We start from the raw sequence: 50545 nt of genomic DNA, 5'->3' as shown, positions 1-50545 counted from the left end.
AGCGGACACTGACCCGCAGATCCCTGGCAATCGCTGTACTGCCCTCGCCCCGGGCGAACCGCTCGGCCGCCTGGAGCCGTAACTCCTCGCGGAACCGCTGCCGTTCGGCGGTCAGCCCGCCCCCTTGTGGATACCGCATGCCCCGGTGGTACCGCCCGGACGGCCAGCCGCCAGCCCCTACGACACCACGAGTTCAATCTCAGTAACCCTCAGGATTTCTGGCGCATCACACTGGTCAGCCGGAGCTGGGCTGACAGGCCGCTCCCGCGGGTGGCGGTGAGACGGCCCTCATGGCAGCGGCGTGGAAGACCGCTCTGTTGCCACAGAGAGGGATCCCGTATCCGTGCGCACATGTCAGGGGCTGTGGCGGACTCGGCCACAATGGGACCGTGGATGAGATGGGTGGCGCTACGACGGGTACGGACGAGCCGGTCACGTTGCAGGGGATCGCAGAGCGGCTGGGGCTGCACGTCTCGACGGTGTCGCGGGTCCTCAACGGCAAGGTGGACGTGCAGGGCCGGGCGGCATCCGGGGAGACGGCGCAGCGCATCCGGTCCCTGGCCCGGGAGTTGGGCTACCGGCCCAATCCTCACGCCACCAGTCTGCGCACCCGGCGCAGCAACCTGGTGGGTGTGCTCTTCCCGCGTCTGTCGGAGATCGTGGTGGCTACCATCTACGAGGGTGTGGAGGAGGAGGCGGCCGCACACGGGCTGTCGGTCTTCGTGACCAACACCCGCGACGATCCCGCCGTGCAGCGGGAGCGGATCGCGATGGTGCTGGGGCGCCGGGTGGACGGGCTGATCATCGGTGACGCGCATCTCGACGGCGCTGTGCTGGCCGACCCCGCGCTGCGACGCGTCCCGTTCGTGCTGGTCAACCGCCGCACGGACGGGGATCATCCCGCCGTGACCTGCGACGACTTCCTGGGCGGGCGGATGGCGGCGGAACACCTGCTGGGACTGGGGCACCGCCGGGTCGCGGTGATCGCCGGAGAACCGTTCGCCAGCACCGGAACCGACCGCGCGGCAGGCTTCCTGGACCGCTACCGTGAGGCCGGCCTGCCGGTCCCGGGCCACCGGGTGCGCCACTGCCCCTTCGACATCCCCGGCGGACGTCGGGCCGCGACGGAGCTGCTCGCGCCCGCCGACAGGCCCACCGCGCTCTTCGCGGTCAACGACCTCGCCGCCCTCGGCGCCATGGGCGCCGCCCGCGACCTGGGCCTGCGCCCCGGCAGCGACTTTGCCCTGGTCGGCTTCAACGACACCCCCCTCGCCGCCGAACTGCCCATACCCTTGACGAGCGTCCACTCACCCATGGCCGAACTCGGTCGCGCGGCTGTACGCCAACTCCTGCACCGCATCGCCGGTGAACCCGCCACCTCCCAGCACCTGCGCCCCCAACTCGTCGCTCGTGCTTCCAGCGGCGCCCCCATCGGGCCCGCACTCGGCTGAGAGCGTCGCCCGCAGACGCATCGACCGATCTGCGGCGTCACCGTCGTCGGCGGCTCTTCGGCGCACCGCCGCGCTCATCACCCGATGGCGATGAGCGGGCAGGAACTGCGGTCACGACGGGCGCAGGCCCGTGGCGCTACGTGCCGTCCCACGAAAGGAATGGGCGCAGACCGCCTACGAAGTGGAGCTGGACGGCGCAGATATCGTCCGGGTGGAGTCCGCGGAGCAGATCCTGGTCCCGCGGCCCTTCACGCCGCTCAGCGCCCGTATCTGCGCGACCGTGCAGGTACGGGTGACCTTCGGCGGACGGGGGAGCGCGCGGAGCGAACCCGCAGCCGCCGAGACCGGACTGCTGGAGCCCGGCGACTGACCGGCGCGCTTCATCACTCCGCGCGCCCTCCGTGGCATCGGCCGATCCGCCCCCGTCCTGACCCGCACGGTGAGGCTGCGGCCGGCCTCGCATCGGCCCGCCTGTACGCCACCGCGCACGGCGTCGTGACTGGAGCGGACGGCGGAACGGCGGTGGCCCGCACGCTCCCGGCGATCGCCGAAAACCTCGACGCGACCCGCCCCGCCGGACCGCACTTCCACCTGACTGCTCCTTGGTACGCATGACCGCCACCGGCGTAAGGGATTCGGCAGGCGTCGGCCTCACCGCCCACGACCGGCTCACCCCGCCGGCACGCTCTGCGCTGGCCTCCACAATCAAGGCGTCGCGATCAGGGCAGCTTTACAGCTCTCCAGATTTGGAATAGCTTCCACTCCTGGGGTTGGGTCAAGTAATGGCCCGACTCAATGGAGTTGATTCATGGCGCAGCCCGCCAAGGGCCGATACGGATCTGTTCGTCGCCGCCGGGCTGCCCGGAGCGGAGTGGTGTTGGTGCTCGGCACGGGGCTCGGTCTGGCGCTCGGCGCCTGCGGCCGTGCCGGCGAGGCCGGCAGGTGGACCGAGGGGCAGGACGCCCATGCATGAGGCCGACTCGAACCCGCACCGCTCTCCGAGTCGCAGACGGTTCGTCGGATGGCTCTTCGGGGGTGGGGGCCTTGTCACTGCAGCCGCGTACGGCCTGGCCTCACCGACGCGAAGCCGTACTGCTTCCAGCGCCCCGACGGTCATACCAGCCCTGTCCAACTGGACGGCAGGATCAACCAGTTTCATGCTCGGTGAGTCCGTGAAAATCGTCGTCGCCGCCGATGCCATGCCGCTGCTGTCGACCAGCGCCCATCTGTTCGCCGCCGATCTGAAGGCGCTGACCGGCATCACCCCGACAGTGACGACCGGTACCGCGTACGACGCGCTGACCGGCGACATCTACCTTGCCCTCGACAACCCCGAACTGCCCAAGGACGCCTACTGGCTCAACGTCCGCGGAGCACTCACCATCAGCGGCTCCAGCGACACGGGCGTCTTCCACGGCACTCGGACGGTCGGACAACTCCTGAGCCAGAGCACCACGATCCCCGGCGGCAGCAGCACCGACGCACCCGCGTACCCCGAACGGTCGTTCATGCTCGACGTGGCCCGCAAGTACTACTCCATCGGCTTCCTCAGAACCCTCATCCGGGAACTCGCCTGGCTCAAATACAACATGCTGCACCTGCACCTGACCGACACACAGGCATACCGCCTCGAATGCGACACCCATCCCGCCGCCGTCGCCGAGAAGCACTACACCAAAGCCGAGATGGCGGATCTCGTGCTCTACGCCGCGGCCCGGCATATCACCATCGTCCCGGAGATCGACATGCCGGGACACATGAACCCGATGCTCGGCCAGCACCCGGACCTGGCGTTGCGCCGGGCCAACGGGTATCTCAGCCTCGACCTGTCCCAGATGGATGCGGCGTGCGACCTGGCCCGATCGTTCCTCAGCGAGTACCTGGACGTCTTTCCGGGACCGCGATGGTGCATCGGCGCCGATGAGTGGCTGACCTCCGACGAACTGGCTTCCTTCCCACAGCTGGCTGCGACGGCCCGGAGCCTTTACGGTCCCGGTGCCACCGGCTGGGACCTGGCCTACGACTTCGTCAACCGGCTCGCGGACCATCTGCGCGCCCATGGCAGGAAACCCAGCATGTGGAACGACCAGTTGGTCCCGGACACCGTGGTACGGGTCGGAGCCGGCCTCACCATCGAGCACTGGTACGGCTCTTCCTCCCCCAGCGCCGCCGACCTCCACCAGCAGGGCTACGCGCTGCTCAACACCAACTCCAATCTCCTGTACGGAGACACCGACAACGACTCCTACCCCGACCCCGCAGCAATCTACGACGATTTCACGGTCAACCGGTTCGCCCTCGGCAAGGCCAGCCAGGCCATCCCGGCTGACAGCCCGCGCCTGCGCGGCGCCCAGATGGCGATCTGGGCCGACAGCGACAACTCATACACAGAGGACCATGTCGCCTCCAGGATCAGCAGTCCGCTGCGGTCACTGGCCCAGATCACCTGGGGTTCGCCCAAGCCCGCCACCAGCTACGGCCGGTTCAGTGATCTGATCAACAAGGTCGGATCGCCGCCCTGAGCGTCCCGCGCCGGGGGCCGGGGCGAAGGCGCCCGCTCACTCTCCCGCAGCCGGCCACCGGCCGGTCCGACGACGGCGACCCATTGCGCCGGGCCCGCGACACCCAGCTGCGCGGCGTCCCGGGGCGGATGCCCAGATCCTCGGCCACCTCCGGAATCGGCTTCCCGGTCGCCGTCACGATCCGCACCACCCCCCTCACGGAACTCGGGGAGGTGCAGGATCGGGGCAGTGCTCGCGATGCCGCGCAGCACCGTCCGGCCACGCCCACGACAACCCGGCAGCGCTCCCGCGCTCCTCCGGCAGAGCGGCCGTCGTCCGACGCCGAGGGACACCTCACTGATGACGTCGGGCGAGTGGCCTGGGGGATGCTCAACGGCTGACCGTCCAGGAGCCTTCGTAGTAGGCGGAACCGCCGTTGACCGGATCACCCTGGGCGTTCACGACGAAGCCGGCGCCGTTGTAGAGGATCTGGGTCACACCGGTGACCTGGAAGGTCATGAGTCCGGTGACCGTCTGGCCGGGGCCGATGTTGTGGCCGGCGTCGGGTGGGTGCGCGTTGACGACGGCGGCCTGGACCGGGAACGACCAGGTGCCCGAGCCGTCCACCGCGACGAAGGATTGGTTCTTGATGTCGGCGGCCTGCGAGTGATCGGGGTCGGTGGCGCTGAACTGGACGGTGGTCCCGGAGCCGGTGTCTTGGACTTTCACGAGGGTCACCCTCAGTCGCACACCGTCCGTCATCATGTCCAACGTCGTGCCGACCCTGCCCTTGGTGACCGGGTCGCTGTTGCTGCAGCCGGTGAGGGCCATCACCAGCATGCCTGCGGTGACGAGGGCAGCGGCAGCCGCTGACGACCGCGCGACGGATGCACTGGTTCGTTCGGTGTGCGGCACCACGGCCTCAGCCTCTCTGTGTTCGAGAAGGGACGACCTTCTTGGAAATCTGCCAACGGAAGTCCTCATGCCGCCCCCTGCGACTCGGTGAAGGTCAGTTCGCTGCGCGCCGTAGCTTGCGGGTCCGGGAGGCGGCCCGCTTGATCTCGCGTGAGCCGGTCTTCATGGCGATGGCGAGGTGCTGGTCGGCCTGGACGGGGTCCACGAGGCAGGAGCCGAGGTGGAGGTGGGCCAGGGCGGCGACCGCCGGGTCGGCCGAGGTGGTGCCAACGGTGAGCAACTCCACGACGCCGTCGGTCTGGTCCGCCTCCAGGCGGCCGACCGCGAGTTCGACCGCGGCCTTGGGGGCGTAGTCGGGATGACCGGTGGCGTAGACGCTTTCGAGCATGGCTCGTGACAACACGGCCGCCATGGTGTCGCCACTGTCCCTGAGCAGCCCGGCGAGGTTGAACGCCGCGCGCAGTGCGACGTTGGGGTGCGGGCTGCTCATCGCCGCGTCGTAAGGGGCGATCGCGGCGTCGCGCCGGCCGTTGCGGTCGAAGGTCAGGGCGAGTTCGAGCTGGGCCCGCGCGGTGACCACGGGGTCGCCGCAGGTCGTGGCTGCGGCGAAGTTCTGTGCTGCCGCCTCCTCGTCGCCGAGGCTCACACGCAGGAAGCCGAGGTGGATGGCCGCAAGGCCCGAGGTGGCGCCGTTACGGAGCATCATCGCCAGTTGGTAGTTGGCGTCGGCCTCCGCCCACTTGCGTCGGGCGTGCATCGCCATGCCCCGGATGAGGAAGACCTCGCCAGCGATGTCCGGGTCCGGGGACTCGCCCACGCTGTTGACGCTCTTCAGTGCGTCCTTCGGCCTCTTTCTGGCGAGCTGCACCAAGGCCGTGACGAGTACGCCGGCCGTGCGCCGCTTCGTGCTGGCGGAGGCGGTGGCACGCACCGCGAGGGTGGAGGCGTGCTCTACCGCGTCGGCATCGATGAAGGCACGCGCGAGTTCGAGGATGCCCGCAAAGTCGAGCTGGTCGAAGCTCTCGTCGTCGAGTGGATCGCCCGGATCGGGCAGCCTCAACGGCCCCGGAAGACCGCCGTCCCCACCTTGCGCGCCACTCACCACACCACCTCCCGCGTCCTCGGCCAACACTCTGCTCTCGCCGAGTTCGGCTCTCTCCCCAAGAGCGAATCTTACTTGATCACCCTCCAATCATGGAACGTATTCCAATGTTGGCTCTGCACCCAATACCGTGCACGTCGGTGTCGAATGAACAGAAGGAGTTCGATTTGGACAGCGCCGGTCTTCGAAGTGGTGGTCCGTACCGTGAAAGTGCCATGGAGAGCGCGCGGTTGACCGATCCGGGGTGACTGGTCAACACCGTCCCGGAACGGGTCCTGTCCGCGCTGGGCGGGGCAGCGGGGCGGGAGGAGGAGCTGGCGGCGGCGGTGTACCGGGCATCGGCGCAACTGCACCGGGATGCGGGGGCTTGGGTGCGGCGGCAGTCGCTGGCGTTGGACGCGGCCCGGTACGGGGACCGCGGGCTGGCGGCGCGGATCACGGCTGTGCCGGTGGAGGGCGAGCCGGCGGCACGTTGGGGGGTGGACTGGGCCACGGGCGACATGGTCCCCCCGCAGCTCAGGCACACCCTGACCGGCCACATCCGCGAGGTGTGGGCGGTGGTGGACGGCCGGCCCGTCGCCATCACCGGCAGCGACGATGCCACGGTGCGGGTATGGGACCTGGCCACCGGCGAACAAGTCGCGACCTCCCTGCCCTTCCCGCTGCTTGTCCAGGCGGTGGCGGTGGCGCCGGGCGGAGAATTGCTGGTCGGATTCGAAAAGGAACTCGCCTGTTTGTCCCCCGCTGACCGCACAGACCACGCTGGGCCTGCCCGCACCGATGCCGCCGTGCCGTACGGCACTGTTACGGCGGCCATGACCGTCTGGCATCGGACAGCATGTGTCACCGGCGGCAGCGAGACGGCGGACCCAGCGGCGTGCGGCGCACCCGCCGAAGCGGACGACAAGGCGACGATGCCGAACCCACCCGGGCGAACGCACACACCTGCCCTCGACCGCCGTGACCCCTCACCTCGCATCAGCAGGTGAAGCAGTACAGGCGCCGCGCCACGCCGTCACGGCGGGCTGAACCACCAGCCCGCCCCCCCCAGGTCGATGGAAGCGTCACCAGGCATGGCGGCAACCTCGACCAAGCATCCACCGTCCGCAACGGTACCGGGGAGTTGGTCCTCGTCGAAGAAGCCCTACTGGCAGCCGTATTGGTGGCGGCTGCTGTTCCGCGAACACGGTTCGTCGGGGTGGGAGGTGACGGGTCCCGAGCCGGTCCATCAGGTTCCGAACGATGCGCTGAAGAACGCGTCCCTCGAGGCGTGGGCCCACGCCTTGCTGGAGGAAGCGCCGAACGAGCTGGACGACCTGTGTGGCGACCTGCTTCTCGAGTGTTACGAGGAGCCCGCCTCCACAGAAGGCACTCCACCTGTGTATGCACGCCAGATACGGCTGCCGGGATACACACTGCCGAGCCCGCGCGGATAGACGGGCACTCCTGGGCGGCGTTTCGGGCGGTCGTCCCAGCGGTGGGTTTTCCAGGCTCGTCGAATCGGGCTACGGACAGTGTGATGATTGTGTCTGCGAGGGCGACGAAGGCATCGATGACGGTGATGCGCCGTTCGTAGCAGCGGGCAAGGCGGTGGAAGGCGTTCTGCCAGGCGTGCGTGCACTCGACATGCCACTCGCTATGGCTGCCGCGTCGTTGACGGGCGGGCGGTCGGGTCCGCGGCTCAGCTCGGTTGTGGCCTCGTGCCCTTCGGCCGTGGCGCACTGGCAGTGGCGGACGCGGTGTGCGGGCACGGGCATGCCGTTGATGGGCAGCCGGACCTCCTCACAGGCATTGCCAGCAGTAGAGCTGCTCGTCGGCTTCGCGAGCCCGCCTGGCGAGCCGGATGAGTTCCTCGGCTACGGGTTGCATGTCTTCGGCGCGCGCTCCGTGCAGTTCCTCCGCTTGTACCCATGCGGCAGTGATGGCCGGCACGTCGAGGTCGCGCACGGCCGCCAGGGTGTCCCGTACCGGAGGACGTAGTTCGGACACCCACGGTCCCGTCAGCCAGGGGTTGGCCTCGTCCTCGGTGTCCTCCGGGCCTGGGACCGGGGAGGCCGGCCACACGGTGGTCTCCTCGACCAGGTCCACCTGCCACGCAACCTGCCGAATGGCAGCGATCAGCATCGCCAGGACAACAGTCGGATCCACCCCCTTGGCCTCGATTCCGTCGAAGACAGAGGGCTCTGTGCCGAGTGGGGACTCGCCGTCTGTCTGTTTGAGCACCCGGACAACGGATGCGGCGTCAGGGGCGCGGAAGTAGTCGATCAGAACGCCCATTGCTTCTCTCCAGGACGAGACGATTGCGTGCATTCAGCTGTCCTGAAGCAGACGGGCTGAGAACCGGTCACAGGACCGTGAACCACACCTGGGGACGGGACAACGCGCATTCCGTCACCTGGCGAGTGGTGTTTCGCCGGCTGGGCTGCCGATGGCGCGGAGCCAGCGGGTGAAACGCCGGGTCTGGTGTGGCGGGTTGAGACGGCGGATCCAGCCCGCCTCCCGTTCCGCATCCGTGTGGTCGGAGACGGCGAATACCACGACGGTGTCGCCGTCCCGCTCGAGGATGTCCTCCGCCAACAGTGTCTCCAAGGTCACCACGCACGCCTCGTACACGCTCTCGCGCCACTGGCACAGCTCCCGGCCGCCGAGAGTCATGGAGCGTGTGAGCAGGTGCCGGTTCACCTCGGTGAAGTACTCATGGCCTGCGCCCTCATACGCCCATTCGGCCGGGCTCCACCGGTAGTACTCCGCGTCGTCCGGATCGGCGGCCTGGCTGCGGGCCAGATGATCCCGTGTGTTGACCGCGCAGCAGACCGTCATCGCCGCCGCGTCGGAGTACAGCGCGTATCCGCAGCACTCCGTGCCGCCGAGTCCCTCCGCGAGGCGGGTGAAGGCCGCACGTGCGGCAGGCAGCAACATGGTCAGCGGCGTTTCGCTTTGGGGTGCGGCGGGTGTTTCCTCGGGGCGGCACTCCCGGGCCCGCCCGGCGCTCATCCTGAACTCCGGTCATGGTCGAGGTCGGCGCGGGTCCGCAGGAAGGCGAGGTACTTGGGGTCGTCCTCGTCGAAGATGTCAGGAGCGCCGCCCATGTAGGCCCGCATCAACTCGTCCGCTGCGCGGTCGTGGTCGCCGAGTTCCAAGGCGTTCTGGCCCAGGCGGAGATGGATGAAGGGATTGCCCAGTCCGCCGGGGCACCGGACGGCGTTGTGGAAGCACCGGTACGCCCTGTCGAAGACGCCCTGCCGAAAATGCACGTCACCGATCGCCACGTAGATCCAGGTCGACGCCGCCCAGTCGCTCGGATCATCCGGCAGCAGCCGCAGGGCCTCCACGTACAGAGCCTTGGCCTCGTCGAGTCGGCCCGCTTCGGCCAGGGTGTCGCCGCGACGGCACAAGCCGTCGATCTCGGCGGAGAGGTGGTCGGGCAGGGGCATGGCTGTTCCTTTGATTCGCGTGTACGGACGGCCGGTTCAAGCCGGTTCCTCACTGAGGACATTGGGCGGGCCCGTGTGTGTTGGTGGCGATCACGTCGATGTTGTCCATCCGGCCGCTGCCACCGCGGCGGCACGAGTCCGCTCGGCCCGAAGGACGCACAACGTCAGCTCGTCCCGGCTGCCGCAGACCAACGCGTTGCAGCCGGCCTTGCGCCGTCGAACAGCGGAATCGGCATCCCGGACGGCGGAACGGCGTACACCTTTGCGGGCGGCCCGTGTACGTCGCCGGTGAGAGCTCCTTCTGCACAGTCGACACCCACGGCACCGTAATGGACTTCACCCCAATCATGGAAGGCATTCCATGATTGGGGTGTACTCAAGTAGGATCCCGTCTTCGCGAGAGACCCGAACCCGTCGCGAGCAGGGCGTTGGCCAAGGAGAGCAGCCGCGGCCAGGCGGAACTGCGCCCTCTGGAGAGGCCCCCAAGAGCGGACCGGACTGTCCGTCGGCGCTGCGGCGACCACGGGGCTTTATGGCCGGACAGCGGCTCCGCCGGTCACGCTCATCGCTGAAGTTGCTTCAACGAAGGCACCGCCGGATCCCTCCGTACCCGATTCAGCCACCTCCGGTCGCGTGGCCGGCTGCCGCTCGTCAATGCCATCGGCACGCAAGGTCTGGTGCCGGAGTACGCCAAGCGGAGCGGCGCCTGATCGGACTCATGCCGACCCTGATTCCACTGCTCTCGGATGACTGAACAGCGACAATGACTTTTGCACTCCATGCTTTTCTCGGTCCCGACTCCCCAGAGATATCCAACGAATCACTGGCCGCTGACCTGCGCGAGCTCTTCGAAGACGCAGCGGGCTTCACGCTGCAGTGGGAGCGGCTTCCCTTCTCCAAGGGCCCTACGCTCGCCCTCAGACGGGGAGCATGGCTGACGCGCGTCGCTTACGAAGAGAGCGAGACTGTGGCAGCCGTTCGCGCCGTCATCGCCGCCCGTCCCGGGCCGGGCTGCCGAGGCCCCGGCAGATCTCTGGGGATACGAGCACACCGCGGCGCAGAGGAGTCTCAATGATTGAGTCAAGCCGCCTGCGCGACCGGCGGGACGGAGGTGAACGTCCGTCCATCACGCAGCAGCGCCCAGAGCACACTCGCTCGTCGGCGGGCCAGGGCGATAACAGCCTGGACGTGCTTGCAGCCCTCACCGCGCTTCTTGAGGTAGAAGTCCCGATTGGGTCCCTCGCGGATGATGCTGGTCTGCGCGGACATGTAGAACACCCTTCGCAGACGTCGGCTGTAGCGCTTGGGCCGGTGCAGGTTGCCGGTACGGCGGCCCGAGTCACGGGGGACGGGCACGAGCCCGGCCGCCGAGGCCAGATGTCCGGGGTCGACGTAGGACGCAAGGTCGCCGGCGGCGACGACGAACTCGGCCCCGAGTATCGGCCCGATGCCGGGCATGGACTCGATGATCTCCGCCTGCGGATGACTGCGGAACGTCTCACTGATCTGCTTGTCCATCCGCTTCAGCCGGTCGTCCGGAGCCGGGATCTGCGCGGCCAGGTCAGCCACGATCTGGGCCGCGACGTCCTCGCCGGGCAGCGCGGTCTGCTGGGCCTGAGCGGCCTCAACGGCGGTCACGGCCACCGCCTCGGCGCCCCGGACACCGCGGTTGGCCAGCCACGCCGTCAGCCTCGCCCGGCCACGGCGGCGGATCGCCGCCGGGAGCTGGTAGCCGGTCAACAGGACCAACGCACCCTTGTGGCTGCTGTAGTCGAAGGCCCTCTCCAGCGCGGGGAAGACACCGGTCAGGACATCGCGCAGCCGGTTGATCATCCGCACCCGGTCGGCCATCAGATCGGACCGGTGGGCGGTCAGCAGCGCCAGATCGGCCGCGAGCTGGGCCGGCACGTCGATCGTCGCGAAGTCCCGGCGGTGACGGGACGTCTCCGCGGTCACGTAGGCGTCGCGGGCATCGGTCTTCGCCTCGCCCCGGTAGGCACCGGACATGCGGTTGACCGTGCGGCCGGGCACGTAGACCGCCCGTTGGCCGTGGGCTGCGAGCAGGGCCAGCAGCAGCGCGGAGGACGTGCCGGAGATGTCCACCGCCCAGTGGACCTCGTCCGCCAGGTCGAGGAGCTCGCCGAGCGCGGTCAGGATCACCGCCTCGTCGTTCTCGATCTTCTTCGACCACAGCGTCGTGCCGGTCTCGTCGACCGCCGCCGCCCAGTGGTGCCCCTTGCCCGCGTCGGCACCGACCCAGACCTCGGCCTTCCGACCGCTCACTTGCCCCTCCCCGGTCCGAACAGCACTGCCGTCGGCCCGAGGAACACCCCGCTGCCATCTCCGTAAAAAGCGACCGAAGCGCACATCTCGATCAGCAGCCAGGGCGCCCCGGAGAGCCGGACAGCCACTCCTCGGGAGGCCACTGAAGGCAAGACCTCATCAGCCACATCCGGCCCTCCCGGGCCGATCAACACCTTACGGAGACCTCATGCTGACCCTGCCCACCTGGCGGGCCCGCTTCGCCGCCGACCGGCTGAAGGCGGTGGACACCGGACAGCTCCTGTTCAGGGACGGCTCTGGCGTACCGCGCGGTGATCTCGCCTCATGACCGTGGGCGAGGCATGGCGGAAGATACAGCCGTTGCGCCTCCCTGCTGGCTGGACGGTGGGCTGGAACAGCCTCTACGAAGTGGACCCCGGGCCCGACACCATCGACTGGCTGTACGGGTCAGTGCTGATCAGCGCTGACCACGCGGGTACGGGACTGTGCTTCGACACGCGCTGGGAGCCGGAAGGTGATCCCCGGGGGTGTTACGCCGTGGACTTCCTGCGCCTGGATCGACGCAGGGGCGGCCGGGACGGCGGGGCGGGTGCCGGGGTACTGCTCGGCACCTGGACGACGCGGAGTCGCCCCGCACTCGTAGCGGCCTTGGAGGAGTTCATGTTCACACGCGAGGTGCCGGGCGCGATACGGGACGTGCGGTGAGGGCGGGCCTGGCCGACGTCCGGCGGGGCAGGAGTCTGAGGCAGTGGACGAGTCGTTGCAGCGGGAGACCCGCACGTGATCGAACAGTTGGCCATGGTGGGGGAGGAGGCTGCGTGCTCACTCGCCGGAATCCATACGCGTTCGTCGATGGCGGGCGGTGCCCGGGTGGTGGTCGGCGCCGATGCGTCGGTGATTCTTTCCGACGCCGTGGACGAGCCGGGCGTGAGCGGGGTGTGGAGCGGTGAGCTGTTCCGGCTGATGGGCCCGGCGTCGGCCGTGGTGCGAGCACGGCTGGTGGACGAGTCGGACGGTCCCCTCCCCGTACATCTTTTCGTGCGTGTCTTCGGGGGCTGCCGCTATCTGGGCGTGGGCCGGCCGGTTTATTCGTCCTGTGCCGGCGGCGAACTGCTTCAGTGCGACCTGAGGATCGAGCCCCCGCTTGCACCCGAGGTCCTGAACGAGGTGCGGCCGACCGGTCCGTCACCGCAAACGCCGAGCCTGGACTGGCTCACGCGGCTGGGGGAGGATCGTGTCAGGGCGCTGGGACACTTCGCCACGGGCTGGTACCCGCGGCCGGGTCTCGCCCCGGCCGCACCCGGTGCGGTGCCCGCCGACCTGCCGTGCGCCCTGCGAGAATTCTAACGGCTCGCCCACCAGCGGCCCGGGATGCTGGGCAGGCAGAACCGGATCCTGCCGACCACCGAACTGCGCCCGGGGCGCGGATCCGCGACGGGTCGTCTTCGGCGAGGAGAACCAGCTCTGCTTCCACCGGGAGCTGGACCCGGCCGAGATCGACCCGGTCGTCTGGCTGACAGCGTCGGAGGACAGCGCCGAACGCGAGCCGCTCAGCGGCTTCCTGATGCAGTTCTCGTTACTCTCCGACATCGGCCTACGAGTTGGGGCAGTCGAGGCAGCTGCGCGAGACGACGGGGCCACCAAGCGCCCGAGGGATGCTGGACTCCGCCTGTGGCCTTTCCCCGACAACCTGCCGCCCTGTCCCCTCCACGAAATTCTGCAGAGCAGCGCGAGAGGGCGAGCGCACCATGACCAGGGGTTTGACGGCGGTCGACGACTGAACCGTCATCTGATGCCGTCCGATGCCCTCCCAAGGCAGTCCTCGGCCGACGCGGTGCTGGTGGGGTCGTCTCCGCACCTCGCGTTCAACGCCGGAGTCTTCGCGAAGGTACGCGCCCCAGGACACCTGACCGGTGCATGGGGAGGGTCAGGTCCTGGCGTCAAGACCGCGGGTGAACACGGTGAGGATGGTGTCGAGCACGGGGCCCATGTCCTGCGGGTCGACATGGAGGCGGTCGGCGCGCCAGCTCAGGGCGAGGATGCCGTTCATGGCGGCCCACAGGGCGTAGGCGGTGGCTCGGGGGTCCAGGTCGGGGTTGAAGGAGCCGTCGGCGATACCGTCGCGCAGTGCGGCGGTGAGTTTGGCGTTCTGTTCGTCGACGAGGTCGGCGATGCCCTTCAGTGACCCGGCGTCGGCGGGGGGTTCGGCGAGCAGCCGGAAGTGGTGCGGGCGTTCGAGGGCGAAGCGCGCGTAGGCTTCGGCGGCCAGCAGGATGCGTTCGCGCGGGGTGCCGGGGGCGGCGTAGGCGGCGTCCATGTACTCCCGGTTCTCCCAGAAGGCCCGCTCGGCCACCGCGACGAGGACCGCGGATCTCCCGCCCACCCGGTTGTAGACCGTCTGCACGGCCACGTCGGCGCGTTCGGCGACGGCCTCCAGGGTCAGGGCCGTGGGCCCGCCCGCGACGAGGATCGCCTCCGCCGCTTCGATGATCGACTGCCGCGTCGCGGCGGCCCTGCGGGCCGTTCGGGAGGTCTCGTCTGCTGCCACAGGGCGACTTTACAGAACCCCAAGATTTCATGCTCTTCCACAGTTGGAATCTGCTCCAATGCTGTGTCTGTCGGTGTGGCCGGAACGGATGGGTTGTGGTGGCGGGGGAGGACCGCGGATTTTGAACGGCGTGGAGTCGGGCTTCCGGCCTGGTGGCGTCCCGAGCGGTCGGTCGTCGGGGCCGAACGGACGGCGGATGGTTCCGAGGGGGTGTCCCGGAGGGTCCCTGTTGCAGCGGCCGGGATTCTCTCCGCCTCGTTTCTGCGGCGCCTGCGGGGCCCATGGAGGCGATCGGAGGGGTTCTCGACCGTGATCCAAGTCGAGCAAGTGGTCAACCGTGCTGGTGACGATGGCGTGATGCCGTTGCTCACCCTGGACGAGTTCTTCGACGGCAACGACAACGAGGGATGCATTGCGCCGAACCAGTGGGGCTATGGGAGGCCTGCTCTTGCAGTACTGACCGAACGCCTTCGCGCTGTCGAGAGACGCGAGGACGTTGCCTGGGTCCGGGTACAACTGCACCCGGAGACGCTGGAGATGGAGGAACTGGCCGGGGAGGCCGTCGCTGCGTGTACCACGGCGGATCAGAGTGTCTGTGGCGCGTGGATCGAGGGGCTCGAGAGCAGCGGTGTGATCCCGGAGCTAGTGGATGTCTACTGTGATGTTCCGGGGGTGCCGCACGGTGCGACGGTGTGGTCCGTGGTGTGGGACTAGGCTTGCGGATGACGGCGCTGGGTACGGTCATCCTGTGCGGGCGGTGAGCCTGTGTCGTGCCTTGCTGGCGGTCGAGCAGCCCGGTCACGCCCTCCGGCGTGGCCGACGGCTACGGCATTCCGTTCGGCCGGGTCCTGGCCGGCGCCAACTGCCACGACTCCCCGCCGCTGGCGCCGACTTCGCATCCACTGGCCGAACTCGGGCTGCTACCCGACTGCATCACCGTGCACCTCGCCGCCGGCTATGACTCGGCGAAGTCACTCACCCTGCTCGGCGAGCGCGGGCTGCACGGCTGGATCGCGCGAGGGCGCTGTGGCCGTGGCTGTGGCGTCGACCGTGGGGGAAGCCTGCGGCGCGGCCCAGGTGGTGTCTTCGGCGGCATGAGCTCGGGTGTGGGCGAGCGTCTCGTAATGGCGTGTGGCAGGCATGGTGGCGTGCTCCGTGACGAGAGCCCGCGCCTGTTCCGACAGCGGCGGTGGATCGATCCTGCCGTCACCGGCTCCCGGAACCAGTGTCTCGGCCACATCGGCGGCCGTCGGCCGCTGGTCCGGATCGGGGTGAAGGCATGACCGGACCACGTGCGCGAGGTCCTTCGGCAGCCCGGCGAGATCGGGTGTTCCGGCCCGGATGTTCGCGACCACGGACGGCATGTTCCGGCCCCAGGGGCTGCGCCCCAGGGCGAGACGGGCGAGGACGGTGCCCAGGGAGAAGACATCACTGGCGGGTGTGAAGGTGGGCTGCTCGCGCAGTTGCTCGGGCGAGGCATAGGCGTAGGTGCCGGCGAAGCCGCGCCGTGGCTCGGTGAGCCGTTCGATCTGGGCGACACCGAAGTCGATGACGCGTGGGCCGTCCTCGGTCAGCAGCACGTTGGCCGGCTTGAGATCGAGGTGCACGATGCCCTCGGCGTGGATGGCGCCCAGGGCGAGGGCGATGCCCGCTCCCAGCGTGCACACCAGGTCGGCCTCCAGCCGTCCACAGTGCTCGACGAGTTCCTGCAGCGAAGGGGCGGCCACGTACGGCACCGCCATCCACGGGGTCGCACCGTCGGTGTCCGCGGCGATCACCGGCACGGTGAACCGTCCGTCGACCCGCTGGGCCGCCCGCACCTCGTCGGCGAAGCCCCGCTTGATCGAGGGAGCCGCCGCGAGGTGCGCGTGCAGCGTCTTGACCGCGACCATCAGCCCGTCGGCGTCCTGGCACAGGTAGACCCGCCCGAAACCGCCCTCGCCGACACACTCCAGCACCTCGTACGTGCCGAAGGCCTGCGGCCGGTCCGCCCCGGCCACCCCGTCCGCGGGCCGCGCCCGCTCCATCTCCCGCCAGTCCCCCAGGGCCACGGCCTGAGGGTGCACCGCGATCCTGCCCTCGCCCGCGGTCCCCGCGGACGTCTCCTTCCGCGTGTCCAGGTCACTCGTCGTGAGCCGCTGGTCCTGCTCGTCCTTCACCACGACGCACCGCGCCTTCTCCGGTTCGCCCTCCCCGAAGACGTACACCTCGATCTGTACATGCTCGTCGCTCAGGCGGGATACGTAGACCCCCGGCAGCCCCAACTGGGCGCAAACAGAAACCTCTTCGAACGTCGGTCGCCGGTCGCCACGGGCGAAGCACAGGGCCGTCGCCTCATACCCCTGCTCCGTCAGGTCCCGCAGCGCATCGCCCCACTGCACCACCGTCCAAGCGCGCCATGCCGTGTCGTCCGCGCCGTTGCCGATAACCGCGAGGCGGGTCGTGTCGGTTGCGCCGGCCTCGCGTGCCAGCACCGCGCATGCCGCATCCGGCGCCGCCTGTACCGTCTCCCCCAGCAGTGCCGCGGTCCGTTCCGCGATGCGCAGTACCGTGCGGCCGGCCGCACGGGCGAGTTCGTCGCGCTGCCCGCGCACGGTGTCGTACATCGACGAGCCCGGCAGCTGGCCCTGGAGTTCCATGCACGCGAGCACCCTGTCGAAACAGTCGACGGCCGTCGCGTAGTCCTGCGCCTGTACCGCCGCTTTGGCCTGCGCGACGTACGCGGAGAGGGTCTCGGAGCCGGCCGGACCGTCGAGTTCCTCGAACCGTGCGGCTATCTCCCCGTACATCCGGCCAGCGCGCGTGAAGTCTCCGGCGGCCTCGACCGCGGCGGCCGTCGCGAAGAAGTCCCGCAGCCCGTCGCGGCCGCCCTCGTTGCCGAACGGTAGTACGCCGGCGATCTCGGCGTAGCGCTGACGGGCGATGCCGACGAGCTGGTGGCCCGGGCCGAGCTCCTGTTGCGCGGTCTGCAGCATCTGGGAGAACGCGCGCAGCGCGGCCGCGTTGTCGCCGCTCTTCTGCTGCCAGTACCCCACCTCGCACAGCAGGGTGAGGGCGGTCTCGGTGCGGTTCTCCCGCTCGGCGGACCGGCGCATGGCCTCGTAGCGGCGTACGGCCTCCTGTGGCCGTCCCGACCGGCCGTGCCAGTGGGCGAGTTGGTGCCGGGCCAGTTCGGTGTCCGGGTGGCGTGGCCCCTGGATCCGCTCCCGGTCGGTTAACAGGCCCGTGAACAGCTGGACTGCGGCTTCGCTCCGGCCGGACTCACCGGTCCAGTGGGCCAGTTGGTGCCGCAGCGCCAAGGTGTCCGTGTTTTGCCGTCCCAGAACGCGTTCTGCTTGCGCGACCAGTTGCCCGTACCGTTCGGCGGCCAGTTCCGCGTTGCCCTGACGCCCGGTCAGCTCCGCTGCCTCGCCGCCCTCCCGCAGCGCCGCGACGAACTCATGGGGAACCGGCGTTGTTTCGCGCCGTCTGCCCAACCATCTCATCAAGCCCCCCGTTGCCGTAGCCGGACGCGTTCCTGGTGGCCAGTATGCTCTACCCAAACGATTGCGCCAATCGTTTGGGCAACACTGTCCATGGGTTTCACGGGACCGGTATTGGCGGATGGCGAGGTAAAGTTACGCCTTCCCGCTCACCCCAGGCTCGGCCCGACCGGTGCGCCGATGGAGGCCCGCACCACGAGATCGGGCCTGAGCGCCTCCGAGACGACGGGCTCGCCCGCGATACGGCGCAGGAGCAGCCGTACGGGCGCTGTCACGTTGTTGAGTGTGTGAGTGCCTGACGGTGTGTCGGGTGTGGTGGGGCCGGGTTCCGGCTCCGTGCTCAGGCCGCGGCAGGCAGGCCGGCGCCGCGGGTGACCTTGGTCCGCAGCTTCACCGTGCTGAAGGTCGACTCGATCGGATTCGTCGTGCGCAGGTGGACCCAGTGCTGAGCCGGGAAGTCGTAGAACGCCAGGAGTTCATCGACGTCGTCGGTGATCTTCTTGACGGCCTTGGGCCACTTCGCGCCGTAGGCGCGCCCGAAGTCCTTCACCGCCTTCTCGGCGTGATCGCGGTCCTCGGCGTTGCAGATCTCCTGCAGCGCCTTCTTCGCGCCGGGCTGAGCCGATCTCGGCAGGGCGTTGACCACGTTCCGGGTTTTGTGAACCCAGCACCTTTGATGTCTGGCCCGCGGGAACACCTCGGCCAGGGCCCGCCACAGACCCATCGCTCCGTCGCCGACGACGAGCTCGGGATCGCGCATGCCGCGCCGGCGGCAGTCCCGCAGGAGGTCGGCCCAGGACTCGGTCGACTCGCGCAGGCCCTCGGCGAGCGCGATCAGCTCCTTGCTGCCGTCGGTGCGCACTCCCATGAGGACCAGGACGCAGGAGCGGGCCTGCCCGAGGCGGACCTTGGGGTGGACGCCGTCGGCCCACACGTACACGTAGTCGGATCCGGACAGGTCCCGGCCCTGGAAGGCGGCGTGGCCGTCGCTCCACTGCTTGGTCAGCCGGGCCACCGTGGCCGGCGAGAGCCCAGCGGCCGAGCCGAGGAACTGCTCCATCGCGGGCACGAAGTCGCCGGAGGACAGCCCGTGCAGGTAGAGCAGGGGCAGGACCTCGCTGATCTTCGGGGACTTCCGGCACCAGGGGGCGAGGATCTTGGACGAGAACCGCTTGCGCTCGCCCGTCTCGCCGTCGACCCGCTTGTCGTTCACCCGCGGTGCCTTCACCGCAATCGGCCCGGCGGCGGTCGTCACCGTCCGCTCCCGGTGGTGGCCGTTACGGACCACCAGACGGCGACCGGCCTCGTCCCGCTCGCCCACCAACTCAGCTATGTACTGGTTGACTTCGGCTTCCAGAGCCGCGGCGAGCATCCGACGGGCACCCTCACGGACGATGCTGTCCATCAGAGAGCCGCTCTGGGTGGTGCCGTCCTCGTGGACTACGCTCAGCACGGGCGTGCCTTCCCGACCCGCGCTGCAACGCGAGCCTACTCGATGACCAGAAATCGATCACTCGGGAAGGTACGCCCTCCGCGTTCCGCGAGGCGCCCCTCCCGAGTCCGATCCACAGGTCTTGAGCATTGCTCCCGAGGCCGAAGTAGTGCCGGAAGTTGTAGATGAGCGGGCTCCATGTGGCCGGGTCGATGTGATCGGTACCGGGGACGACTATGTGGGGGTCGGCGTGCACCTTCAGCACGTGGGCCTCGATGATGAGGAACTCACCGGAGGCGTCCGGCCGGATGCGCTCGGCATGTGCCTCCAACTGGAGGGGGCATCCGTCGACCCGTGGCGGGCGGACCGCGTGGGACGGGCGGCTGCTCAGCCGCGCCGCGCCGAACTTGTCCTTTTCGAAGCGACAGCCGTTGTGCTTGGTCGGGGGGATGGCGGCCGGTGAGCGGGGCCAGACGCTCCACGGCCTGCCACTGACCGGGGGCGGCGATGTTGATCACGAGTTCGGGACGGGCGGTGAGGTTGCGCGCGGTCTGGCCGTCCGGGCCCAGGCCGAGCACGATCACCTGTCCCAGCGCCCATGCGGAGGAGATCGGCGCGAGGTTGACGGAGGAGTCCGGGTTCTCGGTGGTCAGGAGCACCACGGGAGTGCCGAAGTGCAGAACGCTCGGCTCTATGGAGACACAGGGGTCGGTGCCGGATGAGGGGCTCAACGATCTTCATGACCGAAACGTAGGGGCGGATCACTTCGGCACCCGCCGAACCGTTCCGGTCCCGCGAGACCCGGAGCAAAGTTAAGGAACGACCGTTCTTGACTGATCGTTCCTGAACTGTGTACGGTCATTCCATGGGACGACCGAGAGGATTCGACGAGGCTGACGTAGTCCGGTCGGCGGCGAAGTTGTTCGCCAGCCGGACCTACGACGGCACATCCGTGGACGACCTGGTGTCACACCTCGGTGTGCACCGCAACAGCCTGTACAAGACGTTCGGCAGCAAACGCGGGCTCTACCTGGCCGCGCTGAAGTGGTCCCTGGAGCATGAGGTGGCCGGCCTGGTGGAGCGCGTCACGGCAGCGGGCGGCCACACGGAAAAGACGCACGACGTCCTCGCCGACGCGGTCACCGGCACAGCACTCGACCTGGTCCTGCTGGCCGCGGTCGAACGGGCACCGGTGGATGCCGAGGTGGCCCAACTGGTCGGCGAGGCTTTCACCGCGCTGGACAGCGCAGTCGGCGACGCGGAACGCGCCGCCGACAACAGGAACGCCACCGCCTCACCCGTAGCGGCCACCGCACTGCTCATCGGGCTGCGCACACGCGCCAGGTCCGGCACGACCGACGAGGGCATCATCCGAGCAGGCGCCGGCCTGGCGCAGCGCCTCGGCCAGCCCTGACACTCTTACAGCAAAGGAAGCATCATGGCACACATCAGCATCGCCGACAACAACCTGATCGTGGAGATCGAGGGGCTGGACAAACTCTGGGCGCTCAAGAGCCGCCTGACCATTCCGCTGGCCCACGTGCGCGGCGCCACGGCTGACCCCGGGATCGTCAAGGAGCCCAAGGGGCTCCGATCCCCGGGCACCCATCTCCCGGGCGTCGTCACCGCCGGCACCTTCCACGTCGACGGCGAACGGGTCTTCTGGGACGTCCGCGACCCGGCCAAGGCGGTGGTCATCCAACTGGCCGACGAACGCTACGCCCGCCTCGTGATCCAGGTTTCCGATCCCCGCGCGACCGTGGCACTCGTTGAAGACGCCCTGCCCAACTGACTCCGCCCACGCGCAGACCGAGGCTGCTCTCCGCAGTGACGCGGAAGTCGGCGGCGCACAGGAAGAGAGAAAAGAACTCGTGACTGACGAGACGGCAGTCATCAACAGCCACGGCTGTTCACTGGCCGGGACATTCACCGCGGCCGCCGACCCCGTCGCCCTGTTGATCCCCGGATCCGGCAGGGTGAACCGCGATTCGGACGCACGACTGCCTGGTGGGCCGATGCTCAGGACCGGAATCACCCGCGCTGTCGCGGACACATTGGCGAAGGCCCGAGTGTCCACACTCCGCTAGACAAGCGCGGCGTCGGGGACAGCGACGGAGACTTCCTGCGTGCCGGGATGGAGGACGGGCTCGCCGACGCGCGGGCCGCGCTCACCTGGCTCGCCGACCGGACCGCCGGTCTCCTCTCCTGGTCGTCGGCCACAGCGAGGGCGCCTGGTACGCGGCACAACTCGCCGCCGACGCACAGGTGGCGGGAGCGGTCCTGCTCTCCGCCGCCGCACGGCCCGGCGGCGACGTTCTCGCCTGGCAGGCCGAGCAATTGGCCACCAGGCTGCCCCTGCCGGTCAAACTCGTCCTGCGGGTGTTGCGCACGGACCTCGGCCGCGCCCAGCGCAGGAATCTGGAGAGGATCACAGCCTCCGACGAGGCCGAGATGTGTCTTCAGGGGCAGTGTGTGAACGCGCGCTGGACCCGTGACTTCATCGCCTGCGACCCGGCGCCGGCGCTCGCCCGGATCACGGTTCCGGTCCTCGCGATCACAAGGGGCGGCGATCTCCAGGTTCCTCCCGAGGACGTCGATGTCATCGGCCGCCCTGGCTATCGCGCGATGCCGCCGGTGGGGAGGCCGCCGCGTGTCTGCGCGCAACCGCAGAACAGAAGCTCGCCGCCATGCGCGACCTCGCGGCCCGGCACTCTACCGTCCACCTCGGCGAATGACCGTCTTCCTCTGTTCCAAGTGCGGCACCGCGATCACGCCGGAGCTGACCGAGCTTGCGGTCATCCCTGATTATCAACAAAGCCCGCGTGGTCTGTTTCCTGCGCCATTGGCAGGGGTCATGTGCTGCGTCCCATGCGTCCATGGCGCCATGCCCAGGCCGCGATCTCTACGCGGTTTCTGGCGGTGAGTTTGGCCTGGACGTTGGCGAGGTGTGTTTTGACCGTGCCGATGGTGATGGTCAGGGCTGTGGCGATCTCGGCGTTGGTCATGCCCTCGGCCAACAGCATGACGACTTCCTCCTCGCGCGGTGACAGCCGGGTGGCGGGCTCCGGCCGGGAGGGGGAGGTATGAAGCCGTTTCAGAAGCCGCACGGTGATCGATGGGCTGACCATGGCATCGCCAGCCGCGGCCGCGCGGACCGCTTCGGCGAGCAGGCGGGGCCCGGAGTCCTTGAGGATGAATCCGCAGGCGCCCGTTTCCACCGCACGGGTCAGGTATTCCTCGTCGTCGAAGGTGGTCACCATGACGACTTGTGGCCGGTGCGCGGCGGAGGGCCGGGTGAGCTGACGCAGGGCGTCCAGGCCGTCCAGGCGCGGCATCCGGATGTCCATGAGAACGACGTCGGGCCGGTGCAGCGCGGTCATCTCCAGTGCTTGTAGGCCGTCTTGGGCGTGGGCGACGACGTCGATGTCGTCCTCGGCGGAGAGGATCATAGCCATACCGGTGCGGACGATCTCCTGGTCGTCGGCGAGAAGTACCCGGATCATGGAAGGTCCCTCCACACGCTGCCGAAAGGAATCCGGGCGCTGACCCGCCATTGTCCTTGGTTGTCGGGGCCCGCTTGGAAGGTGCCGCCCTCGGCTGTGACGCGTTCTTCGAGCCCGATGAGACCGTACCCCGCCGTGTCCCCGCCCGGGCCGGGCTGGTCGTTGACGATGTCGAGTTCGGCGGTCCCCGAAAAGGCACGGAGCGTCACGGACACCTTCCGGGAATCCGGTGCGTGCTTGCGCACATTGGTCAGTGACTCCATGACGACCCGGTGCACGGCCACCATGGTCGCCGCGGGCAGGCTGCCCACAGGCCCCTCCTGCACGAAACGAGCCCGCCCACCGCCGGGCAGGGCGAAATTTTTCACGAGAGCACGCATCTGCTCCACGTCGCCTGCCGGTACGAGCTCGGCCTCCGTACGCAGCCCGCTCACCATGTGCCGCAGAGCTCTGAGAGCCTCCGCAGCAGCCCGTTCGATGTGCTCCAGCGCCGACGCGGTCATCTCCGGCCTGGATGCCGCGACTACCAGGGCCCCTTGCGCCTGCACGACGATGCCTGTCACATGGTGGGCCACGAAGTCGTGCAAATCCCGGGCGAAGGCGAGCCGCTGTTCAAGACGCACCTGCTCGGCGTGACGTCGGCGCTCGACAGCCACCAGCCGGGCCACAAGCGCCCCCACCAGTGCGGCACACACGGCGAACGTGCAGAACAAGGCCACGATGAGGCTGTTCTCGCTCACCTCCACCGCCACCGGCCGCAGAACCACCGCCGTGCACAACAGGACGGCCGCCACGGCAGCCGGCCAGGCAGCGCCATACCGGACGGTGGGGACCAGAACCACGATGAGAGCGCTGATCTCGAACAGGGTGTAGGCGTCGGCCCGCCCGGCCGACGATCCCTGCTGTTCCGCCGCGACGTGCATCCACGCACTGCATCCAAGGGACACGATGCCCGCGATCCCGCCAGCCGCTGCCAACACCCACGGCCCCACTCGCGACCGTCGCAGCACCCAGCCCGGCACCACCAGGAACGGCGCCGCAGCCGAGAGGCGTACCTGCGGCGCGAGAGCGGACACATAAACACCGCTGCAGTAGTCGACCGCCAGAGCCAGCGCCAGGAGGGCCCCCACGGCGGCCACGCCGAGACAGACCAGCACGCCACGCACCCAGAAGGAACGGGGCCCGAAGAGCAAGGAATGCATACCCGCAGCCTATGGGCCCGGCCACCCCAGACCCCTCTGCCGAAAGTCGTAGAAGCCCCGCCTGGTTTCCGTCCTTCGACAGATCCACAACGCCACCCCGCACGGACACCATCGTCCAAGACGATCCGCACAAGCCCGCCGCAGGAGGATGACGTGAACTTCCAGACCCAGATCCCCACCGCTGCCGTTCTCGGCCCGGCACTCGCGATCTTCGCCCTCCTCGCCCTCGTACGCCGACGAGCCAACGTCCCCGGGTGGCGCGGCGGCCCACTGGTACTCCGAGCCCTTACCGCGCTCTACGCGACAGCGGTCGCCTCCATCACGTTCTTCCCCCTGTGGATCTACGGAGGCGAATACCGCAACGCTGCCCCCTGGATCAGCCAGATCCAACCGATCCCGCTGCTCACGGCCGACCTCTCCATGATGCCCAACGTCATCATGTTCGTCCCGCTCGGCTTCCTCCTGCCCCTGCTTTCTCACCGCCTCACCCGTGGCCGCACCGTCGCGATCTGCGCCCTCGCCAGCCTCGGCATCGAGCTCGCACAACTGCTTCAGTACATCGCCCTCGGCAACGGACGCGCCGTCGACATCAACGATCTGATCGCCAACACCTTGGGCGGCCTCCTCGGCTACGCCACCCTGCGCACTGCTCAGCGCATCGCCGCCACGCGCGCCGTATTGAACAAGTTGTCCCCCTTGCCCAGCACCGTCTGACCGGATGCCAGGCCCCTGCCCGCTCGAACACCTAAAAGACCCCGATCAAGCCGTACGTCGAGCGTTGATAGGCGCTGTGCGCGGACATGCTGGTCATGTCCCCGTGCGGCCTGGACACGTCGACCCCGGACTCGGCGATCGCCCGAGCGCCGACCGTGCCCGCGATCTGCTCCAGGTGCGGGGCGATCGCGTTACTGGCTTCAGCTCGTCAGGGTGAGGCTGGGGTGGTCGAGGGCCAGGTCGGTGCCGGCTGTGAAGCCGTCGAGGGTGTCTGGCCGCTACTGAAGGCGTTTGAGCCGGTTGCGTACGAGGACTTCGAGCCTGTCCAGGGCGACGACGGCGAGGTTGGCCAGGCTGCGCTTGACGTGGGCCCACACGCCCTCGACCGGGTTCAGGTCGGGCGAGTAGGCGGGCAGCAGGAACACCGTCAGCCATTCCCGTGCGTCGATCAGCTCGCGCATCGTGCGGGAGAGATGGGTGTTGAGCCGGTCCCAGACCAGCACGATCGGTGCCTTGATGAGCTGGTGGGTGCCGTCGAGCAGAGCGATGAAGTCGCGTTCGCTCATGCTGCGGCGCTTGCCCTTGCCCGAGGGGTGGGTGCACAGGCGGTGGCAGAGCCGGGTCCGTGAGCCGGGCCGCATCGTGATCAGCCCGGCCACCGACAGGCGTCCCGAGCGCCGTCCGCTCACCGTCACGACCGGGGTGCGGCCGCGTCGGCCCCAGGTCCGGCCCCGGGGCGGCCGGCGGGTGAAGCCTGCCTCGTCCTCGAAGCAGATGCAGCCCCCGCAGGCCGCCCTCGCCCTTTTACCTCCGTCCAGGTCGCCTCCTTCCACACGGTGACGGCCTGCTCGTCGCGCTCGGCGACCCGCCGGGCGGGGACCTGCGGGGAGAACCCGAGCCGGTGCATCAGCCAGGTGGCACCCGAGACGCTGTAGGAGACGTGGAACTTCCTGCCGATCAGCGTGGCCACCCGCGCAGCGATCCACACCTGGTCCTCCACCCAGCCGTGCGCGGCCGGCCCCTGCTGGAGATACGCGGCCGGCTTCTCCAGGCAGCGCGGGGACAGGCGACACCGTGATCCGCTCGGACCATGGGAGGCCAGAGCCTGAACACCGCCCTCCCGCCACCGTTGGTGCCACCGGTAGGCCGATTTCAGGCTCACCCGCAGCCGCCGCGCGGCCTCCGGCGGCTTGATCCTCTGCTCGAACAGCTCGGCTGCCTGCATACGCACCGTCTCCCGGCGCCGACGTCCCGCGGCGGTCAGCCCGCCCCCATCCGCATACCTCGCCCACCACGGGATACAGCCACCGCTCCAGGCCCTTCAGGGGATTCGCGCAGATTCACCCCAACGAGCCGAAGTCAGTAAGGACCCGGGCGAGGCGGTCGTCGTTGAGCAAAATCGGTTCGACGCCGAAGACCTTCTCCACCGCCCAGGTCCGTGCCCAGTCACCGACCCGCACCAGCGGTGCGGGCGAGGTCGGACGATTCGCAGCCATCGCCATCGCCATCGCCATCGCTCTGCTGGCGGAATCACGCGGTGACGACGCGACCGTCCATGAGCTGCGCCCCCGCAGGAAGACAGCCGCGAAGAAGAACATGGCCAGGAAGCCGGCCGCGAAGAAACGCAGGGCCCGGTCCGGCGCGGACACCACCGCCGGCTACCCGGAACTCACCGGGCTTGGATCCGTGCTCGGCCGGCGCGCCCACCCGGTGTTCAGCCGGTCGAGCAGGGCGGTGTGCCGGCGCCGAAGCGGCATCGCAGGCCCTTCAGCATGCCGGGGCGCCCGTGGAGGCCTCCGGCTCGAGTATCGGAAGCCGGGGTCGAGGAACGCGCTTCGGAGGTGGAGCCAGGCCGCGGGCGCGTTCAGCGGTGAGGCCGATGCCGGCCAGTGGCCGGCGCTGCTCGTGGTGGAGGCTGATGCAGCTGGCGCATTGGGTGAACGGCCATTCGAGGTGGCTGTGGGCAGGGTGCCGAGGTCGGTCGTGGGGTCCAGGGGCCGGTCGGTGGTGTGGGTGCGCGCGGTGTGGGGTGCTTGGCGCCTGGGCCGTACGGACTTCGATCAGCGACGCGGCCGTGCTGCGAGCATCGCGTCGTGAAGTTCCTCGGGGCCGGGAACGGGCGGCAGCGGCGACGTGGGCCCGTCGGGGCGGCAGGAGTCGAGCAGCAGGGCGACCAGGCGCTGCCAGGCACCGGGGGCGGCGTGGCGGGTGGAGGACAGTACGCCGGTGTTGGCCATCAGGAACAGGATGACGTCGCTGCTGGTGATCTCGGGGCGCAGGCGGTGTTGTTGCTGTGCTCGGCGGATCAGGGCGTCAAGGGCTTCTATGGCGCGGGAACGTGGCTCTTCCATGGCTGGTGAGTCGGGGAAGCAGGCGGTAAATGCCTCGGTGACGGCGCGGTCGGCGGCCTGCATGGCGCAGATGCGCTCGACGAAGCCCTTGAAGCCTTCCCAGGGGTCGGGGGTGAGCATCGCCTCCTCGGCGAGGCGGGCCAGATCGGTCATGCGGTCGCTCAGCACCGCCTCGATCAGGGCTTCTCGCTCGGGGAAACGCCGGTAGAGCGTGGCGATGTTGACTTCGGCCTGTCGCGCGACGTCCTCCAGGGGCGCACTCAGCCCGCGCTCGGCGAACACGGTGCGGGCAGCCGCCATGATGCGTTGCCGGTTGACCTCGGCGTCCCTGCGCAGCCTTCGGCTCTGCTCGGATCCCATGGCCTGGATCCTACAAGTGAAGGTGGTGCTGCGGTTTCTGGTAGCTTGAGCGCCACAACAAACCGCAGGAGTCCCTTCACTTATGGAATGAGTGTGCCGTGCCCGTCGCCCTGTGGGTCGCCCAGGCCCTCCTCGCCCTACTGTTCACCGCCGCCGGCGGGATGAAGCTGGTCATGTCCCCGGACGCCATGGTCCCGCTCATGCCGTGGGTCGTGGACTTCCGTCCCGAAACGATCAAAGCGATCGGAGCACTGGAGGTACTTGGTGCGGTGGGACTGATCCTTCCCCGCGCCACGAACATCGCCCCGGTACTCACCCCGGCCGCGGCGGTCGGCCTCGCCTGCATCATGGCCGGCGGCGCGGTCGTGCATGTCACCCGAGGTGAATATCCCCACAGCATCGGCAACATCACCGTGTTCGTGGTGGCTCTGTTGACCGCCTGGGGAGCACTTCGCTCCCTCTCCTCCCGCTGATCCCCCCTCACATCCTTCATCTGCTGCCTTGGTTATGCGGGGGGTGCCCCTATCTGTTTCGTCAATCCCGGCGGCGGTGTCTACGGGGGTTTTGCTCTGGCTTTCGGGAACGGCCCGCGAAGCGGGACGTTCCCGGCGGGGGCAGACGACACGACGGTTCATGATTCTTCTCCAGCGCACTGGTACGTGTGGGTCTTGGCCCAGGGCATCGACCGACGTCCCGCGGCCCGCGTTCGCGGCCGTCCCCGTGCACGACGGCACGAACGACGAGGAGCCGGCTTCAGGGGTTGAACAGGCCGGGGTTCTCGCGGACGTAGGCGGCCACTCCCGAAGGGGGTCGCCCGGTGACCTGCTCGACCCCATCCGCCTTGCGGTCGTACCGATTCTCCGCGTGAAGGCGAGCCATGGTGGAGATGTGCTGGAAGACATGGCCGGGCAGCCCCAGCGGTCTGAGAACGTCGTCGATCCATTCCTGCAGGGGACCGTCGGTGTAACCGACCTGATGGCCCAGGGCTGCGGCGACCTCCGCCGCCATGGCGGCGATCTCCTCCGAGCGCGGGCCGGTCAGCTCATAGATCCGGCCGACGTGCGGGGCAGGATCGGCCAGGATCTCCTCCACGACCGCGGCGACGTCCCCGGCCGCCACGGGGGAGGTTTTCGCCCGGCCGAAGGGCAGCCTGATGCTTCCGTACTTCGCGATCGAGGAGAAGCCCACACGGAACAGCGGGTTCTCCATGAACGCGGTGGGCCTGACCTGGACGACGGGCAGGCCCGACCAGCCAAGGACCTGCTCCACCAGCCACTGCTGCCGCTGCTGCACGGACTCGGAGGTGCTGGTGAGGTCCATTTCGGAGACAGTCAGCTGCGACATGTTCACGAACACTTCCAGGGACCCGTACGCACGCGCGACGGCCGCCACCGTCACGGCAGCCTCCAGATACTGCGCCGACACGCCCATGCCGAAGTACATGGGTGCGCTGGTGCTTCTGACCAGCTATCAGACCCCGCAGGCCATCCGTCGCCGTGGATGGAGCCGGCTGTCCACATGGCTGGCCAACCGCAGCGTGCGCAGCGCGGACGTCGTGGCCGCCACGGTGATGGAAGATGACCTCTTAACCGGCACATCGGAAGCAAGGCCATGGTGCTCCGAGGACCCCGTCACCCGGCTCACGTTCTGCAGTGCTGTGGGTGGCTATTCGCGGGTGCCGGCCGACTGCACCGCCCCGGCACGCAGCGCCGCGCCGACCGGCACCACGGTTCCTGCCACGGAGCCGCCACCGGCCGCGGCCGGTGGCGCACCCCCGATCCGGCCCTCTGTGGGTCCGACGCCCTGAAGGGCGCGCTGCGCATGCAGGGCCGGGCCATCAGCTCCGCCTTCAGCGCGTCCTGACGGCACACCACCCCAGCAGGCCGGCGGGTCCGGGGACCCGCCGGCCTGCGTCGTATCGAGGTCGGCTCAGGCTCAGGACGGCTGGTTGACGATCTGGGTGGTCGTTCCCGTGGAGGGTGCGAAGGTGCCGGTACCGGAGTAGGTCGCGGTGACAGGGTAGGTGCCAGGGTTGACGGAGGTGAAGGTAGTGGTGGCGATGCCGTCTTTCAGGGGCAGGACCTGGGTCTCGCGGTCGGCGAGGGTGAGCGTGACGTAGCCGGTGGGGGTGCCGGTGGCCGGGGGGACCACGGCCACCGTGGTGGTGGTGGTGATTTTGTTTCCCGGCCGTGAGGGATTGGGGGACGTGGTCACCGAGGTGGTGGTCGCCGCGCCGCTGACGGTCTGGGTGTCGGTGCCGGTGGAGGGTGCGTAGCCCGTGTCGCCGCCGTAGGCGGCCGTGATCGAGAACGGGCTGCCTGTCGTGCCGCTGTACGTGGTCGTGGCCGTGGCCACCCCGTTCGCCAGCGCGGCGGTGACGGGTGCGGTGCCGTTCCCGAAGCTGAACGTCACGGTGCCGGTCGGCGTGCCGGACGCCGGGGCCGCGGCGGCCACCGCGGCGGTGACGGTCACCTGCTGCCCGATCCCCGACGGGTCCGGTGTGGAGGTCACCGTCGTGGTGGTCGTGGCCTGGTTGACCGTTTGTGTGCCGGTTCCGCTGGAGGTCGTGTAGCTGGTGTCGCCGCCGTACGCCGCGGTGACGGTGAAGGGGCTGCCGGAGCGCGTCGCATACGTATGGGCGAGCGTGGCGACCCCGTTGACGAGTGGAGCCGAAGCACTGGCGGTCCCGTCGCCCCACGTGAAGGTGACTGTGCCCGTGGGGGTTCCCGTGGCGGGTGCCGCCGGGGCCACGGTCGCGATGAGGGTGACGGGTTGGCCCACCACACACGGGTTCGGGGACGAGGTGAGCGCCGTCGTCGTCGTGGCCCGGTTGAGGGTCTGGGTGTCGGTGCCGGTGGAGGGTGCGTGGTCGGGGGAGCCGTTGTAGGCGGCGGTGACGGTGAAGGGGCTGCCGGAGCGCGTCCCGTACGTATGGGTGAGGGTGGCGACCCCGTTGACGAGGGGTGTCGAGGTGGTCGCGGTGCCGTCGCCGAAGGTGAAGGTGAGGGTGCCGGTGGGGGTTCCGGCGCCCGGCGCGACGGGGGCGACGGTGGCGGTGAAGGTGACGGGCTGGCCGATCACCGAGGGGTCCGGCGTGGTGGCGATGGTGGTGGTGGTCGTGGCCCGGTTGACCGTTTGGGTGTCGGTGCCGGTGGAGGGTGCGTGGTCGGGGGAGCCGTTGTAGGCGGCGGTGACGGTGAAGGGGCTGCCGGAGCGCGTCCCGTACGTATGGGTGAGGGTGGCGACCCCGTTGACCAGGGGTGCCGAGGCGGTCGCGGTGCCGTCGCCGAAGGTGAAGGTGAGGGTGCCGGTGGGGGTTCCGGCGCCCGGCGCGACGGGGGCGACGGTGGCGGTGAAGGTGACCGGTTGGCCCACCACGGACGGGTCCGGGGACGAGGTGAGAGCCGTGGTGGTCGTGGTCTGGTTGACGGTCTGTGTGTCGGTGCCGCTGGAGGAACGGAAGTTGCTGTCGTTGCCGTAGGCGGCGGTGACGGTGTACGGCCCGGCCGCGCTGTAGGTGTGCTGCGTGGTGGCGACCCCGTTGACGAGGGGTGTCGAGGTGGTCGCGGTGCCGTCGCCGAAGGTGAAGGTGAGGGTGCCGGTGGGGGTTCCGGCGCCCGGCGCGACGGGGGCGACGGTGGCGGTGAAGGTGACCGGTTGGCCCACCACGGACGGGTCCGGGGACGAGGTGAGAGCCGTGGTCGTCGTGGCCCGGCTGACGGTCTGGGCGTCCGTATCGGACGCGGCGGCAAAGTCGGCGTCCCCGCTGTAGGCGGCGGCCACCGTGTACGGCCCCGTAGCGCCGTATGCGTGCTGGGCGGTTGCGATGCCGCCGGTCAGTGTGACGGTCACGGGTGCGGTGCCGTCGCCGAAGGTGAAGGTGACGGTGCCGGTGGGGGTTCCCGCGCCCGGACCGACGGGGGCGACGGTCGCGGTGAAGGTGACCGGTTGGCCCACCACCGACGGATCGGGTGACGAGGCCAGGGCCACCGTCGCGAGTGCCGCGGTCACTGTCTGGGTCGTTGCGGCGCCGACCGGGGTGAAGTCGCCGTCACCGTTGTAGGAGGCGACCACCGGGTACGGGCTGCCCGCCGTGTGCGTGTACGTATGGGTGAGTCGGGCCACGCCGTTCGTGAGCGGCGCGGACGCGGACGGCGTGCCGTCTCCGAAGCCGAACGTCACCGTGCCGGTCGGCACTCCCGCGCCGGCACCGGCGGGCGTCACCGTGGCGGTGATCGTCACGGGTTGGCCGGCCACGGACGGGTCCGGCGAGGTGGTCACGGTCGCGGTGGCCGGCGCCTTGTCGACGGTCTGGACCGTGGTGCCCGTGGAGGAACTGAACGTGGCGTCGCCGCTGAAGGCGGCGGTGACGGGGAACGTCCTGTCGGCCGGGCCGGTGTACGTGTGGTGGGCGGTGGCGACCGCGCCGTTCACGGTGGCGGTCACGGGAGGCGTGCCGTCGCCGAAGTCGAACGTCACGCCGCCCGTGGGCACCCCCGCTCCCGCGGCCGTCGCGGACACGGTGGCGGTGAAGCTCACCGTCTGGCCTGTCACCGAAGGGTTCGGCGCGGAGCTCACCGTGGTCGTGGTGGCGACCGCGTCGGCGGTGATGGTCTGCGTGCCGGTGTCGGACGAGGCCGTGAAGTCGGTGTCGCCGGTGTAGGCGGCGGTTACGTCGTAGGGACTGCCGGAAACGTCGGCGAAGGTGTGGGTGGCGGTGGCGACGCCACCGGACAGTGGCGCGCTCACGGGCGGCGTCGCGTCGCCGAAGTCGAAGGTGACGCTGCCCGCCGGCGTGCCGGCGCCCGGTGCGACGGGGCCGACCCGTGCGATGACGGTCACCTGCTGTTCCGGCGTGGAGGGATCTGGGGAGGTCGTCACGGTGGTGGTCGTGGCGGCCTGGCCCGTGGTGTGGGCGGCGGTTCCGGTGGAGGGTGCGAAGTCGGTGTCCCCGTCGTAGGTGGCGGTGATCGGGTACGGGCTGCCCGTGGTCCCGGCGTACGGGTGGGTTGCGGTGGCGGTTCCACCGCTCAGGGCGGCGGTCACCGCGGGGGTGCCGTCGCCGAAGTCGAACGTCACCGTGCCGGTCGGGGTGCCAGCGCCTGGTGCGATCGCGGCCACCGTCGAGGTGAGGGTCACCGACTGGCCGGCGACGGAGGGGTCCGGCGACGTGGTCACGCTCGTGGCCGTTCCGGCCCGGCCCACGATCTGGGCGAGCACGCCGGTGGACGGCCGGAAACCGGTGTCCCCGTTGTAGGTGGCGGTGACGGCGTACGGGGTGCCGGCCGCGTGGGTGTAGGTGTGCGTGCCGAGGGCCGTGCCGCCGGACACGGGCACGGTCACCGCGGGGGTGCCGTCACCGAAGTCGAACGTCACCGTGCCCGTGGGGGTGCCGTCGCCCGGCGCGATCACGGCCACCGCGGCGGTGAAGGCCACCGCCTCCCTGGCCACGGAAGGCTGGTCCGAGGGTGTGATGGTCACCTCGGTCGGGGCCCGCAGCAGGGTGTGCGTCGCCGTGGCCACCGAAGCGGCGAAGTCTTCGTCCCCGTCATAGGCGGCGGTGACCGTGTAAGGGCTGCCGGTCTGGGCGGAGTACGTGTGCTGGACCGTGGCTGTGCCGCCGGCCGACGGCACAGCCACGGGTGCACTGCCGTCCCCGAAGTCGAACGTCACGCTGCCAGTGGGCAGGCCCGTGTTCGGCGCCGCGGCCGACACCACGGCGGTGAACGTCACCGGCTGCCCGGCGACCGAGGGGTCCGGCAGCTCGCTCAGCGCGGTGGTCGTGGCGGCCTGGCCCGTGGTGTGTGTGTCGGTTCCGGTGGAGGGGGCGAAGTCGGTGTCCCCGCCGTAGGCCGCGGTGACGGTGTACGGACTGCCCCCCGTCTCCAGGTAGGCGTGGGTGCCTACGGCCGTGCCGTCGGCCATGGGCACCGTCACCGCGGGAGTGCCGTCGCCGAAGTCGAAGGTGACGGTGCCGGTCGGACTGCCCGCGCCCGGTGCGGCGGGGGTAATCGTCGCAGTGACGGTCACCGGCCCGCCGGCGACGGACGGGTCCGGCGACGTGGTCACGGCCGTGACCGTGCCGGCCCGGGCCACCGTCTGGGTGAGGGCGCCGTCCGAGGGCCGGAAACCGGTGTCCCCGCCGTAGGCCGCGGTGACGGAGTACGGGGTGCCCGACACCTCGGCGTCGGTGTACGTGTGGGTGGCCGCGGCTGTCCTGCCGATGAGAGGCGCCGTGACCGGGCCGGTGCCGTCGCCGAAGTCGAACGTCACCGTGCCCGTGGGGGTGCCGTCGCCCGGCGCCAGGGCTGCCGCCGTGGCGGTGAAGGTCACCGGCTGCCCGGTCACGGAAGGACCGGCGGATGACGCGACGGCCAGCGCGGTCATGGCCCGGCGTACCGTCTGCGTGGCGGTGCCCGACGAGGCGGCGAAGTCGCCGTCGCCGCTGTAGGCCGCGCCGATGGTCCAGTCGTTGACCGCCTGGCCGTCGTAGGTGTGCTCGGCGGTGGCGGTGCCCCCGCCGAGTGGCGCCGGTACCGGTGGGCTGCCGTCGCCGAAATCGAAGGTGACGGTGCCTGTCGGAGTGCCCGCGCCAGGCCCGGCGGGGGCCACCGTCGCGGTGACGGTCACCGGCTGCCCGGCCACGGACGGATCCGGCGTGGGGGACACCGTCGTGGTCGTCCCCGCTTGCCCGACGGTCTGGGTGGCCGTACCGAGCGAGCCGGTGTACTGGGTACTCCCGCCGTATTCGGCGGTGACGACGTACGGGCTCCCGCTCGCGGCGGCGTAGGGGGGAGCGACCGTCGCGGCGCCGCCCACGAGGGGAGCGGTCAGCGGCGCGGTGCCGTCGCCGAAGTCGAACGTCACGGTGCCGGTCGGGGTGTAGCTGCCCGGCGCGACCGGTGTGACGGTCGCGGTGATGGTCACCGGCTCGCCGACGACGGACGAGGCCGGCGAGCCGACAGCTCTCGTCGTCGTCCCGGCCGGGCCGACGGCCTGGCCGATCGCGCCGCTGGATGCGGCGACGTCGCCGTCGCCACTGTAGGCGGCGCTGATGGTGTACGGGCTGCCCGTCGTGTCGGTGTACGCGTGGGTGCCGACGGCCACGCCGCCGGACACGGGCACCGTCACCGCGGGCGTGCCGTCGCCGAAGTCGAACGTCACCGTGCCGGTCGGCGTCACCGACGCGGGCGGCAGCACTCCCACCGTGGCGATGAACACGAACTCCTGCCCGACGACGGACGGTCCGGGCGACGCGGCGATCGCGGTGGACGACGCCGCCGCGGTCACGGTCTGCGTACCGGTGGCCGTGGAACCGGTGACGCCCGCGTCGCCGCTGTACGCGGCGGTGACTGCGTACGGGCTGCCGGCGCTGTGGGCGTAGGCGTGCACGGTGGTGGCGGCACCGCCGGTGACGGGCACGGTCACCACGGGTGTGCCGTCGCCGAAGTCGAACGTCACCGTGCCGGTCGGCGTGTCCCCGCCGCCCGTGACGGTCGCGGTGAAGGTGACGGACTGGCCCGGCGCAGCGGCGGCCGGGGCGGTGACCAGAGCCGTCGTCGAGACGGCCGGCGAGACGCCGTGGGTCTCGATGCCGGTGGAACCGGCGAAGTCGGCGTCGCCGCCGTACACCGTGGTCACGGTGTACGGGCTCCCGGCCGCAGTGGCGTACGTGTGGGTGACGCCGGCCGTGCCGCTGCTCAGCGTGGCGGCCACGGGCGTGCTCCCGTCGCCGAAGTCGAAGGTCACCGACCCGGTGGGGGTGCCGGAGGCCGGCGGGACGGCGGCCACCGAGGCGGTGAAGGTGACCTCCTGGCCGCTGGTGGACGGCTCCGGCGCGGCGGTGACCGTGGTCGCGGTGGCGGACACGGAGGCGGCCACCGCATGGGTGCCGGTTCCGGTGGAGGGGGCGAAGTCGGTGTCCCCGGCATAGGCGGCGGTGAGGGTGTACGGGCTGCCCTCGGTGCCGGCATAGGCGTGGGTGACGCTCGCTGTGCCGCCGGTCAGGGCGGCTGTGGCGGGCGTGGTGCCGTCGCCGAAGTCGAAGGTCACCGTCCCGCCGGGAGCGCCGCTGCCCGGCGGGACGGCGGCCACCCGCGCGAACAGGGTCACGGTCTGGCCCGTCGCAGAGGGTTCCGCGGTCGCGGCGACCGAGGTCGTGGTGGCCGCGGCGGTGACGGTCTGGACGGCGGTGCCCTGCGACGGGGCGAAGTCGGTGTCGCCGCTGTAGTCAGCGGTGAGGGTGTACGGGCTCCCGGCCGTGTCGGTGTACGCGTGGACGACCGTCGCCGTGCCCGCCACCAGCAGGACGGTGGCGGCGGAGGTGCCGTCGCCGAAATCGACGGTCACCGTGCCGGTCGGGACGGTGCTCCCCGCGCCGGCCGGCACGACCGTGACGGTCACCGGCTCGCCCGTCACCGACGGGGCCGGGGAGGCGGTGACGGCGGTCGTGGTCCCGGCCGGCTCGACCGTGTGCGTGGCCGCGCAGGTGGAGGCGGTGAAGTCGGTGTCCCCGCCGTACGTCACGCTCACGCTGTACGGGACGACCGCCGCGCTGGTGTACGTGTGCACGGTCGTCGCGGTGCCGCCGGCGAGAGCGGCGCTGACCGGCGTGGTGCCGTCGCCGAAGTCGAACGTCACGGTGCCGGTGGGGGTGCCGCTCGCGGGCGGGAGCGCGGCCACGGTCGCGGTGAAGGTGACCGCCTCGTCGGTCACCGACGGATCCGGAGCGGCGCTCACCTCCGTGGTCGTCACCGCCTGGGCGACCGCAACGGTGCCCGAGCCCGTGGAGGCCGTGAAGTCGGAGCCGCCGCTGTAGGCCGCGGTCACCGTGATCGGGCTGTCCGAGACGCCGGGACTCGTACGGGTCACAATCGCGGTGCCGCCGACCACGGGTGCCGTGAGCGGGCCGGTCCCGTCGCTGAAGCCGAACGTCACCGTGCCGGAGGGCGAACCGGACGCCGGCGCCTGCGGGATGACCCGCGCGACGAACGTCGTTGTCTGGCCGACGACCGCCGGGTCGGGTGCGGCGTCGACCGTGGTGGTGGTCGCGGCGGGCTGGACGGCCTGACCGCCGTTGTCCTGGGAGGTCGTGTAGTCGGGGGAGCCGTTGTAGGTGGCCGTGACGGGGTACGTGGCGGCCGCCTGGGTGAAGGCGTGCGTGGTGGTGGCGACACGGTCGGTGAGCGTGGCGGTGACGGGTGGGGTGCCGTCGCCGAAGTCGAAGGTGACGGAGCCCGATGGGGTTCCGGTGCCCGGCGGGGTCGTGGTCACGCTCGCGGTGAAGGTGACCTGCTCGCCGACGGCTGCCGGGTCGGGCGCGGCGGTCAGGGCGGTCGTGGTGGCGGCGGGCTGGACGGTCTGACCGCCGGTGTCCTGAGAGGTGGTGTAGTCGGGGGAACCGTCGTAGGTCGCGGTGACGGTGAACGGGCTGTCGGCGGTGCTGCCGTACGTGTGCGTCGTGGTGGCGACGCCGCCGCCGGAGAGCGTGGCGGTGACGGGTGGGGTGCCGTCGCCGAAGTCGAAGGTGACGGAGCCCGATGGGGTTCCGGTGCCCGGCGGGGTCGTGGTCACGCTCGCGGTGAAGGTGACCTGCTCGCCGACGACCGCCGGGTCGGGCGCGGCGGTCAGCGCGGTGGTGGTCGCGGCGGCCTGGACGGTCTGCCTGCCCGTGCCCATGGAAGGCGCGATGTCGGCGTCGCCGCCGTAGACCGCGCTGACCGTGAAGGGGCTGCCGGCGGTACCGGCGAAGGCGTGCGTCGCGGAGGCGACACCGGCGGTGAGCGGCGCGGTCACCACAGCGGTGCCGTCGCCGAAGTCGAAGGTCACCGTGCCCGTCGGTGTGCCGTCCCCCGGCGCCGCCGCGGCCACCGCGGCGGTCACGGTCACCGGCTCGCCCGTGGCGGAGGGCGCGGGCGTAAGGCTCACCAGCGTGGTGCTGTCGGTCGGCGCCACACTCTGGGCGGCCGTCCCCGTGGAGGAGGCGAAGCCGGTGTCGCCGCTGTAGGCGGCGGTGACGGTGTACGGGCTGCCGGCGGTACCGGCGAAGGCGTGCGTCGCGGAGGCGACCGCCCCGGACACCGCGATGGTCACCGGGGCGGTGCCGTCGCCGAAGTCGAACGTCACGGTGCCGGTGACCGTGCCGGCGCCCGGCGCCACCGGGACGACCCTCGCCACGAAGGTGACGGGCTCGCCGGCCGCGGACGGGTCGGGCGTCGGTGCGACGGTGACCGTCGTCGCCGCCGGCTGCACCGTATGGGTCACCGTGTCGGACGATGGGTAGCACAGGTCGTCGCCGCTGTAGGCGGCGGTGACGGCGTACGGGCTGCCCGACGGGTCGGCGTAGCCATGCGTGACCGTGGCCGTGCCCTCCACCAGCGGCGCCGTCACCGACGGTGTCCCGTCGCCGAAGTCGACGGTGACGGTCCCGCTCGGCGTGCCCGCGGTGAGCGGGTTCGCCGTCACGGTCGCGGTGAACACGACCGGCTGACCGGAGACGGACGGATCGGGCTCGGAGGCCAGCGCCGTGACCGAGGCCGCCAGGTAGGAGAAGGCGTCCGGCAGCACGGCGGTGCCGCCGGGAGTGGTGACCGCGACCGTGGCGGGCCCGGCCACACCTGGTGGCGTCACAGCGAGGATCAGCGCGTCGGAGTTCGAGCGGAAGGAGGGGGCGGCGATCCCTCCGACGGTGACGCCGGTGGCCGCACCCAGCCCGGTGCCCCGAATGACGATCGTCGTCGCGCCGGCGACCGGCCCGTCGGCGGGAGTGACCGAGGAGACCTGCGGACTGGCCGCGTACGTGTACGCCAGCCGGTTGCTGACGCCGCCGGTCGCGATCGCGTACACGGCCACGGTGCCGGGCACCGCCGCGGGGGGAGGGGTAACGAGCAGCTGCTGGTCGGACAGGGCGGTGGGGAACTCTGCCGCGTTGCCGAAGTGGACGCTGCTCACCGTGCTGAGGCCAGTCCCGGTCAGGGTCACGGTCCTGCCCCCGGCGAGCGGGCCGGTGGTGGGAACGAGGCCGGACAGCACCGGCCAACGCAGGTAGGAGAAGGCACCCACCGGGGCGGTGCCGCCGGGTGTGGTGACGGCGACCTGCACGGTGCTGCTGCCCGCGGGCGTCACCGCGACGATGGTCCGATCGTCCAGGACGGTGAACGCCAGGGCCGCCCGGCCGCCGAAGAACACCGCGGTCGCGCCCAGGAAGTTGCGGCCGACAACGACCACTTGGGTGCCGCCGCTGTACGGTCCCTGGCTCGGGTACACGCTCATGACACCCTCCCCGCCGCACTCGTGCCCCTCGGTGACCTGCGCGTACAGGGCCGGCCGACCCGGCCTGCGGCCATGTCGGCGTGCATGCGGCGGGTGACGGTCCGCCGCACCGCCCTCGTGTCGGCGCACGGGAAGGGCACCGGTGGCGCGGCCCGCCGACGATCGTCGGGACGGTGAAGACAGTGCGGAGGGCGGGGCCTACCGAAAGGGCCGAAGCCGGGGACGTGAGCAGTGGACATGACGCTCCATCAGGCCGAGTAACGGACGCTGGGCGATTCACGCGGGGCCAGCCAGGAAGGGCGCGGCGGCGTGGCGCGGGTGCGGAGGGCGTGGGCACGGCAGGCCTGCTGGCGCCCCCCGTTCGAGCGGGTCCGCACAGGTCCGCACGGGTCCGCCCCGAGGGCGCCGCACGACCACGCGGAACAGCGCGTGGGTTGCGCCGAACCGCGGCAACGGACCCGCTGTGAGGCTCACGCTGGCACCGGAGGCGCAGCGGCCCCCAACCAGGCGGCACGGGCTTTGCCGTCGTGGGAACGCGGTCGCTCCGGCTCACCGAGCCGACAGGGGACCGCAATCAGTGCCGCCGCCCCGCAGGGCACGCAGAACTGGCAGCCCCAGTCCTCTGCCTTCCCCGGCAGGAGGTGGGCGGCCTCTTCCGGTGTGTCCTCCCAGTACGCCAAAGCCGCCAGATGCCGACAAGATGCCCGCAACGATTTCACCCGAACGGCCCACTTCCACCATGCCCGAGCCGCCGCCAGCCCTCTGCTCCCAGGGCCCCCGGGAGAGTCCTGTTGGTCTGTTTTGATCAAGGGATGCGGTGAAGGGCCAGGACAGCCTTGGGTTGAGCGTGTGGGCGTTGTGCGCTGGCTCTGGCGGCCGCCAGAGCCTCGGCGAGTCGTGTCCAGGAGCGGGCCATGCCCGGCAGCCTAGAGGCCGGCACCGACAGCACCGGTCGAATGCAGAGCCCCCAGACTGTCCCGAACCGGCCGACGATTGCGATCGTCGCGAGTTCGTCGTCGAGATCGCCTCCGGTGACGGCCAGGCCGGACGGCAGATCGACAGCCTGCTGGAGATGAACCGGCTGTTCACGGCCTGGACCGAGAACGTCTACCACCGCCGGGTGCACTCCGAGACAGGAGCCGCCCCCCTGGCCCGCTGGATGAACGGCCACCCGCTGACCGCCCCCAATCCCGCAGACCTTGCGGAAGCCTTCCGCTGGTCAGAACACCGCACCGTGTCCAAGACCGCGCTGGTCTCCCTGCACGGAAACCGCTACCAGGTCGACCCGTTGCTCGTCGGCCGGCGAGTCGAGCTGGTCTTCGACCCCTTCGACCTGTCCTTCCTGCGGGTCAGAGCGAACGGCCAGGACGCCGGGATCGCGCTGCCCTTCCAGGTCAGCCGCCACTCCCACCCCAAAGCCCGGCCCGAGACTCCCGCCGAAGAACCCCGGCCGACCACCGGCATCGACTACCTCGGCCTGATCGACATCGCCCACATAGCCGAACTCGCCGACAAGGTCAACTAGCCGCTCTGGGTGACCCCATGCCACCCATCGTCGACCTCACCGACCTGACCGGTGAATGACCCAGATCGCCAACACCACGGAGGACCAGCGTGATTGACAAACTCCAGGCCCACTACGGATTCAGCCGCATGCCCTTCGGCCGCGATCTCGCCCCCGGCATGCTCCACCGCCACGCGTCCCACAACGAAGCCGTCGCCCGCATCACCTGGTGCATCTCCGAACGCTCAATCGGCGTGGTCACCGGCGAAGTCGGCGCGGGCAAAACTGAACCGTTCCGGGTTCGGTGGAGACTTCAGATTGTGGTTGTGACCTGGGGTTTCGGGGTTGCGCGGTAGTAGTTGGTCTCGTATTCGACGGGTGGGATGTGCCCTATTTCACCGTGGAGTCGGCGGTGGCAGTACCAGTCGATCCACTCGGCGGTGGCGAGTTCGACCTGGGAAAGCGTTCGCCAGGGCCGTCCGGGCTCGATCAGCTCGGTCTTGAACAAGCCGATCGTGGACTCCATGAGGGCGTTGCCGTAGGCGTCGCCGACCGAGCCGATCGAGGCAGCGATGCCGGCGGCGTCCAGATGCTTGGCGAGCCGGAAACTCGTATATTGCGACCCGGTATCGGAGTGATGTATCAACTCACCTGCCTGGTGCGGGTGTTCATCGCGGTCGCGTTGCCACAGGGCCATGTCCAGGGCGTCCAGGACGAGCCTGGTCTCCTTCGACAGGGCGGCGGACCAGCCGACGATCCTGCGGGAGAAGGTGTCCACGACGAAAGCGACGTAGACCACTCCCGACCAAGTGGTGATGTGAGTGAAGTCCGCGACCCAGCAGCGGTTTGGGGCCGGCGCGACGAAGTTGCGGTCCAGCAGGTCCGGCGCCCGCTCGACGGAACTGTCCGGGATTGTGGTGATGATCTTCTTCCCGCGGACGGCACCGGTGACGCCGAGTTCGCGCATAAGGCGTTCGACTGGGCGTGGACCGCGTCGGTATCCGGCTGTTCGAAGACCGGCCGCAGCAGGGTCGCGACCCACGGCTGAGCGGACTTGGGACCTGCACGGCATCCTGACGCATCCGAAAGGGGGGGCGGCCCGAGCCGACCCGGCGCGCAGCGGTGCGGTGCTCCTGCGGCGTCGGCACTGGCATTGTGGCGGAAGCCCAGTCGGTGCGACGTCCGTTTGCAGGTCGCGCCCTTCGTTTCGCTGTTCGTCCGGTCCGCAACGTTGGCCGCTCCCAGATGCCAACCACCTTCCTCGTTCACCTCGCCGGTGACTCATCGAGGTCCGCTCGGAGGTCTCCGTGCCCGCCGACATCGTCCCGCCGTGGAGAGCCTGCGTCGTCACACGGCTGTCGCCGTCCTGTGCTGATCGGGCCGCGTTCTTTGCGACGAAGCCAAGGGAACGCGTGCTACCCGGATCTGTGTGGCTCACGGCCGCTCAGTGATCGAGTGGCTGTGGTGCGTAAAAGGTCCTGGTGCCATGATCGACACCATTTGTTCATCTGAAAGGCGCCAAAATTATGCTCGGGAGGCACCTGGGGTGGAGGAAAAGGGTGCATTGTCGGGTTTCAGATCACGCATCCGATTACAGAAAGTCAGCCACCATGGCCGAATTCCTGGCAGCCCTGGCGATGAAGTTCGCCGTTGCCCTTGCAGAGGCAATCATCCTGCGCCTCGTGTGGGAGCTGTGGGCCACTTGTTCACGCTCCATACGCACCGCCTTCGCACCGGCCGCCGTGTAGCCATCCGGCGCTCGGCAGGTCTCACCCACCGGGCGCCGCACCTCCCGTACGCCAGGACGTCCTACGGCTGGGCGTCCGCGCCACGACCCTCCTTCCGGCCGCTGCGCAGCAGCCAGGTGGCGCCACCGACGGCCAGGGCGACCGGCCATTCCAGAGCACCTGCCACGGTCAGGGCTCCGAGTCCTCCGTAGAACGCGAGATCCTTGGCGGGTGGCTTGCCCGTCAGTCGTGCCGTCGCCGCTCGGGCCGTGCTGGTCATCTCTCCTCTGGTGAGGTACGGAATCGGCACCGAAGGATGCAAGGTCCGCATGTGGAGGTGCAGACCAGTGCCGTCGTCCGCGTGAGCTTCCTGTTGCGTGTACTCCGCTGTCTTGCCCATCAATCCCCCTCCTCCTTTCATCGGAGTCGGTGCGGTGCGCCTCTCCCATTATCGCGCGCCTGCGGTGGCGTGTGCGCAGGGAAAGCGTTGCGATGGAAGCGCGGGACCACGGATCTGACGTGCACGTGCAGTGGGTGCCGGACCACAGGAAGCAGGTGAAGCGAGGTGGCGCTGCCGGGGTGCGGACTGCTGCAGGCTGTGCTGTCGTCCGCGGCTGGTGCGCTTCAGGACGAGGCTCGGGGGCGCGTTCGGTTCTTCGGAAGGCGTGCGCACGTCGCGGTTCGCGGGTTGCGGCCAGGCGACCTGCCCGAGGAAGCGGCGGCGAAGGTGGCCGACGACGTCGAGCGATGCCTCTCCGCCCTCCCTGCCGTGGAGTGGGTGGTGGTGAACACGGTGCTCGGTCATGCCATCGTGGGGACCGACGGTGCGTTCGAGGCTGATGCGATGGCGGACGCTCTGGTAGAGGCGGTCACGGCGGTGGAGGAAGCCCACGGCGTCGCGCATCCGCTGGCCGAGCACCCTGTGTCGGGTGGGGCGACCCGCCGGTCCGTCACGGCCATGGCCCTGCACGTGGCCGCCGCACCCATAGCCGCGCTGGCTGGTTTGACGCGCCACACCCCCATTCCTGCGAGCATCGCGGCGCTCGCGCCGCTCGTCGAGGCCCACCCCCGGCTACGGTCTCTCGTGGAGCAGGCGGTCGGCGTCGACAACGCCGGCATGCTCCTGGCCTCGATCACCGCCCTGGGTCAGGCCGGCTCCGGCGGTCTCGCCGGGGTTGGCGTGGACACGCTCCGGCATGCCCTACGCGCGATGGAGGCTGACGCGGAGGCTGCCGCCTGGGCCGCGGCCGAGCCGCGCCTCGCGGGCAGTGCCGCGGCAGGGGGCCACCGCGGGGCACCCGGGCCGCCTGCCCGTGAGGTGCCGCTCAAGCGGGGAGCGATCGAGCGCTACGCGGATCAGGCGCTCGCCGTGGCGACGGCGTCGTTCGCCGGATCGCTGCTGGTCACCCGGCACTATGGGCGGGCCGTCGGCGCGGCGCTGGCGGTGATCCCGAAGGCGTCGTACCTGGCGCGCGAGGGCTTCGCATGCGCTTTCGGCAGGGGGCTGGCCCGTCGGGGAATCGTGGCGGCTGATCCCGGAGCGCTGCGCAGACTTGACCGGATCGGCGTCGTACTGCTCGACACGGACACGCTGGTCACCGGGTCCCACCGGCCGGCCGGTCTCGTTGCCCTCGACAAGGACGCACCCGCGGGAGAGCTCGCCGCTACGGCCTACCGCCTCTTTGACGGCTCCGCCCCGGAAACAGTGCAACGGGACGGGCGGTGGGAGCTGGGGCCGATCGAGCGTCTGAATTTGCAGGGCCGCACTGGCGAGCGGGCCCGGGAGCGCGTGCAGCACGAGGGCGCGCGCCTCGTACTGGGCCTGGCGCACCGCAAGCGCCTGCTCGCCGTCATCGGCGTAGTACCCGAGATGCACGATGCCGTCGGCGCCCTCGTCCCGGCCGCCCACGCGGCCGGGCTCAAAGTCGTGGCAGCGGGTACGTACACCGGCGGCACCTCGGTACGGGAGGCCGACGCTGTCAGCGAGGGAGGCGGCGCCCGGCTGTTCGAATCCGTACGGGCTCTGCAGCGCGAGGGTGAGGGCGTGCTGCTGCTCTCGCACGACCGGCGCGCGCTCCAGGCCGCCGACGTCGGCGTGGGCCTCGCAGACCCGCAGGGGAGACCGCCCTGGGGCGCGGACCTGTACATGGATGGCGATCCCGCGTCAGCCGTGGTGATCGTGGAGGCCTGCCGCACCGCCCGCCAGACCGCCCGCCGAGGCGTGCGGCTCTCCCAGGCCGCGGCCGCGGTCGGTGCGACGGCGGTGCTGGCGGGAGCGGCGCGCCGCCCGGCTGACCGGGGCGTGACGGCGTTCAACACGGCGGCCGCGCTGGGTATCGCGGTCGGCGTCTGGGCGGCCGTACGGTTGCTTCGGCGCCCCCCTCCGGTGACCACGGCTTCGCGACACCCGTGGCATGCGATGGATCCGGCCACCGTGCTCTCCGGAACCGGCGGCAGCAACGACGGGCTGACGTCGGAGGAGGCGCGGTCGCGGGCCACGATCACCGGCGAGCGGGAGCCGACAACCTCGCTCGGCGGGGCCTACCTCGCCGAGATGGTCAATCCGCTCACTCCCGTCCTCGGCGCCGGGGCGGCCATGTCGGCGTCCGTGGGTGCCCTCCTCGACGCGGTCGTCATTGTGGCGGTCACCGCCCTGTCCGGGCTCATGGGCGGTTTTCAGCGGTACCGGACCAACCGCGCGGTCGCCCAGCTGCGGCGGGAGTCGGCCGTCATGGCTCAGGTGGTGCGAGACGGGAAGGAGACCTCTGCCCCGGCCGAGGAACTGGTCGTGGGCGACGTGGTGAACCTGAACCCGGGCGCCGTGGTACCGGCTGACGGACGCCTGCTGGAGGCGCACCACCTGGAAGTCGACGAATCCTCGCTGACCGGCGAGTCGCTGCCGGTGGCCAAGGGCGTGGCTCCCGTTCTGGCCTCGGACCTCGGTGACCGTACGTCCATGGTCTACGACGGCACTACCGTGGCGGCCGGCCGCGGCCGGGCGGTCGTTGTCGCAACCGGCACGGCCACAGAGGCGGGCCGCGCCGCGGAACGTGGGCGCGGCGCGGCACCCACCGCCGGGGTTGAGCGTCGACTGGCCCGCATCACCCGGACCACGCTGCCCGTGGCCCTCGGTTCGGCCGCCGCCGTGATCGCGGCGGGCATGCTGCGGGGGCGCCCCATCCGGGACACCATCGGGGCGGGTGTGGGACTGGCCGTCGCCAGCGTGCCCGAAGGGCTGCCGTTCCTCGTCTCCGCCGCCCAACTCGCCTCCGCCAGAAGGCTGTCCGCCCACGCAGCCCTGCTCAGGCACCCTCGCACCATCGAGGCGGCCGGTCGCACGGACGTCCTGTGCATCGACAAGACGGGAACACTCACCCAGGGACGGATCGCCCTCGTCGCCGTGGCCTCCGACGGCCACAGCCTCCCCATCGAACGTCTCGAGGACGAGCAGCGCGCCGTCCTCGCGGCCGCGCTGCGGGCGACACCACGCCCGCACAACGGAGCGCAGTTGGAGCACGCCACGGACGGCGCGGTCACCGAGGGCGCCAAGGAGGCGAGAGTGCACCGGACGACATCGGCGCAGGGCTGGCGGCGCACCTCCAGCCTGCCGTTCGAACCCAGCCGTGGCTTCCACGCGACGCGAGGCCGCTGCGGCGAGCGCCGGATCCTCTCGGTGAAGGGAGCACCGGAAGAGGTCGTTCAACGCTGCGCCACCCGCGACGGCCGGCGCCTGGACAGCAAGGGCCGGAAGGCCATCCTCGACGCGGGCGAGGAACTGGCGGCCCAGGGCCACCGGATCCTCGCGGTCGCCGAACGCCGGGACGCGCCCGGCGGCAAACTCACCGACGACACGGTGGTGGGCCTCGACTTCCTCGGCTTCCTCGCGTTTGCCGACCGAGTGCGCGGAACCGCCCGTGACGCGGTGCGCCGACTCGCGGGCGCCGGGGTGCACATCGTGATGATCACCGGGGACCATCCGGGCACCGCCGAGTCGATGGCCGGCGACCTGGGCGTCCTGGACGGCAGGCGGGTGGTGACAGGTGCCGAACTCGACGAACTGGACGACCGCGCCCTCGACAGGCTGCTGCCCGACGTCGGTGTGGTCGCCCGTGGTACACCCGTGCACAAGGTCCGTGTGGTGCAGGCGTTCCAGCGCCTCGGCCGCACCGTCGCGATGACCGGCGACGGCGCCAACGACGCGCCCGCCATCCGGCTCGCCGACATCGGGATCGCCTTCGGGACGCGGGCCACGCCTGCCGCGCGAGCGGCGGCCGACCTGATCGTCACGGACGACCGGCTGGAGACGCTGCTCGAGGCGTTCGTGGAGGGACGCGCGATGTGGGCCTCCGTGCGACAGGCTCTGGCGATCCTGGTCGGCGGCAACCTCGGCGAGATCGCGTTCACTCTGCTCGGCACGGCCGCCACCGGGACCTCCCCCCTGACGGCTCGTCAGCTCCTGCTGGTCAACCTCTTCACCGACCTCGTCCCGGCCATGGCCGTCGCCCTGCGCCCACCACAGCCCGAGGCCGCCGAACGCATGCTCCAGGAGGGACCCGAAGTCTCGCTGGGCACGGCCCTGACCGAGGAGATGGTGTGCCGGGCCGCGGCGACCACACTGGGGGCCACGGCGGGCTGGCTCGCCGCGCGGCTCACCGGCCGCGCCGCCCGTGCCCGCTCCGTCGCCCTCGTTGCACTCGTTGGCGCGCAACTCGGCCAGACGCTCCTGGTCGGTGGCCGCAGCCCGGCGGTCGTCCTCTCCTCCCTCGGCTCGATGGCTGCACTGGCGGCTGTCGTCCAGACCCCGGTCCTCAGCCAGTTCTTCGGCTGCACGCCCATCGGTCCCATCGCCTGGAGCATCGCCCTCTCCGCCGCGGCTGCGGCCACGGCGAGCTCACTCTTCCTCCCCCGACTGGTCGAGCGCATCCGCCCAGCGATTCCCGGTATGGGCTGAGCCCCAACGGCGGTCTTCGACGGAGTGGCAGGGCGGCTGACCGGAGGTAGAGCGCCTGGCGGAGCGGCAACGCCCCCGACTCATCCTGCCGGGCCGCGTCCTCGCTCGTGCTGCGCAGGTGGTCAAAAGAACGCCGCCAGGTCCGCATGGGTCAGTTGCGGCGCGACAGGGACCGGTCCGCGACGTGGACCGGGTGACCGCCCGGCGAGCGCCGACGGGACCGTGCCGGTCAGCGCCCAGGCCGGCATGTGCGCGGAGTCCCCGGGCGTGCGCCCCGGCCAGTGGATGTCGCCTGCGAGCCCGGCCGCGATGATCCGGTCCGCGTCCATCGCCGCGTCCAGTCCCTGCACGAGCGTCGTCTCCGCACCGAAACCCGTACTCACGGTCGGTCCTACCGCATTGGCGGCCGCCGTACGGTCGCCTTGCGGCCCGCACCCGACGAACGAGTAGCACGAGGGCCGTCCTGTACGCGTCTTCGCCCACGCCGGCGAGGCACCGATGAGCAGTACACACACGGTCCTGTACGACCCCGAGGGGCAGATGGAGTCGGAACTCCTCCTCGACTGCGGACCCCACAAGTGCTTGATCAAGGCCGTCCTCACGTGGAGGGGCGAACCGAACCTGCCCACGGCGGACAACGAGCAGATCGCGCTTCAGCTGACCGGCGCGGCCATGTGGCCGTTCCCGATGGCCGGTTCCACGCCGAAGGACCGTCCGCACCCGGCCCGGGGATGTTCACCGGGGCACGGACGAACACCCCGACAGGGCCGGTCATAAGCAGCCGGACCGGCTTCTGGCTAGCGGTGGTTTGTCAGACCGGGGAGTAGAGATCAAGTGGGCGGCCTGCTCCGACGGCGTTGATCAGGGCTTGGAGTTCGGGTGGCGGGGGTGCGTTGCTCCAGGCTCACCAGCAGCGTTGGAGGGTGGTCCAGGGGGCGAGCCAGGCCCGGACGGCGCGGATTGACTGTGGCCAGCTTGCTGGTTGGGGCTGGTGGGGTTTGCTTGGGCCCCCTCTCAGCCGGTTCGGCCGGTGTGGCAGTCGGCGGGGCCGCTGGGGCAGCGATGGGTTCCGGGTCCGGAGGCTGAGTGAGCCAGGTTTCCCAGCAGAATGAGAACGCGCAGGTGACCAGGGTCTGGTGGCGGCGGATGGCGGTATCGGAAGGGACTTGGAATCGGCCCACCCGAGTTCGCCCTTGACCTGTTTGTAGCTCTGCTCGATCCAGTGTCGGATGCTGTAGATCCGGACGACTTCGTGCAGCCCGGCGGCCGGCTCGGGGCTGTCGGCCTCGCGGGGACCGTCGGGGCGGGGCAGGTCGGTGGCCAGGTACCAGATGGCTTGCGGGGGCAGCGTGGCTGGGTCGGTGGTGGCTACGATCAGGCGGACGTTCCCGTCAGGTCCCCACCAGCCGAGGCGGGCGTCGGCGGCCCACCAGGTCTCGGTGTGCCCGTCACGGAAGGTTCGCTCGACGGCGGTCCAGTCACCCGGATGCTCGGGGTCCGTCCAGGTCAAGGCGCGGGCGGCATCGACGGGAGTGTAGGCGTCCTTGCCGTAGGCCCAGGTGTCGTGGCTCGGTTTGAGAGCCATGACGAACGGCAGCCCTGCCGAGGCGAGTTGTCTGCGGAAGCCGTCCTGGTCGCCGTAGGCGCAGTCGGCGGCCACGGCCCGGAAGACCACCCCGGCAGCCTTCGCGGTGCGGGCCGGCTCCGCGGCGATCTGCAGCTTGGTGCGGAAGCCGGGGCCGCTCTTGCCCTTGGGTAAGTGATGGGCGGGGCTGTAGGGCACGGCATGCAACGGGTAGTAGAGGTTCTCATCGGCCCAGCAGGTGGTCACGGTGACGATGCCGTTGTCGGTCTTGCCCAGCCGGCCCAGCCACTGCCGTCCGATGTGCGCGGTCGCCTTCCCGTCCTTACGATCCCCGGAATCGTCGATCACCAGCACTCCGCCCGAGTGCGGCGCGGTAGCGGGATCGGCCAACAGGAGTTCCACCCTGCGGGCGTTGACCCGCTCGTGGTCCCAGGTCGACTCGGACAGGAAGAACTGCAGCCGCTGCACCGAGGGATGCTGGGCCCCGACGACGGGTTCGGTGCCGGCCAGGCAGGTCAGTGTCTTGTTGCGGTTCCGCGGCAGCAGCAGCCCAGTCAGGTACTCGCGGAACCCACGGCGCTGTGCCAGTGTGGAGAACAGGTCATCGAAGCGTGCGGCGTAGGCTTCCAGCGGGCCTGGGGCGGGCGGACACGGCAGACGACGGGTCATCACAAGCCCCCAGGCGACGAGGCAACGTTCCTCTGCTACCGGCCTACTACAGCCCAGACTCGCAGTCAACAAACCACCGCTAGGTCCTCGGGGACGACGGCGATGTCGGGGACGTACCAGTTCGACGTGCCTGGCAGGTCGAGGTTCCCGGACCCTTCGACGCAGCCGAGCTCGTCAACTCGGTCCTCGATCTGCCGTCGAACCACTTTCGCGGCACGCTCGTGGCCCCAGGTTGGTGTCACCGGCTCGATGATCCCCTCGATGATCTGAACACGGTCCCCGCGGATGTGCTGGATGGCGTACTTGAGGGCGTGCTCGGTGTCGATGCCGTGTCCGTAGTCGGGTGCGCTCGTCATCAGGTCACGCTCCTGTCGGTGGGCTCGACACCATCTTGCCTTGGCTGCTGTGGTGGTGTGCTGGGCATGGGCGGCGCAAGCCTCTGTGCAGAACCGTACCGGTCGTGGCTCACGTGCCGCATGGTGCAGGGAAAGGCTCCGAGCTGGGCCTGAGCACCCGTGCGCCCCATCTGTCCCCTCCCCGGAGGCAGAACCGGGGCGGACCGTCGAATCCATGGGCGGATCCTGCGGGAAGTGCCATGGCCTACTGATGTTCGACGACCTGGTGCACGTTGCTTCTGGGGAGTGGTGGTGCGAGAGATGCTGCGAGGACTGGGCGTACGACGGCCTGGTCGAGGGACGAAACCGCAGTGAGGACGACTGGCCGACCATGTCGACCGGTGACCCGGATGAGGCGCAGCACCGGCGGGGAACGGCGGCGTAGTCCCGCGTTGGCCAGCGCGTGGTCGCCTCCTCGGGCGGCCGCTGCGGCACGCTGGAACAGGGTGTAGCGGGATCGGGCCGCACGTGTTCGAGCAGGGCATCGACACATCCATGGTGGAGGGTTGGGCGATGTTTGGGGTGCTGTTGGTGCTCGCCGCGCTTCAGCGCGAGCTGATCATGGCGAACACCAATGACGGGCTCGCCTCAGCACGGGCCTGCGGCCGGATCGGCGGAGGCGGGCCCAAGCTCACCGAGGACCAAGTCCCGCTCGCCCAACGGCTCTACGGCGAGCGGGAGAGGACCGTCCAGCAGATCGCTGATATGTTCGGCGTTCCCCGGTCGATGGTGTACGGCACCTCGACAGAGCCAAGACTGTTCCCCGCCAGCCGAAGAAGACCAAGGTCACGAAGTCCTGACCGTTGTTTTGCGGCTGGTGTCTGAGCTAGGACTCTGGGGCCGTGGCGGGGAGGGGGCAACTGCGGCGAATGGAAGGCCACCGCCGCCGACATCAGCCGGGACCTGGACCTGTTCCAGGTCCTGCACACGATCGTCACTGCCTTCCGCTGGATCGCCGACCTCTACCCTGGCACAGCGAAAGACCGACGCCCATGACGCGTTCATCATCGCGGATGCTGCCCGCGCGAAGCCTTCGCGCGTTCCTCAACCCTCGGCCGCGGGGCGACGTCAGAAGCCGTTGTCTTTCCGAGAGTGGCGGGTATGTTTCCGCTGGTCAGGTGTAGGTGCGGTGTTTTGGCGGCAGGGACGAGGTGTTGTGTCGTCT

Annotated in this window: 38 protein-coding genes and 8 pseudogenes; 21 read left to right on the top strand and 25 right to left on the bottom strand. The window is 70.2% G+C overall.

The features are described 5' to 3' along the window. Positions 1-139 (bottom strand): annotated as a pseudogene (locus tag ACWCXX_RS30770) (IS630 family transposase); the annotation flags it as partial. A 259-nt stretch (positions 140-398) separates the two neighbouring features. Here ACWCXX_RS30770 and ACWCXX_RS30765 point away from each other — a divergent pair. From ACWCXX_RS30765 to ACWCXX_RS30750, 4 genes are all read left to right on the top strand, one after another. Beyond that, entirely contained in the window at positions 399-1451 is a 1053-nt protein-coding gene (locus ACWCXX_RS30765) for a LacI family DNA-binding transcriptional regulator (RefSeq protein WP_451132925.1), read from the top strand. A gap of 130 nt (positions 1452-1581) precedes the next feature. Continuing rightward, positions 1582-1821, top strand: coding sequence for a glycoside hydrolase family 78 protein (locus ACWCXX_RS30760; RefSeq protein WP_451132921.1), 240 nt, complete (start codon positions 1582-1584; stop codon positions 1819-1821). A gap of 438 nt (positions 1822-2259) precedes the next feature. Beyond that, entirely contained in the window at positions 2260-2424 is a 165-nt protein-coding gene (locus tag ACWCXX_RS30755) for a hypothetical protein (RefSeq protein WP_451132919.1), read from the top strand. Next, positions 2417-3973 (top strand): family 20 glycosylhydrolase, encoded by a 1557-nt coding sequence (locus ACWCXX_RS30750; protein ID WP_451132917.1) that lies wholly within the window; start codon positions 2417-2419, stop codon positions 3971-3973. Before ACWCXX_RS30755 ends, ACWCXX_RS30750 begins: the two co-directional genes overlap by 8 nt. A 369-nt stretch (positions 3974-4342) precedes the next feature. On the opposite strand, the gene ACWCXX_RS30745 is transcribed toward ACWCXX_RS30750, so the two are convergent. Together ACWCXX_RS30745 and ACWCXX_RS30740 are read right to left on the bottom strand one after the other, a co-directional pair. Continuing rightward, positions 4343-4870 carry a hypothetical protein gene (locus tag ACWCXX_RS30745; protein ID WP_451132915.1) on the bottom strand — a complete coding sequence of 176 codons (528 nt, stop codon included), beginning with the start codon at positions 4868-4870 and terminating at the stop codon, positions 4343-4345. A 91-nt stretch (positions 4871-4961) separates the two neighbouring features. Continuing rightward, positions 4962-5969: a hypothetical protein gene (locus ACWCXX_RS30740; RefSeq protein ID WP_451132913.1), complete on the bottom strand. Its 1008-nt coding sequence runs from the start codon at positions 5967-5969 to the stop codon at positions 4962-4964. A 449-nt stretch (positions 5970-6418) separates the two neighbouring features. On the opposite strand from ACWCXX_RS30740, the gene ACWCXX_RS30735 reads away from it, so the two are divergent. Both ACWCXX_RS30735 and ACWCXX_RS30730 read left to right on the top strand, forming a co-directional pair. Beyond that, the gene (locus ACWCXX_RS30735; protein ID WP_451132911.1) at positions 6419-6958 is read left to right on the top strand and encodes a WD40 repeat domain-containing protein; all 540 of its coding nucleotides are present in this window, start codon (positions 6419-6421) and stop codon (positions 6956-6958) included. Between the two features lie 84 nt (positions 6959-7042). Next, on the top strand, positions 7043-7405 hold the full coding sequence (locus ACWCXX_RS30730) for a hypothetical protein (protein WP_451132927.1): 363 nt from the start codon (positions 7043-7045) through the stop codon (positions 7403-7405). Positions 7406-7416: 11 nt separating this feature from the next. On the opposite strand, the pseudogene ACWCXX_RS30725 reads toward ACWCXX_RS30730, so the two are convergent. The 5 genes and pseudogenes from ACWCXX_RS30725 to ACWCXX_RS30705 form a co-directional block, all read right to left on the bottom strand. Beyond that, positions 7417-7601 (bottom strand): annotated as a pseudogene (locus ACWCXX_RS30725) (IS5/IS1182 family transposase); the annotation flags it as partial. 150 nt (positions 7602-7751) lie between these two features. Next, positions 7752-8246 (bottom strand): hypothetical protein, encoded by a 495-nt coding sequence (locus tag ACWCXX_RS30720; RefSeq protein ID WP_451132909.1) that lies wholly within the window; start codon positions 8244-8246, stop codon positions 7752-7754. Positions 8247-8360: 114 nt separating this feature from the next. Next, positions 8361-8888: a DUF4303 domain-containing protein gene (locus tag ACWCXX_RS30715; protein ID WP_451132907.1), complete on the bottom strand. Its 528-nt coding sequence runs from the start codon at positions 8886-8888 to the stop codon at positions 8361-8363. Between the two features lie 71 nt (positions 8889-8959). Next, the gene (locus ACWCXX_RS30710; protein WP_451132905.1) at positions 8960-9403 is read right to left on the bottom strand and encodes a tetratricopeptide repeat protein; all 444 of its coding nucleotides are present in this window, start codon (positions 9401-9403) and stop codon (positions 8960-8962) included. Between the two features lie 1080 nt (positions 9404-10483). Continuing rightward, positions 10484-11686 carry an IS110 family transposase gene (locus tag ACWCXX_RS30705; protein ID WP_451132903.1) on the bottom strand — a complete coding sequence of 401 codons (1203 nt, stop codon included), beginning with the start codon at positions 11684-11686 and terminating at the stop codon, positions 10484-10486. Positions 11687-12046: 360 nt separating this feature from the next. Between ACWCXX_RS30705 and ACWCXX_RS30700 the strand changes: the two genes are divergently transcribed. Both ACWCXX_RS30700 and ACWCXX_RS30695 read left to right on the top strand, forming a co-directional pair. Then, positions 12047-12391 (top strand): hypothetical protein, encoded by a 345-nt coding sequence (locus ACWCXX_RS30700; protein ID WP_451132901.1) that lies wholly within the window; start codon positions 12047-12049, stop codon positions 12389-12391. Positions 12392-12466: 75 nt separating this feature from the next. Then, complete coding sequence (locus tag ACWCXX_RS30695; RefSeq protein WP_451132899.1) at positions 12467-13033, top strand: hypothetical protein; 567 nt, start codon at positions 12467-12469, stop codon at positions 13031-13033. Positions 13034-13613: 580 nt separating this feature from the next. Here ACWCXX_RS30695 and ACWCXX_RS30690 read toward each other — a convergent pair. After that, positions 13614-14234 (bottom strand): TetR/AcrR family transcriptional regulator, encoded by a 621-nt coding sequence (locus tag ACWCXX_RS30690; protein WP_451132897.1) that lies wholly within the window; start codon positions 14232-14234, stop codon positions 13614-13616. A 309-nt stretch (positions 14235-14543) separates the two neighbouring features. Here ACWCXX_RS30690 and ACWCXX_RS30685 point away from each other — a divergent pair, with 309 nt between their 5' ends. Together ACWCXX_RS30685 and ACWCXX_RS30680 are read left to right on the top strand one after the other, a co-directional pair. Next, the gene (locus tag ACWCXX_RS30685) at positions 14544-14948 is read left to right on the top strand and encodes a hypothetical protein (RefSeq protein ID WP_451132895.1); all 405 of its coding nucleotides are present in this window, start codon (positions 14544-14546) and stop codon (positions 14946-14948) included. A 92-nt stretch (positions 14949-15040) separates the two neighbouring features. Continuing rightward, a pseudogene (locus ACWCXX_RS30680) lies at positions 15041-15250 on the top strand (IS5/IS1182 family transposase); the annotation flags it as partial. On the opposite strand, the gene ACWCXX_RS30675 reads toward ACWCXX_RS30680, so the two are convergent. From ACWCXX_RS30675 to ACWCXX_RS30660, 4 genes and pseudogenes are all read right to left on the bottom strand, one after another. Continuing rightward, positions 15206-16261 carry a serine/threonine-protein kinase gene (locus ACWCXX_RS30675; protein WP_451132923.1) on the bottom strand — a complete coding sequence of 352 codons (1056 nt, stop codon included), beginning with the start codon at positions 16259-16261 and terminating at the stop codon, positions 15206-15208. The pseudogene ACWCXX_RS30680 and the gene ACWCXX_RS30675 overlap by 45 nt on opposite strands. Positions 16262-17865: 1604 nt before the next feature. After that, positions 17866-17991 carry a hypothetical protein gene (locus tag ACWCXX_RS30670; protein ID WP_451132893.1) on the bottom strand — a complete coding sequence of 42 codons (126 nt, stop codon included), beginning with the start codon at positions 17989-17991 and terminating at the stop codon, positions 17866-17868. 71 nt (positions 17992-18062) lie between these two features. Then, positions 18063-19169: pseudogene (locus tag ACWCXX_RS30665) on the bottom strand (IS256 family transposase); the annotation flags it as partial. Positions 19170-19435: 266 nt separating this feature from the next. Then, positions 19436-19879, bottom strand: coding sequence for a flavin reductase (locus ACWCXX_RS30660; protein ID WP_451132891.1), 444 nt, complete (start codon positions 19877-19879; stop codon positions 19436-19438). Between the two features lie 134 nt (positions 19880-20013). Between ACWCXX_RS30660 and ACWCXX_RS30655 the strand changes: the two genes are divergently transcribed. From ACWCXX_RS30655 to ACWCXX_RS30645, 3 genes are all read left to right on the top strand, one after another. Next, the gene (locus ACWCXX_RS30655) at positions 20014-20562 is read left to right on the top strand and encodes a TetR/AcrR family transcriptional regulator (RefSeq protein WP_451132889.1); all 549 of its coding nucleotides are present in this window, start codon (positions 20014-20016) and stop codon (positions 20560-20562) included. A gap of 24 nt (positions 20563-20586) precedes the next feature. Further along, complete coding sequence (locus tag ACWCXX_RS30650; protein WP_451132887.1) at positions 20587-20940, top strand: hypothetical protein; 354 nt, start codon at positions 20587-20589, stop codon at positions 20938-20940. Between the two features lie 215 nt (positions 20941-21155). Next, positions 21156-21953 carry an alpha/beta fold hydrolase gene (locus tag ACWCXX_RS30645; protein WP_451132885.1) on the top strand — a complete coding sequence of 266 codons (798 nt, stop codon included), beginning with the start codon at positions 21156-21158 and terminating at the stop codon, positions 21951-21953. A gap of 47 nt (positions 21954-22000) precedes the next feature. Here ACWCXX_RS30645 and ACWCXX_RS30640 read toward each other — a convergent pair whose 3' ends face one another. Then, positions 22001-22651 (bottom strand): response regulator, encoded by a 651-nt coding sequence (locus tag ACWCXX_RS30640; protein ID WP_451132883.1) that lies wholly within the window; start codon positions 22649-22651, stop codon positions 22001-22003. Next, positions 22648-23808 (bottom strand): sensor histidine kinase, encoded by a 1161-nt coding sequence (locus tag ACWCXX_RS30635; RefSeq protein ID WP_451132881.1) that lies wholly within the window; start codon positions 23806-23808, stop codon positions 22648-22650. The genes ACWCXX_RS30640 and ACWCXX_RS30635 overlap by 4 nt, the downstream gene beginning before the upstream one ends. 198 nt (positions 23809-24006) lie before the next feature. On the opposite strand from ACWCXX_RS30635, the gene ACWCXX_RS30630 reads away from it, so the two are divergent. Next, positions 24007-24567, top strand: a complete 561-nt coding sequence (locus tag ACWCXX_RS30630) for a VanZ family protein (protein WP_451132879.1) — start codon at positions 24007-24009, stop codon at positions 24565-24567. 281 nt (positions 24568-24848) lie between these two features. Here the strand turns inward: ACWCXX_RS30630 and ACWCXX_RS30625 are convergent. From ACWCXX_RS30625 to ACWCXX_RS30615, 3 genes and pseudogenes are all read right to left on the bottom strand, one after another. After that, positions 24849-25867, bottom strand: a pseudogene (locus tag ACWCXX_RS30625) (IS630 family transposase); the annotation flags it as partial. 40 nt (positions 25868-25907) lie between these two features. Then, positions 25908-26216 (bottom strand): hypothetical protein, encoded by a 309-nt coding sequence (locus ACWCXX_RS30620; protein ID WP_451132877.1) that lies wholly within the window; start codon positions 26214-26216, stop codon positions 25908-25910. A 411-nt stretch (positions 26217-26627) separates the two neighbouring features. Next, positions 26628-27278, bottom strand: a complete 651-nt coding sequence (locus tag ACWCXX_RS30615) for a TetR/AcrR family transcriptional regulator (protein WP_451132875.1) — start codon at positions 27276-27278, stop codon at positions 26628-26630. 98 nt (positions 27279-27376) lie between these two features. On the opposite strand from ACWCXX_RS30615, the gene ACWCXX_RS30610 reads away from it, so the two are divergent. Next, positions 27377-27751 (top strand): DoxX family protein, encoded by a 375-nt coding sequence (locus ACWCXX_RS30610; protein ID WP_451132873.1) that lies wholly within the window; start codon positions 27377-27379, stop codon positions 27749-27751. A gap of 280 nt (positions 27752-28031) precedes the next feature. On the opposite strand, the gene ACWCXX_RS30605 is transcribed toward ACWCXX_RS30610, so the two are convergent. After that, on the bottom strand, positions 28032-28721 hold the full coding sequence (locus ACWCXX_RS30605; protein ID WP_451132871.1) for a hydroxylase: 690 nt from the start codon (positions 28719-28721) through the stop codon (positions 28032-28034). Between the two features lie 492 nt (positions 28722-29213). Then, on the bottom strand, positions 29214-38549 hold the full coding sequence (locus ACWCXX_RS30600) for an Ig-like domain repeat protein (protein WP_451132869.1): 9336 nt from the start codon (positions 38547-38549) through the stop codon (positions 29214-29216). A 1072-nt stretch (positions 38550-39621) separates the two neighbouring features. On the opposite strand from ACWCXX_RS30600, the gene ACWCXX_RS30595 reads away from it, so the two are divergent. Next, positions 39622-40074, top strand: coding sequence for a Mu transposase C-terminal domain-containing protein (locus ACWCXX_RS30595; RefSeq protein ID WP_451132867.1), 453 nt, complete (start codon positions 39622-39624; stop codon positions 40072-40074). A gap of 292 nt (positions 40075-40366) precedes the next feature. Here the strand turns inward: ACWCXX_RS30595 and ACWCXX_RS30590 are convergent. Continuing rightward, positions 40367-41035 (bottom strand): annotated as a pseudogene (locus ACWCXX_RS30590) (IS3 family transposase); the annotation flags it as partial. A 628-nt stretch (positions 41036-41663) separates the two neighbouring features. Between ACWCXX_RS30590 and ACWCXX_RS30585 the strand changes: the two are divergent. Continuing rightward, positions 41664-41801: a hypothetical protein gene (locus ACWCXX_RS30585; protein ID WP_451132865.1), complete on the top strand. Its 138-nt coding sequence runs from the start codon at positions 41664-41666 to the stop codon at positions 41799-41801. Between the two features lie 61 nt (positions 41802-41862). On the opposite strand, the gene ACWCXX_RS30580 is transcribed toward ACWCXX_RS30585, so the two are convergent. Further along, positions 41863-42180 carry a hypothetical protein gene (locus tag ACWCXX_RS30580; protein ID WP_451132863.1) on the bottom strand — a complete coding sequence of 106 codons (318 nt, stop codon included), beginning with the start codon at positions 42178-42180 and terminating at the stop codon, positions 41863-41865. A 288-nt stretch (positions 42181-42468) separates the two neighbouring features. On the opposite strand from ACWCXX_RS30580, the gene ACWCXX_RS30575 reads away from it, so the two are divergent. After that, positions 42469-46731: an HAD-IC family P-type ATPase gene (locus tag ACWCXX_RS30575; protein WP_451132861.1), complete on the top strand. Its 4263-nt coding sequence runs from the start codon at positions 42469-42471 to the stop codon at positions 46729-46731. 122 nt (positions 46732-46853) lie between these two features. On the opposite strand, the gene ACWCXX_RS30570 is transcribed toward ACWCXX_RS30575, so the two are convergent. Further along, positions 46854-47114, bottom strand: a complete 261-nt coding sequence (locus ACWCXX_RS30570; RefSeq protein ID WP_451132859.1) for a hypothetical protein — start codon at positions 47112-47114, stop codon at positions 46854-46856. 115 nt (positions 47115-47229) lie between these two features. Here ACWCXX_RS30570 and ACWCXX_RS30565 point away from each other — a divergent pair, with 115 nt between their 5' ends. Further along, entirely contained in the window at positions 47230-47508 is a 279-nt protein-coding gene (locus ACWCXX_RS30565; RefSeq protein ID WP_451132857.1) for a hypothetical protein, read from the top strand. Between the two features lie 53 nt (positions 47509-47561). Here the strand turns inward: ACWCXX_RS30565 and ACWCXX_RS30560 are convergent. Beyond that, positions 47562-48985, bottom strand: a pseudogene (locus ACWCXX_RS30560) (IS701 family transposase). Between the two features lie 77 nt (positions 48986-49062). Further along, a pseudogene (locus tag ACWCXX_RS30555) lies at positions 49063-49341 on the bottom strand (Uma2 family endonuclease); the annotation flags it as partial. 250 nt (positions 49342-49591) lie between these two features. On the opposite strand from ACWCXX_RS30555, the gene ACWCXX_RS30550 reads away from it, so the two are divergent. Together ACWCXX_RS30550 and ACWCXX_RS30545 are read left to right on the top strand one after the other, a co-directional pair. Beyond that, entirely contained in the window at positions 49592-49765 is a 174-nt protein-coding gene (locus ACWCXX_RS30550; RefSeq protein WP_451132855.1) for a hypothetical protein, read from the top strand. 83 nt (positions 49766-49848) lie between these two features. After that, on the top strand, positions 49849-50205 hold the full coding sequence (locus ACWCXX_RS30545; RefSeq protein ID WP_451132853.1) for a hypothetical protein: 357 nt from the start codon (positions 49849-49851) through the stop codon (positions 50203-50205). Positions 50206-50545: the final 340 nt, after the last annotated feature.

The sequence above is a fragment of the Streptomyces sp. NPDC001732 genome (assembly GCF_053596315.1).
The sequence above is the reverse complement of the archived record's forward strand: the minus strand, read 5'-3'. Positions and strand labels throughout refer to the sequence as shown.

What these genes read in the sequence shown, in the direction of transcription:
- ACWCXX_RS30765 (WP_451132925.1), top strand. Translation starts at nt 399, where the DNA reads ATGGGTGGCGCTACGACGGGTACGGACGAGCCGGTCACGTTGCAGGGG.
- ACWCXX_RS30755 (WP_451132919.1), top strand. Translation starts at nt 2,260, where the DNA reads ATGGCGCAGCCCGCCAAGGGCCGATACGGATCTGTTCGTCGCCGCCGG.
- ACWCXX_RS30750 (WP_451132917.1), top strand. Translation starts at nt 2,417, where the DNA reads ATGCATGAGGCCGACTCGAACCCGCACCGCTCTCCGAGTCGCAGACGG.
- ACWCXX_RS30730 (WP_451132927.1), top strand. Translation starts at nt 7,043, where the DNA reads ATGGCGGCAACCTCGACCAAGCATCCACCGTCCGCAACGGTACCGGGG.
- ACWCXX_RS30720 (WP_451132909.1), bottom strand. Translation starts at nt 8,246, where the DNA reads ATGGGCGTTCTGATCGACTACTTCCGCGCCCCTGACGCCGCATCCGTT.
- ACWCXX_RS30715 (WP_451132907.1), bottom strand. Translation starts at nt 8,888, where the DNA reads ATGTTGCTGCCTGCCGCACGTGCGGCCTTCACCCGCCTCGCGGAGGGA.
- ACWCXX_RS30710 (WP_451132905.1), bottom strand. Translation starts at nt 9,403, where the DNA reads ATGCCCCTGCCCGACCACCTCTCCGCCGAGATCGACGGCTTGTGCCGT.
- ACWCXX_RS30675 (WP_451132923.1), bottom strand. Translation starts at nt 16,261, where the DNA reads ATGGAGCGGGCGCGGCCCGCGGACGGGGTGGCCGGGGCGGACCGGCCG.
- ACWCXX_RS30655 (WP_451132889.1), top strand. Translation starts at nt 20,014, where the DNA reads ATGGGACGACCGAGAGGATTCGACGAGGCTGACGTAGTCCGGTCGGCG.
- ACWCXX_RS30650 (WP_451132887.1), top strand. Translation starts at nt 20,587, where the DNA reads ATGGCACACATCAGCATCGCCGACAACAACCTGATCGTGGAGATCGAG.
- ACWCXX_RS30640 (WP_451132883.1), bottom strand. Translation starts at nt 22,651, where the DNA reads ATGATCCGGGTACTTCTCGCCGACGACCAGGAGATCGTCCGCACCGGT.
- ACWCXX_RS30615 (WP_451132875.1), bottom strand. Translation starts at nt 27,278, where the DNA reads ATGGGATCCGAGCAGAGCCGAAGGCTGCGCAGGGACGCCGAGGTCAAC.
- ACWCXX_RS30605 (WP_451132871.1), bottom strand. Translation starts at nt 28,721, where the DNA reads ATGTACTTCGGCATGGGCGTGTCGGCGCAGTATCTGGAGGCTGCCGTG.
- ACWCXX_RS30600 (WP_451132869.1), bottom strand. Translation starts at nt 38,549, where the DNA reads ATGAGCGTGTACCCGAGCCAGGGACCGTACAGCGGCGGCACCCAAGTG.
- ACWCXX_RS30595 (WP_451132867.1), top strand. Translation starts at nt 39,622, where the DNA reads ATGAACCGGCTGTTCACGGCCTGGACCGAGAACGTCTACCACCGCCGG.
- ACWCXX_RS30585 (WP_451132865.1), top strand. Translation starts at nt 41,664, where the DNA reads ATGGCCGAATTCCTGGCAGCCCTGGCGATGAAGTTCGCCGTTGCCCTT.
- ACWCXX_RS30580 (WP_451132863.1), bottom strand. Translation starts at nt 42,180, where the DNA reads ATGGGCAAGACAGCGGAGTACACGCAACAGGAAGCTCACGCGGACGAC.
- ACWCXX_RS30565 (WP_451132857.1), top strand. Translation starts at nt 47,230, where the DNA reads ATGAGCAGTACACACACGGTCCTGTACGACCCCGAGGGGCAGATGGAG.
- ACWCXX_RS30550 (WP_451132855.1), top strand. Translation starts at nt 49,592, where the DNA reads ATGTTCGACGACCTGGTGCACGTTGCTTCTGGGGAGTGGTGGTGCGAG.